We start from the raw sequence: 57,671 nt of genomic DNA, 5'->3' as shown, positions 1-57,671 counted from the left end.
CTGCCCGCGCCGGACGCCGACGGGCACACGGTGCTCGACTTCAACCGGGCGTTCCTGCCGCCGTGCGCCTTCTCCGACCACTTCATCTGCCCGTTCCCGCCGCCCGGCAACCGGCTCAACATCTCGGTCGAGGCGGGCGAGCGGCAGGCCGTCACGGTCTGATTTTCTTCTCCGGCTGCCCGTTTTGCAGCCCGTGTTCCTGCCCGTGTTCCTGCCCGGCCCCGGCGTGACTGCCGGGGCCGGGGTGCGTTCGGGGCCTTAGGCTCAGGGCCTCAGGTCCAGGGCCTCAGGTAAGGGCGGCGGCCAGGAGAGCGGCCGTTTCGGCGATCAGTGGCTCGTCGGGGGTGGCGGTGGGGGTGCCGTCGGGGGTGCCGTCGGGGGTGTCGGCCTTCGTGGTGAGGACGGCGAGGAGGATCGGGGCGCGTCCCGGCGGCCGGGCGAGGCCGATGTCGTTGGCGGTGCCGTACGAGCCGGTGCCGGTCTTGTCGGCGAGGGTCCAGGTGGGCGGCAGTCCGGCGCGCAGGCGGTTGGCGCCCGTGGTGTTGGCGAGCAGCCAGCCGGTGAGCAGCTCGCGATCGGCCGGGTCGAGGGCGTCGCCGAGGGTGAGACGGGCGTAGCTGCGGGTGAGGGCGTGCGGGCTGCTGGTGTCGGTGGTGCGGCCGGGCTCGGCGGAGTTCAGCGCGGGCTCCCAGCGGTCGAGCCGGGTGACGCGGTCGCCCAGGGACCGGCAGAAGCGGGTGACGGCGGACGGCCCGCCGAGCAGGCGCAGCAGCAGGTTGGCGGCGGCGTTGTCGCTGAACTCGATTGCAGCCGCGCACAGTTCGGCGACCGTCAGCCCGGTCGCGAGGTTCTCCGGCCGGCCGGCGACCGGCGCGTAGCCCGCCTCGGTGACGTCGTCCCGGGTGTACCGCACCCGCTGCCCGAGGTCGTGGCCGCTTCGCAGGACCGCGCCCACCGCGAGTGTCTTGAACGTCGAGCACATCGGGAACAGCTCGTCCGCCCGGTACCGGATCGCCGCGCCCGACCCCGTGTCGTACCCGAACACCCCGAGCCGCGCGCCGTGTTCACGTTCCAGCGTCCGGAGTCGGTCGGTCAGTGCGTCCTCCGCCGGCTTCGTTTCGGCGGTTCTTCCGGCGGCCTTCGCGCCGGTTCTTCCGGCGGCGCTTTCGGCGGCCGGTAGGACGGTGGCGAGGGCTGCTGCGGCGGCCGTGGCGGCCGTGAGCAGGTGGCGGCGGGCGGGGCGCGGGTGCACGGGGTGCTCCCTCCGGTCGGCGGCTCTCGTCCGGGTTCTGCCCGTTCTGTGGCGGGCGCCCACCTGGAGGGGTCTGCCGGCGGGTTGGGCTGACTGATGTCATGTGCATGGCAGCGTGTTCGGGATCGGACAGGCGAGTTGGGGCCAGCTCGGAAGCCTTCCGGGCAGGCGGTCGGGCGACGAGAGTAGTCACTGCCGCCAGGGAGAACCGGCCGGGCGGCCAACCGGAGGGCGCGTCAACCGCGGGACGCCTCGACGGAGCTCACCAAACCCATTGCCATATACGACAGTTGAGGAAGATTCACGATGCTTCGCACTCGCCTCGCCAAGGCCGCCGCGGTCCTGCTCGCCCTGGGCGCCCTGATCACCGCCCCCGCCGCCCTGGCCGCCGCCGACTCCGCTCCCGCTGCCCGCACCGCCGTCGCCGACGGCCCGATTGACGGCAGCCTCGGCTGGGGTAGCTGACCCGGCGGAGACCGCCTGGACCGGTCTGTGTCGCCGATCCGGTCGCACTCGGTGAGGGCCTTGGTGTCCGCTGGGCGCAAGCCCGCCCCGAGGAGCGCCCCGAGCGCGTGACTGACCGTGCCGACCTCCTGCTCCACCTGCTCCACCTGCTCCACCTGCTCGACCCCTGGCCTGGCGCCGGGACGCCGCCGCCCGGGCCTGCTCCACCCGGCCACCGGGCCTCGTCGGCCCTGCTGCCCTGCCGATTTTGACGGCCCCGCCAGCTCTGCCAGCCCTGCCGGCTCTGTGCCGGCGCAACCTCCTCGACGCCCCCGACCCGCAGTCGGCCGGCCGCTGACGCAGCGGCACCGAGGCTCGTTTCCCCGCGCCGCCGGACCGCTGGCCCTGCAGGACAGCTGTCCGGACAGACTACCCAACCCCCTTTCGCCGCAAGGGGATTCGTCATGCCCTCGAAGGCCGCCAAGACCTCGAAGTTCGCCCGGTTCGCCCTCGCTGCCGCCATCGCGGTCTCCGGATCGGTCGCCGCGACCGCCGTCACGGTCGCCACCGCGGCCACCGCCCAGGCCGCGTCCTCCGTGGACGGCCAGATCAACCGCAGCGAGGTCATCCAGCGCGCCCAGTACTGGTACGGCAAGTCGATCGCCTACGACCAGGGCGGCTCGTACGGCGACTCCTCCGGCCGCAGCTACCGCACCGACTGCTCGGGTTACGTCTCGATGGCCTGGCACCTGGGTTCCAGCCTGAGCACCCAGACCCTGCCGGGCGTCGCCACCGAGATCTCGCGCGCCGACCTCAAGCCGGGCGACATCCTCAACAGCTTCTACGACCACGTCATCCTGTTCGAGAAGTGGGACGACTCCGCGCACACCACCTTCTCCTACTACTCCTTCGGCTCCACCCCGGTGAAGCACCGCACCGGCATCTCCATCAACGCCGCGACCTTCGACTCCCACCCCAACGGCGACTACAAGGCCCTGCGCTACAACAAGATCGTCGACGACCCGACTGTTGTTTCGGCCAACAACGGCAGTGGTGGTCGGGTGGCCACGGGTGTGCACGCCGACGGCCGGCTGGAGGTCTTCGCGACGATGGCCGACGGTTCGGTGATGAACGAGGTGGAGACCAGCCCGGGCGGTGCCTGGTCCGGCTGGTACGGCTTCGCTCTGGCGGGGGCGGCGAAGAGCGTCACCACCGATGTGCACGCCGACGGCCGGGTGGAGGTGTTCGCGGTGACGCCGAACGGCGGGATGACCAACCGGGTCGAGACCGCTGCGAACGGCGCGTGGTCCGGGTGGAACGGCTTCGGCCCGGCCGGCACCGTGACCAACGCCGCGACGGCGCGGCACGCCGACGGCCGGCTTGAGGTCTTCACCGTCATGAACGACGGCTCGATCACGAACGAGGCCGAGACCGCCCCGGGTGGCGCCTGGTCGGCGTGGAACGCTTTCGCCTCGTACGGCACGGCCAAGGGCGACGGTTCCCCGGGCGCGCTGGCCACCGGTGTGCACGCCGACGGCCGGGTGGAGGTGTTCGCGGTGACGCCGAACGGTGGGATGACCAACCGGGTGGAGACCAACGCGAACGGTGCGTGGTCCGGGTGGAACGGCTTCGGCCCGGCCGGCACCATCACCGCCGCCGCGACGGCGCGGCACGCCGACGGCCGGCTTGAGGCGTTCACCGTCATGAACGACGGCTCGATCATGAACGAGGTGGAGACCAGCGCGAACGGTGCCTGGTCCGCGTGGAGCGCCTTCGCGTCCTACGGCACCGCCAAGTCCTGACCGTCCCCCCGCGCCATCAGCGCTCTCGCCCGAAGGCCGCCCCGAAAGTCGGGGTGGCCTTCGGGCTGCTTGGCGGGCCTGGTTCGGGAATTTCTTGCTCGGCCGTACAGCTTCTTGCTTGCCCGAGCAATTGAGAGTAGCTTTTTGCTCGGGCGAGCAAGGGCTGGCTCGGGCGAGCAGAGAGGGGTGCTCCGTGGGGCGCACGTTCACCGAATCGGCGCGGCGTCGGCAGATCGTCGAGGCGGCCATCGAAGTGATCGCCGATGCGGGGTACGCCAAGGCCTCGTTCGCGCGGATCGCCAAGCACGCGGGGCTGAGCAGCACGGGGATGATCTCGTACCACTTCAAGGGCAAGGACGATCTGCTGCGCGAGGTGGTCGCCGAGGTGATGCAGGTCTCCGAGGCGTACATGCGCCCGCGGATCGAGGCGGCGGTGGGCCCGCGGGAGCGCCTGCGGGCGTACATCGAGTCCAACGTCGAGCTGGCGGCCGCGCATCCGCGGGAGCTGGCCGCGCTGGTAGAGATCCTGAACGGTCAGGGCGATGACACGGAGGGCCAGTTCGCGGCAGGGCGCCGGGCGGTGATGGACCTTCAGGAGTACATCGTCCGCGCTGCCCAGGCCGACGGCGAGTACGGCCCGTTCGACGCGAGGGTGCTGGTGACGGCGATCCGCGGGGCGATCGACGCGGTCCTGGTCCGCGTGCTGCGCGAGCCGGAGATGGATGTGGCCGCCAGCGCACGGGAGTTGGCCGACCTGTTCGACCGGGCGGTGCGTCCGGCCGAGGTCTGCATGGAAGCGCATCGGGTGCCGGGGGAGGACACATGAACGAGCGACGGCCGGAATCGGTGGGGCAGGACGTGACGGGGGTCGGCATGACGCTGGCAGGGACGACGGGGGCGGGCATGGCAGGGACTGGCTTGGCTGGAACGGGCTTGGTGGGGGCGGGCGTTGAGGCCGGCGCGGGTGCGGCCGACGGGGGTGCGGCCGGCGTGGGCGTCGTCGGTGGGGGTGCGGCCGAGTTGCCGCGGACGGCGGACGGGCAGGTGGACTGGGCGGCGCTGGCGGGTGACGACTCGACGCCGCAGCAGCGGGCGGCGCGCGGGTGGCGGCAGGCGGCCAAGGCGCTGGTGTTCGAGCTGGCGATCCCGCTGGGCGGGTACTACACGCTGCTCGGGCAGGGCGCGGGCCAGTGGCTGGCGATCACGCTGAGCAGCCTGGCCGCGCTGCCGTGGTTGCTCTACGGGCTGGTGCGCAACCGCCGGCTGGATCCGATGCCGGTGTTCACCCTGCTGCTGATCGCGGTGAGCACGCTGCTGTCGGCGGTGACGGGCAGCCCCAGGGTGCTGATGGTGCGCGACAGTTGGGTGTTCGGCGTGATCGGCGTGTGGGTGCTGGGCAGTCTGCTGACCCGCCGCCCGTTCATGTACGGCGCGGCCCGGGCGGTCGTCGCCGCCAAGATCGGCCCGGCGGGCGCCGATGCCTGGATCGGCCAGTGGGACTACGACCCGGCCTTTCGGCGCCACATCCGCCTGCTGACGGTGATGTGGGGCACGGGCTTCGCCCTGGACGCCCTGATCCGGGTCGGGTTCGCGCTGACCCTGCCGCTCGGCGCGGTGCCGCTGGTGAACGCGCTGCAGTGGCTGGTCGTGCTGGGCGGGATGATCGGCTTCCACACCTGGTACGTGAAGCGGAACGGGCTGCTGGTCTGAGTCGCTTGCTGGGCGCGGCGGTTCCGGTGCGGAGGTGCCGGGTTCGCCGCGGCCGTCGTGGTGTGTTGTGGTGCGTCGGCGCGGGGTCGGCGCCTGGCGGTGCGTTTCGGCGTGTGTCGGCGTGTGTCGGCGGGCGGTGGCAGGATCGGCGGTGTGATCGCTGTCGAGGATGTCATCGAGCGGGCCGGCCCGGAGGGCGTCCTGCCGCTGCTCTCCCTGGGCGAGTTCTTCGCGGGCAACACGGTCGAGGACTCGCTGGCACCGAACCAGTGGGGCTACGGGCGGCCGTCGTTGGCCGAGTTGGCCGCCGGTCTGGCCCGGATCGCGGACCAGCCGGAGGTGGCCTGGGTGCGGGTACAACTCCACCCGGAGACACTGGACTTGGCAGAGCTGCTGGCCGAGGCCGTCGCCGTTTGCACCAGCGCGGACGCCGCGATCTGCGAGTCCTGGGCGGCGGGTTGGGAGTCCAGCGGCGTGGTGAACGGCCTGGTCGACGAGTATCTGGACGTTCCTCCGGTGCCCGTCGGCATGGCGATCCGCTCGATCGTCTGGGACTGACGATCCACTAACTCGCGCTACCGAAAAGCGCGTTGAGCCGTCCAACAGAAAATGCGGGTGACGTCGGAGACCGGACGCCCCTAGACTCGGCTCGCCGAAAGACGCCCGGGCCGGATGGCCGGCCGGGGCACACCGTGATGTGGAGAGGGAGGGGCCAGCCGTGCGTACCGCCGCTGTTGTCGTTCCCCCGTCGCGGTTCGAGGTGATCCTGGTGTCCTCGGCAGGCCGGCGCCCGCTGCGCGGCCGGCGCCGGTAAGGACCGCGAGCTCCACCCAACCACCCTGCTGTGTACGCCCGTTGTGGGCGTCCTGCGGTCGCGCCGCCACTGCCGGCGGACCGCTTCCCCGTTGCCCATCTCCTGCTGTGCCGCGTTGCGCGCCGTGTCGTGCTGCGCCGCCGATCGGGGGTGGGTCCGGGGGTGGGCCGGGGTGCGGTGGTGCGGCTCGTGCTGCCGTGAATCGCGCCGCCCACTCCAGGATCGAATTCCGAAAGGCGCCGGGCCATGCGCACCGACCTCACCCTCATCACCACTGCTGTCTCCGCGGCCGCCACCGTCCGCAACCTCGGCATCCTCGCGCACGTGGACGCCGGGAAGACCACCGTCACCGAGCGCATCCTGTTCCTGACCGGGGCGATCCACCGGCGCGGTGAGGTGCACGAGGGCACCACTGTCACCGACTTCGACCCGCAGGAGCGCGACCGGGGCATCACCATCTTTGCCGCGGCGGTCAGTTGTGACTGGGACGGCCACCGGCTGAACCTGATCGACACGCCGGGGCACGTGGACTTCGCCGACGAGGTGGAGCGTTCGCTGCGCGTGCTGGACGGTGCGGTGGCGGTCTTCGACGCCGTCGCGGGCGTCGAGCCACAGAGCGAATCGGTGTGGCGGCAGGCCGACCGGCACGGGGTGCCGCGGATCGCGTTCGTCAACAAGATGGACCGGCCCGGCGCGGACCTGGACGCGGCGGTCGCCTCGATCCGGGACCGGCTCCACCCGGTGCCGCTGGCCGTGCAGTTGCCGATCGGCCGGGAGGGCGAGTTCACCGGCGTGGTCGACCTGCTCCGGCTGCGCGCGCTGACCTGGCCGGACGGTCCGGGCAGCGCCGGTGGCATCGGTGGCGTCGGTGACGTCGGCGGCGTACAAGTCTCCGACGTACCAGCCGAGTTGGTGGCCGAGGCGGAACGCCGCCGGCAGGCGCTGGCGGAGGCGGTGGCCGAACTGCACCCGGCGGCACTGGAGGAGTACTGCGCCACCGGCACCCTCGGCGCGGACACCCTCGCGGGCGCGCTGCGTCAACTCACCGCCGACGGACAGGCGGTGGTGGTGCTGTGCGGTTCCGCGTACCGCAACCGCGGCGTCGAACCGCTGCTGGACGCGGTGACGGCGTACCTGCCCTCGCCGCTGGACGTCCCGCCAGTGCGGGGCGACTGGCAGGGCACCGTCCAGGAACGCTCGGCGGATCCCGAACAGCCGCTGGCCGCACTGGTGTTCAAGGTGAACGCGAGCACCACCGGCAGGCTCAGCAGCCTGCGGATCTACTCCGGCACACTACGGAAGGGGGACACCGTGCTCGACGCGCGCACCGGACGCACCGAGCGGATCGGCCGCATCCTGCGGGTGCAGGCCGACCGGCACACCGAGACCGACACGGCGGTGGCCGGCGACATCGTCGCCGTCATCGGGCCCAAGGCCGCCCGGTCCGGCAGCACGCTGTGCGCGCCCGGCGCCCCGCTGATGCTCGAACCGGCCGTCGCCGCCGACCCGGTGGTGACCGTCGCGGTCGAGGCCCGCCGCTCGATGGACACCGACCGGCTGGCGGTCGCGCTGCTCCGGCTCGCCGAGGAGGACCCGTCCCTGGTGGTCGGGACCGACCCGGAGAGCGGGCAGCGGGTGCTGTCCGGCCTCGGTGAACTGCACCTGGAGGTGGCGGTGGAGAAGCTCCGCCGCGCCGGGCTGGAGGTCACCGTCGGCCGGCCGCAGGTCGCCTACCGCGAGACGCTCTCCCTGGCGGTCGCCGGACTCGTCCTGCGGCACGTCAAACAGGACGGCGGCGCAGGGCAGTTCGCGCACATCGTGGTCGACGTCGAACCGCTCGGCGAACCCGGCGCGGAAGGCTTCGAGTTCCGTTCCACCGTCACCGGTGGGCGGGTCCCGCAGGAGTTCGTGCAGGCCGTCGAGGCGGGCTGCCGGGACGCCCTCACGGACGGCCCGCTCGGCCACCCGGTCACCGGAGTCCGGGTCACCCTCACCGACGGGGCGACCCACGTCAAGGACTCCTCCGACCTGGCCTTCCGCACCGCCGGCCGGCTCGCCCTGCGCGAGGCCCTGCGGCGCGGCAGCCCCGTCCTCCTGGAGCCCGTGGTGGACCTCACCGCGACCGTCCCGCCGGACAGCCTCGGCGGCGTCCTCGGCGACCTGTCCGCCCGCCGCGGCCGCGTCCACGGCTCCGAACCCCAGGGCGCCCGCGGCGCGACCCTGACCGCCACCGTCCCGCTCGCCGAACTCTTCGGCTACGCCGGCGCCTTGCGCAGCCGCACCCAGGGCCGCGGCACCTTCACCACCCACCCAGCCGGCTACACCCCGGCCCCGCGCCGGCAGTAACGGCGCAACGGCATACCCCTCCCGGAACTTCCGGGAGGGGTATGCCTGGTGGGTGCTGTTGCCGGATGGTCGGCAGGCCCGGGCCGGACAGGGGCGGGCGCCGGTTCTGACGTGGCCGGCGGGGCGGTGGACGAAGTCGAGGGTGAGGTTGGGCGAGGGACGGTCTGTAGCCTCGGGTGCCGGAGGCTCAGAAGAATCCCGGCGAGGATCCGTCCAGCGAGCCGATCAGGGCGGCCCGGTCGAGCAGAATGTTGTTGTTCTCGCAGCTGCTCTCGGGAAGCAGCACGCACGCATGACAGGCCGCCAGGTTGAGCCCGTCGGCGCCACTGGCCTCCGACTCCGCGCACAGCGGATCGTTGGAGCACCATCCGGCGCGATCCAACGCCGACCGCAGCGAGTGCTCCAACCGGTCCGGCTCGCCCTGGGCAACGATGCCTCCCAGGCTGCCTGCCGAGTCGCTCGTCGCGGTGTAGATCAGGATTCCCGCCATGTCGTCGCCCGCGTAAAGGCGTTCCCGCAATGCGGCGGCCGGGTAACCGCCGTCCAGGCTCCACTCGTTGATCAGCACGTGGGCGAGGGTGTGCAGCAGCACATAGCGAGGATCGGCGTGGGACGACGGCACCGGTCGGTCCGAACCCTTGGCGCGTTCGTGCAACTGGCGATCGTGGTTCGCCCGGATCCGCTGTGCTCGGGAGATCGGGCCGGGCAGCTGCTCCCATCGGCGGAGACGATCGGTGTCGAGCCGCAGGAACACCCCCTCGCCCCGGACCTCGATCGCGGGCAGCCACGACTGCTTCTGATGCCAGATCTGCGCGTGCCGGGGCATTGCCGTCAGGCCCGGCTCCTCGATCCTGGTGAACGACTGCAGAGCGCGGACTTCGCGCAGACGCTTCACCAGCATGATCTGACCGAGGCCATGGGACTCCCGGAGCGGCTCGGTCGACCCGAGCGGCGGTTCGCAGACGAAATCCTGGGCCCCGACCTCGGGATCCTCCCGATGCGTCCGGCGCAGGCTGTTGTATTCGTCCCGATAGATCGCTGTGCGCGGTGCGTCCGTTGCGACCTGCTGCCCGGACTCGGTCGGACCCTGCTCCGCAGAGCTTCGCTCGGTCTCCCGGCGCTCGCGGATCAGCGCCACGATCTCCTCGGGGTCGTAGGCGGGGTGGTGCTCGAGGATCTTCTCGACACCCAGGTACCTGCGGATGAAGGAGTCCTCCTCATCCTTCAACTTGCTGTACAGACCTGCCGCGAGCTTCGCCATGCCCTCGCTCCACGGTGGGATGGACAGCGCGGAGTGCAGGACGGGGAACCAGACGGAGGACGAACCACGCTGGAGGGTGCGCGGTGCTTCCTTGCAGTCTTCGGCGGGTGCGTCCTTCAACCATGGGAGACGGCCGCCGCAACCGATTCGCAGATCAGCGAGTGCGGTGCGACGGAACGAACCTTCCATCGACGCCGACACGCCGCAGCTGCAGCTGATCAGTACGGCGCGCAGCGAGGCGGTCGAGCCGTCCGACCTGAACGTCAGGCCGCCTCCGCAGCTTCCGGTCTCGGTCCGGCCGTTGTTCCGGTGCACCCACTGCCAGTAGGGGAAGTCCTCCAGGTGGCCGTTCGCGCAGGCCATCACGAACCGGGACGGGACCAGGCTCTCCTGGCAGTTCGAGCATTCGGCCCGGCCCGGGGGCGAGTTGAACTTCCGGTAGGTCTGGAGGGCACCGCAACGCGGGCAGGAGTACCACTCGGGGAACCGCACCGCCCGGACGCCGTCCTTCGCCAGGTCCGGGTCGGGCGCGGGCGGCAGACGGAACTCGTACACGTGCAACTGGTCGGAGAGGCGCGGCTCCACGACGACGGGTGCCTGTGAGACGTCCCATGAGTCGATGCCGCGCACCAGGAACGACTCGTTGTCCACGGCGATCATCGCGCCGACGCCGTACGTGGTGATCAGTTGTGCGCGCCGGATCTCTCCGAGCCGGCGGGCGGCACGGACCGGGCCGGAGATCAGGCTCCGGCGGCGGGTGCGAGGGGGAAGAGGTGTCACGGCTCAGCGCTCCTCGAAGAAGACGGACGAGGCATCGACGTCACGCAGGCTCCACAGGGTGGGCCACGATTCCGCCCCGGTGGTGGAAGCCTCGTCGTCGTAGCTGCTCAGCAGAGCAGGCGTACGGGCGCCCCGGGGCGCTTCGTAGACCAGGTCGGAGTGGTCCTCGGCCGCGTACCGCCAGTCCTGGACGAAGTGGTCGAAGGCCTCGGCGGTGGTGTCGAGTTCGGCAGGGTCGACCTCGGCGACGCGGTCGAGGACGATGCGACGGATGCTGCCGTTCAGATCGTCCAGGAAGTCCTCGATCCTGCCGGCGGCGGCATTCGGTCCCGCCTCCGGCAGGGTCAGCCGAGCCAGTGCCACGATCACCGCGTGCAATCCACGCTCCCTGGCTCGGGAGGAGAACGGCGTCACGCTGGTGGACTCCACCTCCCGGTACAGCGCCGAGTGGAACTGCTGGAAGTCCTCGTAGTGCGAACGGTCGCGAGAACGGGCCGAGTTGAGCATGACCGCCACGAATCCGGGGTGCTGCCGACCGACCCGGCTGGTGGCCTGGATGTACTCGGCGGTCGTCTGTGGCTGACCCATGACCGCCATCAGCCCCAGCCGGTCGATGTCCACGCCGACCGAGATCATGTTGGTGGCGAGCAGGACATCGAGGACGTCCTTCAGCGGCAGCGACCGCTCGACCTCCTTCAACCGTCGGGAGATGTCGCTCGCATTGGCCCGGCTGCTGAGCTCGGTGAGTCCGTCGACCCGACGCGGCTCCACACCGTCTCGGACGGCCAGGTAGTCGAGGCGTTCCTGCACGTCGTCCAGGACCTGGAGTTCCGCTGCGGACAGCAGGCGCAGGCTGTTGAAGTAGCCGACGAGTGTCCAGTAGGCGTCCTTCACGTGGTCCGGCGCGCCACGGGTCGCCGCCCGGTGCAGCAACGCCGCGTACACCCGGATCAGCAGTGTCGCCTGACTGGTGCTGGAGGTGAGCAGACCGACGTAGCGGCGAGCCGCCTTCCGGTCCCGGGAGGTCTCGACGGCGAACCAGGAGTCGCGCGAGTCGAGCCCGGCCGGCGGGAACTGGTCGACCCTACGGGCGAACAACCGGGATCCCTGCTGGTCGGCCCGCCGGATGGTCGCGGTCGAGGCAACCACCTTGGGCCGTCGGGCGAGTGCGTCCACTGCCGTCTCGTACAGACCGGTCAGGGTGCCCAACGGGCCCGAGATCAGGTGGAGTTCGTCCTGCACGATCAGTTCGGGCGGGCGGGTTCCGGGCGGAGCGGTCAGATTGAACAGGGCGGCCGAATCGGGCCGCCACGGCAGCGAGGCGAACTTGTCGACGGTGGCGATCACCAGGGTCGGTCGAGCGTCGTAGACGGCATCATCGACCAGGTGGACCGGCAGGCCCGTGTGGAACGCGCAGTCGACAGCGGGACAGCTGATCACCATCCGAACAGTGTCCTCGTTCGCCGCGTAGTCGTCCGGGGACAACGGCTCACCGCACCACGGGCAGCCGCGCAACTGGACGGGGTTCTCCGTCTGAAGCGGCCGCAGCGGATTGTTGCGCAGTTCCCGCAACCGCTGGGCCGCCACGGACAGTCGGTTCGGGGTGGCGGAGCGGCCCACCCACATGCCGATCGAGATCTCCTCGGCGCCCAGCGACGCCGGATCTCCGGCACGAATCCGTTCCATGGCACAAATCAGCGTCGTGGCTCGCTCGAACTGCTGCAGCGTCAGCAGCCGGAGGGTGTAACGCATGAGGACGGTGACGCCGCCACCCACCGCCCCGTCACGCAGTCGCCGCAGGAAGGTGGTGAACGCGATCAGGCCGAGGTATGCCTCGGTCTTTCCACCACCGGTGGGGAACCACAGCAGGTCGGCCACTCCCCGGTCCTCGTGCTCGGGGTCCACGATGCCCACCAGACAGAGCAGCACGAAGGAGATCTGAAACGGGCGCCAGCGGCCTGCCGAGGCATCGGGCAGGCCGGACCCGCCCCCCTTGATCCATGCCGTTCGGGCACGCTGGTCGGCCATGGCGAGGTTCGCCAGCCTGAACGCGCGAAGCACCTCCGGCCGGTCCGGGTCGGCCAACAGATCCACGCCGTCGTGCATGCGTCGGAGCGCACGGCGGCACTGGCGCACCTGCTCCTCCGCGATCGGGCCGTGCTCGGTGCCGGCCAGCGCGTGGCTCTGTTCCTCCTGACCGTCGATCCAGACCCGGTACCCGTCGAGCATCCGGCGCAGTGCCGCGACGATCTCCTCGGTCGGGGCGGTGCCGAGACCGTGCATCGTCAGTGCGGTGGTGTCGATCTCCGGATTGGAGTCCGTCAGCAGTACCTCGTGGGAGGGTACGAACTCGGTCCGGACCGACGTCACCACGGCCCGGTCGGTGCCCACCTCACCGATCGGCGGAGGAGTCCAGTCCCAGTGCGCCGCGCAGCCGTGCCCGGTGGCGAAGGTCGGCGCGTGCCGGTGCAGCATCCGGCTCAACGCCAGCTCGGAGTCGGCCGCCCCGAGAACCGCATGCCGTTCCACGAACGGCGCGGCGGTCCCGTCCTCGGCAGTCACCTCCAGGACCGGCTGGTAGAAGCAGTGGGCGTCGCGGAGGTCGTACTGGCCGACCTCCAGACTGTTCACGACCGTCGCCGTCACGGTCACCGTGCCGTGCTGCTTCGAGGGCGGACGCACCAGGACGCGGAGTTCGAGACCGGGGTGCAGTGGCTTCTGCGGGGGGAAACCGGGCACCGTCACGTCCACGACGACCGGGTCCGGACGCAGTTCGACGCGACGCCAGTGTTCCTTCTGGGCCTTGGTGCTGCGAGCTTCGGTCCGCTTGGCCGCAATGGGCTTTCCGCGTTCGTCCTCGGGAAGGTAGACGGCCGCGCGGACGGAGAATCTCAGCCGCCGAGCCAGCTTCGGGTCCACGGCGAACGTGAGGCCGAGCGAGGAAGGCATCCGGACGTTGGCCAGGGAGACCCCGAGGTCCACGGTCTCCTCCTCGACCGTGCCTCGGGCGAGCGGGGCCCTGTCCAGGCCGTCCTGTTCGTTCTCCTGCTCGGACGGTGTACGGTGCCCGTCCTGCGGGCGGGTACGCGGGAACAGCACACCGATCGGATACATGGTGATCGGCGCGTCACCCGTGAGTACCTCGTCCGGGCCGCCCACCGGGCCGAGCAGGTCGTCGCGCACCGCCGTCAGCAGGGAGTCGCACATCTCGTAGTGCGCCTGGTGGATCGACTCGTTCACTCAGTGCCCCCTTCGGATCCGGCCGCCTGCTCGTTGTCCCACCGGAAACGCCCGAGTCCGCACAACCTCGGTGCCAACCACACTCCCTGTGGCCCCAGCCCCTCCCGGTCCGTCACCGTGGCGCTGCCCCCGACGCTCTCCACACAGTCGACTCGCAGCCCGGTGATCGCCTGCGGCCACCTCTCCACCGGACTGTGCGCGTTGCGTCGCAGCATCCGGTGCAGGTCGGTACGGAAGCGTTCGGAGACGACCGCCGTCGGTCGGCCGGCGACGACCACGGCGTACGGGGGCGACTGGTCGGCGGCCACCGGGATGCCGTGCAGCAGAACCAGCTCGGCGGGATCCCCGGGAGTCACGGTGGTGCGCAGGTGCTCCATCAGCTCCCGGGCGTCGGCCCGGAAGTCCTCGACACCGGGCGGCAAAGCCTGCGACACGTCACTGCCGAGCAGCTCGATGCCGTTGCGCGCCCAGGCGCTCCGACCGCCGAGGTACCACCGATCCAGCCGTCGGTCCTTGCGGACCAGCCAGGAACTGGGAGCGTCCAGGACATACATGTCGTCACGGGCCCGGGTCATCGCCACGTACAGCAGTCGGGCCTCCGCCGCCGGGTCGTAGTCGCGTTTCTTCTTCTCGACCCGCCGAGGCTCCTTCAGCACCTGCGGCTCGACCACCAGGACCCGGTCGAACTGCAGGCCCTTGGCACGGTGCACGGTGGAGACGACCAGCGGGGCCGCACTGACGCTGGTGAGCTCGTCGGGAAGCCGTCGTTCGGCAAGCGCCAGATGCAGCGCTGGGACATCGACGGTGCCACGGGCTCCCCGGGCGACCTTGCGGACCGATCGCCACAGCGCCTCGGGCGAACTGTCGGCGGGCAGTTCGATGTCGGCCAGCAGCTCACGGAAACGCTCCTGGCCGAGTGTCGAGACGCTGGTGGCACCGAGGAGTTCGGCGAGCCACGGCGGCGCCGAACGCTCCCGGGCCGAACGCTGCAGGGTGTGCGGGACACCGGCGTCGGCGAGCAGACCGGAGACGGTCAGGGCCTGGCCGTTGTCCCGGCACAGTACGGCGGTGGTGCCCGGGTAGTCGCGCAACGCGTCCTGCACGTACTCCAGATCGAGGCCGCCGAAGTTCGGTGTCGTCAGGAGCAGCGACCGCAGGTCCCCGTGGATCCGTTCCGCCTCCTCGGCTGCCCGAGCCGGATCGCGGGGAAGGTGCTGCAGTCTGGCTCCGTACGGCAGGGCGAGGCGGGCGACCTCCGTACGGGCCCGGAAATTGTCGCCAAGGTGCAGCTCGACCAGATCCTCGCCGAAGCTGGCGCGCACCCAGTCCAGGAACCGGTCGGTTTCCTCGGCCCGCTGGTCCGGGTCGGAGACCTGGAACCCGTACACGGCCTGCGCCGAGTCGCCGACCACCGTGAAGCCGGAGTTCTCCTGGAACCGGTCGAGCAACGCCTCGACCATCTCCCGACGGACGCCGACCAGGTCCTGCACCTCGTCGATCACGACATGGGCGGGCACCCCCTGCTCCCCGACCTCCACCGCGCCGTGGTCGATCGCCTCGGTGGCCGCCTCGATCCGGCCGTCGAAACCGACCGTCGACCAGTCGATGTCCGGGTACGCGCGGGTCAGCAGAGCGGTGGCCCAGGCGTCGAAGGTCTGTGCCCGGACCCGCTGCGCGGTGCCCGCGTGCCGCTCGATCCGCTCGGTCAGCTCGCGTACCGCGGCCCGGGAGAAGGTGAGCACCAGGATCTCCCCGGCCTCCAGCTCCTCCCGTCCCACGAGCGCGTCGAGCCGCCGCACCAGCGTGTACGTCTTGCCGGCACCGGCGCCGGCGGTGACCAGCACCCGGGCGTCCCACGGCTGGTCCACCACGGCCCGCTGCTCCGCAGTCAGCGGGTGATCGTCGACGATGTCGCTCACTTCGCTTCGCTCCACAGGTACTCGAAGTCGGTGAAGGCGAGCTTCTCGCCGTAGTTGGTCACGTTGTCCCGCACATTGAGGATGAGACAGGTCTCCTTGCCGCCGTTACGGGGACCGCGCAGGCCGCGACCGATCATCTGCTGGTAGATGTGCGCGCTGTAGGTCGGCCGGGCCACCACCACCGCCCGGGTCGCCGGTGCGTCGAAGCCCTGGGTGAGCACACCGTAGTTGGTGATCACCTGGATCTTCCCCTTGCGGAAGGCGTCGATCCGCTGTCGGCGCTCCGCGGTCGGGGTGTTCGCGTCGATCGCGGCAGCGGTGACACCGCGGTCGCCGAGCTTGGCGGCAAGGAACTTGGCGTGTGCCACCGAGGTCGCGAAGACCAGAACCGGCCAGTCCGAGGGCAGGGCGGCGATCTCGTCCACGATCCGCTGGTTGCGTTCGTGGTCGTCGGCGAGCCGCTGCTCGGCGCCCTTGGGCAGGGTGGCGAACTTCTCGGACTGCTTGAGTTCGTCGGCATTCAGAGAGATCTGACCGCCGGCGAGCTCCCTGTGCCTGACCTGAGCCAGCACCCCGAGCCCCTGCAGCTGCTTGATGGCATGCTCCAAGTCGCCCTGGAACACTTCCGTGTCGAGTCGCTCGCCGAAGCGCTGCACCAGCAACCTGGTCAGTTCCTCGTTGTTGCGGTACGGCGTCGCGGTGAGCCCGATCAGGTGCCGGCCGGTCCGGTGGTGCGTCAAGTCCAGCTGGGCGAACAGCTCGGTGAAACGCGGGGACATCGCGGTGTGGGCCTCGTCGACCACGACCAGCGAGGTGCTCTCCCGCAGCCACGCGTAGTCGTCGGTGTCCAGGCAGCGGGAGAGCTTCGCGTCGGTGGCGACCACCAGGTGCGGGCGGCCGTCGACCGGAGTCGCCTCGTTGCTCGACCACAGTCGGCTGATCACCAGCGGCATTTCCGGGCCGACCTTCGACCAGACGAACTGCCAGCTCTGCACGGCCTGTTCGCACAGCTCCTCGGTCTGCGCGATCCACAGTACCGGGCCCGGCAGCTCCTGCCGCTCACGGATCCACCGGATCACGCCCTCGGCGGTGACTCGGGTCTTGCCACCACCGGTCGGCATGCCGAGCATGCCGCGCCGAGGTACCGGGCTCTCCAGCAGTCCGAGCAGGGCCTTGGCGAGTTGTTCCTGGTACGGGTGCAGGGCGGGGAACTCGCTCGGCCCGTCGACCTCGAACCTGGCCTCCAGGGAGGGCACTCGGGCACCCGCGAAGGAGTCCGGGAAGTTCAGGTCCGCGACGAACCTGCGGGCCTTCTCGCTGCCGTTGAACGAGCTCGGCGCACGGGTCGGGAACTCCAGCGACAGGTCCCGCTCGTGCATCCGGAGGATCGACTCGCCGTGCGAGTTGAACGCCATCTCGGCAATCCGTCGCTCGCTCGGCTCCTCACCGCCGTTCTCCTCCAGCTCGCTGTCCAACAGCCCCGGCGGCAGCCCGCGCTGCAGCGCCTCGCGCCCGATCAGCAGCGCGATCTTGTCGATGACGCTCTCGCTCTCGCGGACCGCGCGCAGCCGCTCCTGCAACTGCTGGTTCTGCTCCTGACGGTCCTGCAGTTCCAGAGCCTGCTTGCAACCGGCCGCGCCAAAGCCCCACTTGAACTCCTCGTCGGCCGCGCGCAGCACCTGCAGTCGGTCGAGCGAGTCCAGTACGTACAGGGTGTTGCCCTTCTTGGCGAACCTGATCGGGGTGGGCGTGCTGGCCGTGGCGGTGCGGACGATCCGGTCCAGGGCCGAGCAGCGCTGGATCTTCAGATTGCTCCCGGTGTTGCCCAGCCGGGCCCGGACCGTGGTGTACACGTCGAACAGCGGTACCGGCGCGCCGACCTTGACCGGGGCGAGTTCCTTGGTGATGACGTCGGAGACCTTCGACATCCCCCACTCCTCGATCATGGCCTTGGCCGTCGCGGCGTCGGAACGGTCGGCGACCAGCAACGCCGGCAACTGCTCGCGCACCAGTTCGTCGTACTCGGCCTGGTTGGTGGCCACCGCGATCTCGCCGTCCGGCCGTTCCTCCCAGCCGGCACCGACCCGACACCGCGTCAACACGCCTTCGGGGAACTCGAAGCCGACCCGGAACAGCTGGGCGTACGCCCGACCGACGAAGGCGTCGTCCTCGCTCGTCAGCACCCGGTCCAGCAGCTTGCTCCAACGGTCCGCCGGCACCTCGTCGGCGGTGACGGGCATGCCGAGACGCTGGGCGAGGTCCGGGCCGATCGACGCCACCGCGAGCACCGCGGCGTACTCCTTCAGCTGCGGGCCGACCGCCTCGGACATCCTGGTGAGGCCGAGCGAGGTGTTCACCAGGCCGTACTTGTTGATCATCCAGCGGAACGGGGACACGACGGGCCTGCGGGTGGCAGTCTGCGCGCCGTACTGCGCGGTCCACTGCTGGACGACGCCCAGTTCGGGGAGCGAGGCGACGAAACCTGCCCGCCCCTCCTCGGACAGTTCGCGCAGCAGGTGCAGCGGACCCGCGGTGGCGGCGCCCTCGACGGTCAGGCGGCTCAGGCTGGGGCGGGGCGCGTTGGCCGGCAGTGTGCGCAGGTAGCCGTTGTGCACCAGTTCCCGGTACTCCTCGAACCACGGCTCCGGCTCGGGGCGGTGATTGGGGGTCGGCCGGTCGGACAGACCGAGCTCGCGGAACACCGCCCGGTCACCGTCGTGGAACGCCATGTCGACGGCGACCGAGCCGTCCCTGCTGCCGTCGCCGGGCACCACCGGGCCGGGCAGGAGGCAGTCGCGCAGGCGCCGGAATCGGCCGTCCACGGTACGCACGTGCAGGGTCTCCAGCGGCTTCGGCACCTTGGCCCGGATCCGCTCCACCTGCGCGTTGCCGCCGGCGCTGCGCAGCAGCACCCAGAAGTTCGTCCAGGCCTGGCTGTCGTAATGATCGAAGCCCTGGTCGAGCACGCCCTCGAAACGTCCCTGGGCGTCTGCCACTCGGATGCCGATGGCGTGCAGGTGCCGGGCCATCTCGGGCTGTTCGGAGATCCGCGGGTCGACGTAGACCATGTCGTCGCGCAGCGAGTCGTCCGAGGTCCGGTGGAAGATCTCACCGGCGACCGGCGCGACCATGCCGTGCTCCTCGGTCAGCACGATCCTCGCCTGGCGGATGTCCGGGGTGAACACGAAGTCGCGCGGCAGTCGGCGGGCCTGCTCCTGTGTCACCATCGCCGAGAGGATCTTGATGGCGTGGCAGGACGCCTCGGGGGTGCCGTCGGCGACCAGTGCCTCCAGCCAGCTCCGGACGCTCTCCGGCTTGCGGCCGGCGGCCTCCATGATGTGGTTCATCTTGCCGCGCCGAATTTTGCTGTCGGCGGAGTCGACCGACGGGTGCACCCAGTCGACGGGGCGCCCGGGGTACTCGGACCAGATCTGCAGCCACTCCTTGTCCAGGTTGGCCGGGGTGATGAACAGGTCCCGGGGGATCTGGAGCACGCCGTTCTGGTCGGGCAGGGACGGGCGCTGCGCCGCCATCGACCAGACCTGCCGGAGGAAGTAGTGGTCCGCCCAGTTCACCGTCTCCTTGGCGCGACCGGGCAGCAGCGGGAGGTACGCGGCGGGGTCCTCGGCGGGCACCAGCGCAGGCAGGCTGTCGACCACCAACCGGGCTGCCACCTGGAGCAGTTCGAGGTTGAACGGGCTGCCGTCCAGAAGATGCTGCCTGTCCTCGTTCGTCTTCCACGGCGCATTGAGGATGCCGGTCAGCGACACCTCGTACTTGGTGGGGAAGAACGCCCAGAACTCTCCCTTCCCGACCGGAACGGTGTACAGCCCGTTGCGGACGTCGTACTCGGGAACGGCCCAGGAGACGTCGATCATCGGGCGGTCGTGCAGTTCGCCGGCGGTGTCGCGGACCTCGGCGGTGGGGGAGTGGGCGACGGAGAAAACCTTCCAGGACTCCGTCGTCGACTTCGCGCCGCGGGTGATCTCCTTGAGCGTCCGGTCGATGCCCTTGCCCTCGACGGTGATGTCCCGCCGTACCGGCGGCATCTTGCGCTGGTCGAGCAGGAGCACCTCCCCGACGTGCGAGGAGAACAACTGGAAGTGGAACGGGAACGGCTTGATCTCCCGCCCGTCGCGGAACTTGTGACCGGTGATGTCGTATCCGAGCCGCTCGGCGGCACCTGGCAGCAGCGGCAGCCGAACCACGGTGGTGGCCCACTGCAGCAGCTTCTCCAACTCCGAGTCGTCGGCGCACTCCTGCTGCCGGTCCAGCGGACGGGCCATCCGCAGTACCGGGGTGTCCATGTCCAACTCGCCGCTCACACCGAGCGCCTGGGCGATCTCCGCTGCCGACCAGTCACGGTCGAAGCCGAAGTCGCCGCTCGCACTGAAGAACTGCGGGCTGTCGCTGACCGACAGCACCGACTTGACGCCGACGCCGAACCGCCCGATCTGCCCTCCGCGCTTGCGGGACACGCTCATCCGCAGGATCGTCTCGGCGCCCTGTGGCGTGACCGGGTTGCCCTCGTTGGCGCAGTACAGGTAATCGTCCGTCAGGACGACGTGCAGCTTCCCGCCGGGCGCGGCGGCGATCTCGTCCGCCGCGTTCTGCACCAGCTCGAACAACTGCCGCTCGCCGTAACCGCCTTGGGTGATACGGCGTTCACCGTTCGCATGTTCCTGCACCAGCCCCGGGTCGACCCGGTAGGTCTCCAGGACGACGGCGGACTGGCGGAGCACGGTGGCGATGACGGGGAGTGCGGACTGCGGGTCGGTCATGGAGCACCTGTCTCGGGAGGGAGTCCCGGCCTTGGGAGGGGGCGAGGAGATGAGGAAGGGCCGGGTGCCGGCGCACGTTGGCCGGCACCCGGGCAGGGTGAACTCCGCGGTCAGCCTTCGACCGTGATGGTGATCGTCATGACGAACCGGCGCGGTACGTCCGCGGGGGCCGGGACCGTCGATTCGCTCCGTCCCTGACGGCCGGGACCGCCGGACGGCGTCGGCGTCTCGGGGCGCCGCTTGCCCCGGGGAGCGCCGGAAGTGCCGCGCCTCTGCGGGCGCGGCTGCACGACGCGCCCGTGATCAGGAGACTGCGCGGCCTCCTCCTCGGTGCACGGGGGCTGCACGGCCGCCGTCGTCCGGGCATGCCGCTGGGCCGCGACCTCGGAGCGCCAGTGCTCCACCTCGTACTCCTCGACCCCCCACACGCTCGTGCGATAGTCCTCCCTGCTCGCGGCGTCCGACAGGGCGTCGTAGCGCGCAAGATGGCGCGCCATCTCCGTTAGAAACGAATCCATGGTTCCCCTCCCAATGAAATACCGGACAACGCTTTGAATTTAGACAAGGCTTCGCCATGGTCTGTCTGCAAGCCTTATCCGCTTGGGAGTTGGGCTGGTCGACAGCTTGAACCTAGCGAGTCCGAGGGGGTCTGTCCACCCCTCGGGGGGATGTCGAGCGCGGCGCGCGGGCGGCAGAAATCCGACATTGAGGATAAATATTAAGAATTGAGATTTTCTATGATTCCACTGCTGGCGCTCTCTGGAGGCCTGGGCGTCAAAGGCAATTTGACACTGTCGCTCCTGTCAACTTCCGCTGCTACTCTTGATCCAGTACGACAGCGGGACGGAAGAGGGGCGATGGAGGACAGCGAACACTTCGGCGCCTGGCTGGGGCGTCAGCTCCGGCGGGTCGGTATGACACAGGCTCAATTCGCCGAAGATCTGGACCTGACGCGGGCGGCGGTGTCGGCATGGGTGACCGGGCGGGCGCAGCCGAGGCCCGACCTCATGCCGAGGATCGCCCAGCTCCTCGGAACGGACCTGGCCACCGTGGTCACCAGGGACACCGACGCGGGTTCGGCCCGCCCGGTCACCTGGCACCACCGACTCGCGCACGCGGATGGTGGGCGCGAGTACGGCAACGCGGCGGCCTTCGCCTTCGACGCGAACCTGGCGGTGTTGGCACGTGAGGCGACCCAGAACAGTATGGACGAACGGTACGACACCGCCCGGCCGGTGCGGGTGCGTTTCACCCTGCACGAGTTGACGGGGGAACACCTCAACAAGTTCCTCACCGCGTTGAAGTGGCACGAACTCGAACCCCACTACGACGTGGCGGCCCGGTCCCGGCAGAAGGTCGGCCGGGTGCTCGCCGAGGGCCTGCGACTGCTGAGGGAGGAGTCCTCGCTGCTGCTGCTGCGGGTCGACGACTACAACGCGTCCGGCCTCACCGGACCCGAGTACGGTGACGGGCGCTTCGCCGCCGTGGTGCGCCGGCAGCTCGACAGCCACAAGCGGGACGACCGGGCGGGCGGGTCGTACGGCCTGGGCAAGGCCACCCTGTGGGCGGCCAGCCGGCTCGGCCTGGTGATGATCAACAGCACCCTCTCGGAGAGTCACGAGGGGCGTACGGCCCGCCGGGTCGTGGGCCGTCTCGACCTGCCGTGGCGGACGGTCGACGGGGTGGCGTACGCCGGCCCGGCGTGGCTGGGCGAACCGGACACGGAGAAGGAGCACGAGGGCGTTTCGCGTTCTTGGTGGGCCGACGCACGGACGACCGCCGACCTGTGGCTGGAACGTGACAGCGACGACCCGGGCACCTCGTTCCTGATCGTCGGCGCGCACGACGCCGCCGGGCACAGCAGCACATTGAAGGAGACGCACGACGCGCTCGTCGAGGCACTCGCCGACAACTTCTGGGCGGCCATGACGGCGGGCAGCTCCACTCCCGCGGTGCTGGAGGCATCGGTACGGGCAATGAAGGACGGGGTCACCGTCTTCGAGGAGCGTCGGGTCGACCCGAAGGAACGCCACCCCGCGCTCACCCGTGCCCTGCGGGCCCATCTGGACGGCGAGACCGTCGCCGAACTCACTGCGGCGGACCAGGTGGTGGCGGCAGACGTGGTGCTCGACGTTCCCGCACTGCGGGCGGCCGGGCGCGGGAGCGGGGTGCGCGAGCACCGGGCGGTGCTGCTGGTGACGCCTGCGGACGACGCGGACACCGACCACAGCCGCATCGTGTGCATGCGCGGTACCCGTATGACGGTGACGACCAGGCGTCCGCGCAACCTCGGACTCGGCGTCGACCCGTTCCAGGCGGTGCTGCTCGCCGGGTTCGCGACCGGGAACGACGACGAGTCGGTCCGGGCGGCCGAGGCATTCCTGCGCGCCGCCGAGCCACCGGAACACGATAGGTGGGGCACCACCGACGAGCTCACCGCGACGTACCTCAACGCACCGCGCCGGCTCACCGAGTTCAACGCGGCCGTCGATGCGGCCCTGCGCGCGGTGGTCGGACGTCGCTCGACCCGGCCGACCGGTGACGGACCCGAGATTCTGCGCGGCCTGCTGCGTCTGGACCTCCCGTCCACCGGCAGTCGACGGGCCGAGGGCTACCCGGTGGTGGACCGGGTGAGCGGCAGGGTGGATGCCTCCGGATCGTGGACCCTCGACGTGACACTCAAGGTCCCGCAGCGGGACGATTCCTGGCAGCTTGTGCCCGTCGCCAAGTTCGACGTCCGCTCCGGGGGCAGGCCCGTGCTCAGGTGGGCCGAACTCACGGCGAACGAGAACTGCCGGGTGCTCGACGGCAGGATCGTCGTGGATCCCGAGGTGCGGTCCGCCAGGTTCTCCGGGACCACCGCAGTCGACAGCCATCCCGTCCCGGCTTCGTTGGCGGGCGTGGTCGTGGACATCCGCCAGGCTCAGGAGGTCCCGGCATGAGCACCGTGTACCCGTACCCGACTCTCGCCGGTCGTATCGACGTCGCCGTGCGCCAGGCCGGCATCGACGGGAAGGCCCTGCCGTTCTCGCTGATCTCCCCACGCGAACAGGTGGTCGCGTTGCACCTGGCCGGACGCGACGACTGGGGGGAGGCCACCCTCGAACTCGAGGTCGGGCTGCCCAACGACGAACTGGCCGACGGCCCCTGGGCCTCGGTCGCCTGCGTGGCCGTTCTGACGGAGGGCGCTACCAACTCCCGCACGGTCGTACGACTGGAACGCCGTCGTGACGACACCCGCTGGCGAGGTGAGGTACGTCTCCGCCGTTCCATGTATGTCGCCCGTGCCGTCCTTCAGATCAGCGTGGTCGGCTCGTACGACGGCATCGACGGGCGGGTCATCGGGACGGGCGACGTGCCGTGGGTGATCGACCTTCTCGCGAGGACCGCGGTTCGGCAGCGCGACATCGAGATCGTGGAGGAGGACTTCCGGGACGGGCCGCAGGAATGGCTGAGGCCGTTCAAGGACGCCCCCTGGCTGGTCGAGACCTCAGGCGAACTGCCCACTGTGCTCCTCAACACCTCGTTCGAGGGGCTGGGGGCGCTGCTCAACGGAGCTCGCGGCCCGTTGGAGAAAGCGGCCGCCGGACTTGTCGCCACCCAGATCGCCGGCGATGCCTGGACAGCGATGTTCCATTCTGCCGTCGGTGACCTGGAGGTCGACGACGACGGCTCCCCGCAGGTGCCGGACGGCTGGAAGGAACCCGTACTGCGAGCGATGCTTCCGGACGTCTTTCCCGGGCTTCCCCTCGCGGACGCTCTCGCTGAGATCCACAGCCGGCGGACCGAAGGACATGGGTGGGCCGAACTTCAGTCCAGGATCCAGTTCGCGGCTTCTCGTCGTGCCCAGACCCCGAAGAACCTGACCACCGCTCTCCGCACGGTGTCCCGGCCCCAGGAAGGTGCAACCCGTTGAACCGGTCCGGTGCCGACGTTCCCGATCGGCTCGCACTGCTGCCCTCGGCAGTGGCATCCAAGTATCTGACCAACGCCGTACGTTCGGGACACGAGCGACTCCCGCAGGTGGCGATCCTGCGGGCCGCCGGCCCGATCGAGGACGGATCGATCCGGTGGACCACCGGGCCACTGAGGGAGATCCTCGACGAGGCGATGTCCCGGTTCGCCGACACACGGACCGAAGCCGACGCCTGGTTGGCGCCGCGCCTGCACGCGACCCTTCGGATGACCCGGGTCGAGGCCGCCCGGCCGGAACTGTGGAACTACCTCGCGCTCGCGGTCGCCCCGGACTACGTCCTGTGGCGTCACCTCGCCACAGGGGATGCCAAGGACGGTACGCCGAAGAAGGTCAACACACCGCGCTTCGCAGGCCCCCACGACAGCCAGGCCTTCGCCCGGCTCTGGTGGGCCGCCGAGATGTTCCGGGACGGGCCCGACTACCGGCCGGTCGAGGTGGCGTGTGGCAACCAGGACATGCTCAACACCGCGCTGCGCCTCGACACGATCGACCACAAGCCGACCGCACTGGCCATGGTGCGGGTCCTGGAAGGCCTGGTCAGGTCCGGTGCGGCCCGGCTGGGTGACCGGGTCAATGCCCTGTGCACCGCAGTGAACTCCGCCGGTAGCACCTTGCTGTACGACGTCCTCGCCCCGGACGAGCTGCCGGACCAGGAGGCGCTGTTCGCGTGGATCGACGACGCGGAAATCGCGCCTCCGGTGCCCTGGGACCGGTTGCCGGACGGGCCGGAGGACGGCACCGCACGGCGTGCCTCGGTGGAACGGCTCACCCTGATGTTCAAGGAACTCGCCGACACGGCACCGCTGCGCGATCGCAGCCGAAAGCACGCAGCGGACAACGCCTGACCCGGCCGCGGAGACCCGATCGGTCGGGTCTCCGCGCCTCAGCTTTCGGTGTCCTCGGTCCCGGCCGGCTCGGAAGGCTGCCAGTTCTCCAGCCATTTCAGCGCTGTCGCGATCTCCTCGGTCCCGAGTCTCAACGCCGCCGCGAGCACGTGCACCCCGAGCCGGGGCGGGATCGCGTTGCCGATCTGCTGTGCCACCGCCCGGCCTGACCACCGGTAGTCGGCGGGAAAGGTCTGCAGCCGGCCCGCCTCTTTCTCGCCGATCCGTCCGTCCGTCTTCGGGTCCGGTTCCTGGCCCGCAGGCACCACACGGTTGCGCGAGACCTTGCCGGTGACGGTGAACGCCGGTTCGTCCGAGGTACGTTGGCCGCGGGCCTTGGGATCGCCGCCCGTGCCGTAGTTGGAGACGATCCTGAACTTGTCCGTCCGGCCGAGTGCCTCGCCCATCGTTATCCAGGGCAGGATCTTGCCGTTCGCAACCGGCCGCTCACCCTTGCGGAAACGCTGGTGTGTCGGGGCGGGCATCTGGACCTGCGGATGCAGGGCGGTGTCCGCCGCCGTGCGCCGGGCGATGAGGATCGCGCGACGGCGGGTCTGCGGTACACCGAACTCCTCGGTGTGCAGTACCTCACACTCCGCCGAGTAGCCGCGCTCCCCGAGGATGCGCCGGTACTCCTGCCACACTGGCAGGACGGCCGGGACCTGTTCCAGCACGATCACCTCGTACGGGCGGCCGGCCTTCAGGGCGTCCAGGATCCAGCGCAGCGGTTCGAGTACCAGGCCGGTTCGCGGGTCCTTCTGCGAGTCGAGCTCCGCCCGGACGTTCTCGCCGCGGGCCATCCGACGGGCATAGGCGATCACCTGGTCCAGAGCGCGGCGCCCGGCACCGCTGCCCGCGACAGTGAAGGTCTGACACGGCGGGCCGCCGACCAGGATCCTGGCATTCGGGAAGTCGCCGGGGCCGAACTTCCGGACGTCGCCCTGCCGGGTCTTCAGACCATTGGCCAGGCGTGTGGCGCACGCGTCGTCGTCCCACTCGATGCCGGTCACCGTGCGGCTCAGGGCCTGCGCGGCCATGTCGAGCCCGCCCGGTCCTGCGAACAGGTCGACGATCTCGGAGCGATCCTGGTCGGGATCCATTTCGGCCACCGGGTCGCCGGCTGCCCCGGAAAGAAGGGTGTCGAGGGGGGCTTCGGCGACGGAGTGCATGGGGGAGATCCTAGCCGCCCAGCGCAGTAGCGATGGCGTGGCCCACGGCTGTGGCCAGCGGAGGTGGCATCGCGTGCCCGACCTGTCGATAGGCAGGTGTCTTCCGACCATGGATGACCCAGTCCTCCGGGATGGCCTGAATCGCAGCGGCCTGGCGAACGTTGAGTCGGGGGACCCCGTCGAACGGGAAGTCGACGGCAGGATAGTCGTCGGCGATGCCATTGCCGTCGACCCCGAGGGCCGCCCAAGCCCGCTTGCTGCCTGTCGGGCCGAGGTCCGGGCCACCTCGGCGGTCGGATCCCCCGACCAGCGCGGGCGCGGGACGGTCGGCCTGTTCGGCCCACCGTCGCGCACCCGGCCATCCATGGGTCGCCATCGACTCGCCGAGGGCCTCGCCGACGGTGACGGCGGGCCCGGCTCCGGGCTCGGGCCAGACGAAGTCGCCCCGACAGTTGTCGGCCAGGGCGACCAGGAAACCGCTCCGACGGTTCTGCGGAACGCCGTGGTCCGCCGCGTTCAGCACCTGCCAGTGGGGCCGGTAGCCGGCATGTGTCAGCTCCTCCTCGATCCATGACCGGTCGTCGGCGAACTCGTCCTTCTCGACCAGGTCGGGCAGGTTCTCCAACAACAGCGCCCGCGGCCGGACGGCAGTCAGCAGTAGGACGGAGGCCTTCAGCAACCTGCGCTCGCTCTCGTCCTCGGCCCGGCGGACCGCTGCCGTCGATCTGATCCGGGGCAGGCCGCCGCTGAGCAGATCCACGTCGTAAACCATTGGATGATCGACCGGATCGAAATCGATCAAATCCTCGCAGAGCACCTGCCAGCCCGGCCGATTACGGCGGATCGTCTCGCACGCATGCGGCTTGCTGTCGATCAACATCACCGGGTCGAAGCCGGCTCGTTCCAGCCCGAGCGCCTGTGCGCCCGCGCCGGAACAGATCTCCAGCGATGTGAAGCGCCGGGGACTCAAACTTCCACCTCCGTGGCCGACTTGGACACCGTTGCCTTGTGCGCGTCGCAACTGTCTGTCGTCAGACTAGATCGTTCCGGCAGAGAAAGGGGTCACGTTTGTATCGGGGGCCGGTGCCTGAGGCCCCGGCGGGCGACGACCAGGTCGTGGACGGTGCGGGCCACTTCTTCGGGGGGTTGGTGTTCCCAGAAGCGGAGGACGGTCCAGCCTTCGGCGGTGAGGTGGGCGGTGGTTTCGTGGTCGCGGGAGATGTTGCGGTCGAGTTTGGTGCGCCACCACTCGGCGTTGGCCTTGGGGCTGGTGGCGTGTTCGGGGCAGCCGTGCCAGAAGCAGCCGTCCAGGAAGACCGCGACGCGCGGGCCGAGGAACAGGATGTCGACGGTGCGGCGCGGCATGCCGGGGACCCGGGCGTTGACCCGGTAGCGCAGGCCCGAGGCGTACAGCAGGCGTCGGACCGCGAGTTCCTGGGCGGTGTCCCGGGAGGACTGCCGGCTCATCCGGGCGGCGACGGACGGCGAGGACGCGGTGGGCGACATACCGCCAGTATCCGCCGGCCCGCCGGCAGGCGTCAGGCGGCGCTGATCGGGTGGACGTCGGCGCCGACGGCGGTGGTGGTGAGGAGGCGGCGGAGGGCGTGTTCGGTGGTGGGGTCGGCCGGGGTGATGGTGAACAGCAGGTGGTCGGCGGCCGGTCCGGTGGAGAGGATGTCGTAGCGCAGCCGGAGTTCGCCGGCTGCCGGGTGGCGGACGCGTTTGCTGCCGGCGGAGCGTTCGAGGACGGTGTGGTCGTTCCACCAGGTGTCGAACTCGCGGCTGTGGGAGCGCAGTTCGGCGACCAGTGCGGCCGTGCGGGGATCGCCCGGGTGGCGGGCGTGGCCGGCCCGGAGGTGGCCGACGGTTTCGCGGGCGACTCGCGACCAGTCGAGCTGGCTGGTGCGCGCGGCCGGGTCGAGGAACAGCATGCGCGCCGTGTTGTCGGCCCGGCCGGTGCCGAACCCGGTTCCGAACAGGGCCCGCGCCGCCGCGTTGTGGGCCAGGACGTCGAGCCGGTGGTCGGTCAGGTAGGCGGGGAACAGTGGTATGCCGTCGAGGAGTTGGAGCAGCGAGGGTCGCACCCGGTCGGTCCGCGCCGGGGCGGAGGGTGCGGGTTCGCGGCGGGCGAGCAGGTGCAGGTGGCGGCTCTCGTCCGGGGCCAGGCGCAGGGCGTCGGCGAGCGCGTGCAGGACGGCTGCGCCCGGGGTGCCGACCCGCCCCTGCTCCAGGCGGACGTACCACTCGACGCTGACGGCGGCCAACTGGGCGACCTCCTGGCGGCGCAGCCCCGGGGTGCGGCGGCGCGGCCCGCGCGGGAGGCCGACGTCCTCGGGCTGCAGGCGGGTGCGCTTGGCGCGCAGGAAGGCGGCCAGTTCGGCCTGCTGGGGCGCTCGTTGGGGCGTGCCGGTCATGGTGTCGATGATGCGCACGGGCGGCCGTCCAGCGCGGATCCTGGTACGCCGGATGACACCATCCGGCGTGGCTCCCCAAGTGCGTTGGAGCGGACGAGGGTTGGGGCATCGACACCGACCAGGGAGATGCCTCGTGCCACGCCTGCCTCGCACCACTGCTCTGCTGCTGAGCTCCGCCGCCGCCCTGGCGCTTCTCGGGGCCGCCGATTCGAGCGCCCAAGTCCGGGTAACCGTCCGCGACTTCGGTCGGGTCTCGGTGCGCTCGGGGATCCCGGTCGATGCCGGGCGGTTCACCGTCACCAGCCCGGACTTGGTGAACGGCAGGTTCCCGCAGGCGAATTGGGCGAACTCGTTCGGCTGCGACGGCGGCAACCGACCGCCGCGACTGGAGTGGCGCGGCGCGCCCGCCGGCACCCGCAGCTTCGCCGTCACCATGTTCGACCTGGACGCCCCGACCGGCTCCGGCTTCTGGCACTGGCTGAGCTGGGACCTGCCCGCCACCGCCACCGCGCTCGGCGAGACCCTGCCGCCCGGCGCGGTCTCCGGCACCGAAGACGCCGGTCAGCCAGGCTACTTGGGTCCGTGCCCGCCGGCCGGCGACCGCCCGCACCGCTACCGGATCACCGTCTACGCACTGGACACGCCGAGCCTGGCGCTGCCGGCCGCGACCCCGCCGGCCGTTACCGCGTTCACGTTGGGCGGTCACGTGCTGGCCTCCGGGCAGACCACGGCGGTGGCGGCGCGGTAGGTGCCTGCAACGGGCCCGGCCCGCAGACGAGTTGGGTGCCTGCGAGCCGGGCCTTCGTGAACTGGTGGGCGGGGGAGGTCAGTTCATGGAAATCAGGTGCAGGCCGCCGTCCGATTCCAGGACCGTGCCGGTGAGGTTGCGGTTGGTGGCGGCCAGGGCGACCGCCTCCGCGACGTCCTCCGGGTCGGCGACCCGGCGGACCGGCAACTGGCCTGCGGCGTGGGCGAAGTAGGCCTCCCGCGCCTCCTGCGGCATGCCGTCCCACCACGGGGTGGCGACCAGGCCGGGGGAGACCGCGTTGACCCGGCGCGGGGCGAGTTCGACGGCGAGCGGCTTGATCATCGACTCCAGCGCGCCGTTCACCGCCGCGAGTCCGGCCGTGCCGGGCAGGGCCGTCCGGGCCGAGATCGCGGTGACCAGGGTGATCGACCCGTCCTCGGTCAGGTGCGGCAGAGCGGCCTGGACGGTCGTCAACTGCCCCCAGAACTTGGCCTCGAAGGCGCTGCGCAGCCCGGTCAGGTCGAGCTCGGCGAACGGGCCCGCCCCCTCGGCGCCGCTGAGTGCGACCACCAGCCAGTCCAACGACCCCACGGTGCGCAGGACTTCGGCGATCTGCTCGCGGTCGCCGCCGTCCGCCCGGTGGCCGACCAGCTCCGGGTCGCTCACCGCGAGTGCTTCCAGACGCTCCTTGCTGCGACCCACCACGTGGACCGCAGCGCCCTGCGCGTGCAGCCGGCGCGCGGTGGCCAGCCCGATGCCCGAGGTGCCGCCGACCACCAGTGCAGTGCGCTCACTCATCTGTGCCATCTCCCCTGTGCCTGTCGGTGGAAGCGGGCCGAACCCGGCCGCTCCTGACGATCCGTCGGCCCGCTATTTCGAACCGCGACGTCTCGTCTCGAATTACGGTAGCGTGCTGCCCGTGATCGAGCAAGCGAAATCCACCCTCGGTGGTACAACTGACGAAGCATCAACGGCCATGCCGGGACCGCCCGTCCGGCCCGGCCGCCGCCGCAGCGAGGAGAGCCGCCAGGCCATCCTCGGCTCCGCGCTCGACCTGCTCGACGAGGTCGGCTACGCCCGCCTCACCGTCGAAGGCATCGCCGCCCGCGCCGGCACCGGCAAGCAGACCGTCTACCGCTGGTGGCCCGGCAAGGCGGACGTCCTGCTCGAAGCCGTCACCGCCCACGCCCGGCAGCACATCCCCCTGCCCGACACCGGCGACCACGCCGCCGACCTGCGCACCTTCCTCGCCGCCACGTTCGCCGCCGCCACCCCGCGCACCGCCGACGCACTGCGCGCGCTGATGGCCGAGGCACAGATCGACCCAGCCTTCGGCGAACGCTTCCGCGAAACCCTGCTGCGCCCACGCCGCGAAGCCCTCGGCACCCTCGTCGAACGCGCCCGCACCGCTAGCCTGCTCGCCCCCCACCTCACCACCGCCACCGCCGTCGACCTCGCGTTCGGTGCCCTCTGGTACCGGCTGCTGGGCAACAGCGGGCCACTCGACGACGAACTCGCCGAACTCCTGACCCGGACGCTGCTGCGCTGAGGCAGCCTTCGCCGCCACCCCGCCTTCGCCGCCACCCCGCCCGGAGGGCCGCCGACCTGCTGGCCGACCATGGCGACGTGCCCACTGAACCGCCCATACCCTCCGCGACCCCGTCCCGGCTGCGCCGCCTCACCCGCGGCGCGTTCGCCGACCTGACGCCGCTGCGCCACAGCCCCGACTACCGGCGGCTGTGGTTCGGACAGTCGGTCTCCGCGATCGGCCAGCAGATGACCGCCGTCGCCGTCTCCGTCCAGGTCTACGACCTCACCGGCTCCACCTTCGCCACCGGCCTGGTCGGACTCTGCTCACTGCTCCCGCTGATCGTCTTCGGCCTGTACGGCGGCGCCATCGCCGACCGGGTCGACCGCCGCCGCCTCGGCCTGATCGGCTCCGGCGGACTCGCCGCCGTCTCCGCCCTGCTCGCCGCCCAGGCCCTGCTCCACCTCGGCGTCGTCGCCCTGCTCTACGCGGCCGTCGCCCTCCAGGCCGGCTTCTTCGCCATCAGCTCGCCCGCCCGGTCCTCGATGATCCCGCGACTCGTCCCCCGCGAGCAGCTCACCGCCGCCAACGCCCTCAACACCATCGGCATGAACCTCGGCCAGACCGTCGGCCCCATGCTCGGCGGCGTCGCCATCGCCGCGTACGGCGCCCAGGCCGCGTACCTGGTCGACACCGTAGCCTTCACCGCCACCCTCTACGCGATGTGGCGGCTGCCCACGATGCGACCACAGGCTGCGAACGGCAAACGCGCCACCGTCCTCGACGGCCTGCGCTTCCTGCGTCAGCAACCCAACCTGCGGACCTCCTTCCTCGCCGACCTCGCCGCGATGATCTTCGGCCTCCCGCGCGCCCTCTTCCCCGCCATCGCTGTCGCCTTCTACGGCGGCGGCCCCGGCACCGTCGGCCTGCTGGTCGCCGCCCCCGCCGTCGGCGCCCTGGCCGGTGGACTCTTCTCCGGCTGGATCGGCCGCATCCACCGGCACGGCGCCGCGGTCCTCGCCGCCGTCGCCGCGTGGGGCCTCGCCATCGCCGCCTTCGGACTCGTCCACAACCTGCCGCTCGGCCTGCTGCTGCTCGCGGCGGCCGGCTGCGCCGACACCATCTCGATGATCTTCCGCAACACGATGATGCAGGTCGCCGCCCCCGACGAGATGCGCGGCCGCCTCCAAGGCATCTTCATCGTGGTGGTGGCCGGCGGCCCCCGCCTCGGCGACTTCGAATCCGGCACCGTCGCCAGCCTCACCACCCCCACCCTCTCCATCCTCACCGGCGGCCTCGCCTGCATCGCCGCCGTCCTCCTCCTCGCCACCCGCCGCCCCGCCTTCCTCCGCTACGACGCCCGCCACCCCACCCCCTGACCCCGCCCCCCGCCACACCCCCCGAAACCTGGCAGCGAGCACCCCCCGACGTGCTGTATTGTTTTCCACGTCGCCGGGAAACACCGGAGACAAGGTCAGAAAGCCAAGAAGCCCACCGGGCAACGCGGCAGACGACCACGGGACGTGGCGCAGCTTGGTAGCGCACTTGACTGGGGGTCAAGGGGTCGCAGGTTCAAATCCTGTCGTCCCGACCGCGAGTTTTCGCAGGTCGGAGGCCGTTTCCACTGAGAAGTGGGAGCGGCCTTTTTCGTGTTCTCCAGGGCTTGTGAGTGCATTGTGAGATCCGAGGCGCTCGGTCGTGTCGACCGGTTGGGTTGATTGCCGGTCAGGCTGCCTTCCGCAGGTTGTTCTCGGTGATGGTGAGCTGGTTGTGGGCGCGGGGGATGTGTGTGCCTGGTGTGATCGCTCCGGTTGGTGTGTCGAGGGTGGCGGTGGTGAGGGCTTCGTCGATGGCGTTGACGGCTCGGCGGGCGGCGTCGGTGGTGAGGTGGCCGTGGATGTTCGCGGTGGTGGGCAGGGTGGAGTGCCGCAGGGTCTTGGAGACGATGGGGCGGGGGACGCCGCTGGTGATGGAGACGGTGGCGGCGAGGTGGCGCAGGTCGTGGATGGTGGTGCGGGGGAGGCCGAACTCGCGGCTGAGGTAGTGGAAGTGGTTGAGGACGTATTCGGGGTGGAGGGGCGTGCCGTCGGGGTGGTGGAAGACGTAGCCGCCGCGGTTCGCGCGTGTGAGGGTCGGGCCTTTGTCGCCGGCGCGGTTGCGTAGGGCTTGGGCGACGCGTGGTGAGATGGCGACCCGGCCCTTGCTGCTGCGGGTTTTGGGCGTGGTGAGGACGATCTTGTTGTTGTCGATGGCCGAGAGCGTGTACTGGATGTAGAGGACGCGTTCGGGGAGGTGGACGTCGGTCCAGTGGAGGCCGAGGGCTTCGCCTTTGCTGATGTCGGTGCCGATGAGGACTTCGATGAGGTCGGCGAAGGCCGGGTCTGTGATGCGGCAGTGGTGGAGGAAGCGGGTGGCGTCCTGCACGGTCCAGATCTGTCGTTCGGCCGCGGCGGGGCGGGGGATGACGGTGGGCCGGGCCGGGTTGTAGGGGGATCCGGTGGTGGCGGACTGCTTCGCCGAGGGCGCTGGAGAGCGTGGCGAGGATGTGGTGGACGGTCACCCTGCCGCGTCCGTCGGCGAGTTGGGCGTGGGTGAAGGCGGCGATGTGGGAGTACTGGAGGTCGTCAAGTCTCACCTGGCCCAGGGCTGGGATGAGGTCTTGGGTGACGTAGTCGCGGTAGCGGACGTAGGTGGTGGGCTTGAGGGTGAGCTTCTTGTCCCCGAGCCAGCCGGTGAGGTAGTCGGCGACGGTCTGGTTGGGGTCGGCGGTGAAGCCGGCGGCCTCGCTTTCGATCATCCGGTGCAGGGCCGCCCGGGCTTCGTCGACGGTGGGGTAGCCGCCGCGGCGGATGACGAGGCGGTGCTTGGTGGGGGAGGGCAGGTCGAGGGCGAAGGTCCAGGTGCCGTGATCGGGGTCGGTGGCGAGCTTGGGGCAGTGGGCTCCGAGTTGCTTGCCGTTCTGGTCGCGGCAGCCGCACCGGCGGTAGACGTGTCCGCCGTGGGCTGCGGAGCGCATGGTGATCGCGTCCGGTTCTTTTTGAGATATAAATTGTCATGCCCATGATCTCCTCTTGCGTGTGAAAGTCGAGAGTGCGGGATCACTTCGCGCTCAGGGGAGGGTGAAGATGCTTTCTGACCTGCGCCGATCCCTTGTCGTGGCGACAAGTGCTCGGAGAGCGCCGGTGGTGACCTCGGCATTGAGCGATGTCGTCCCGGCGCAGGGCCAGGGCCTCGCCCTTGCGCTTGCCGGTGCCGATCACCGGCTCAGCGGGGTCGGCATACAGAGGGCCGACGAGATGGGTGAAGCGCAGAAAGCGAGCCGCCTGCTCCTCGGTCCACAGATGCCGCTCGGCCGCCGCGGGCCGGGGCATGAGCGGGGGCTTCGTGGGGTTGCGGGTCGGACGCTCGGTGTCGATGTGCTCGGGGGCCGGGACGAGGGGCGGTCCGCTGCGCTCGGGTGAGGCTTCATCGGGATGTCATCGGGTGCTGCCACGGTCGACGGGTGACCTCGGTCGACCGGGTGCCGCGCCGGAGCGTGGACGGGTGGGCCAACTGCTTTGGGAGGATTGACATGCGAGCACGAAGGATTGTGGCCGCGGCGGCCGGACTCTTGCTGACCGTCGGGCTCACGGCGGCACAGGGGGCCACGGCACAGGCTGCCGCCACACGCGTGACCGCTCCGTGCGACGGCACCTACACGATCGTCGTCGGGGGCACCGGCAGCTCGTGGAACAACGATGGTTTCACCGGCAATATCCAGCAGCACGTCGGCTATCCCACCCAGATCCCCAACGGCGCGAGCACCCGGGCGGGCGTCAACGAGCTGAACCGGCTGGTCCGTGACCAGCGCGCCGCCTGTCCGGACCAGCACGTCAAGATGGCCGGGTACTCCCTGGGGGCCGGCGTGGTGCACGTCTGGGTCACCGAGAACTGGCAGACCTTCGGCAACGTCAACGCCATCCTCATCTCGGACCCCAAGCGTCAGGGCCCGCCCGGAGCCAACGGCGGGGCGGTGCCGTTCGGCGGCGTCATCGGCGCCCCGCTCGCCGGCGCCGACAAGTTCTTCGGCAACATCCCCGTCAAGACGATCTGCCACTGGGACTACGTCTGCGACGAGTCCGCCGGCATCTGGACCTACCCGTACAACCACATCCACAACTACCCCGAAGACTTCAACATGGACCACCACAACGACAGTGCCAACGAGGTTTGGTACAACGGCGCCTGGTACCCCGCGTAACCACGGGGCGCCCGCTTCATCGGGTTGTCATCGACCCTCCCTAGTCTGGCCGCGTTCAGTCAAGTGCCCGGACCGACAGGGGAAGGACGGCCGATGGCACGCAGGAGAGTCAAGGGAAGGCTGCCGATCGCGGTCATGGCCGCGATGGCACTGATGAGCACGATGGCGGCGGTCGGGGCACCGGCCGCCGCCGCACCGGGGCCGGACAAGCCGACGATCCGGTACACCGAGTACGGGATCCCGCACATCATCGCCTCGACCCTCGGAGGGATCGGGGAGGGCTACGGGTATGCCGCGGCCAAGGACAACATCTGCACCCTGGCCGACACCTACCTGATGGTGAACGCCCAGCGGTCCCGCTACCTGGGGCCGGACGGCAGGACGAGCCCCGGCCAGAACCAGAACACCACCACCAACCTCAACAGCGACTTCTACTTCCAGCGGATCAACGACAACCGGGTGGTGGAGCGGCAGCTCGAACAGCCCGCCCCCAACGGGCCGGAACCGGAGGTCAAGGAGGCCATCAGCGGCTACGTCCGGGGGTACAACCGCTACCTGGCCGAGACCGGCGTGGACAACATCTCCGACCCGGCATGCCGAGGCAAGGCCTGGGTGTGGCCGATCACCGAGCTGGACGTCTACCGGCACGCCCACGCCGAGATCATCATGGGCGTCGCCGATCCGCTGCTGGAGGGCGAGGTGAACGCCGCACCCCCTGGAGCCTCGGCCTCGGCAGCCCCCGCCGCCCCGGCCGTGTCGCCGGAGGAGACCGCGGCGAAGATCAGCGAGGCGATCGCCGCCAGCCATCAGCAGGGCGCCATGGGCAGCAACGCCCTGGCGGTCGGTTCGCAGGGCATGTCCGCGGGCAGCGGCACCAGCATGCTGCTGGCCAACCCGCACTTCCCGTGGCAGGGCAAGAACCGGATGTGGCAGAGCCAGCTGACCATCCCGGGCAAGTTCAACGTCTCGGGGGCCAGCCTGCTCGGCCTCCCCGCGGTGAACATCGGCCACACCGACGACGTCGCCTGGAGCCACACCGTCGCCACGGTGGCCCCGTTCGGGCTGTTCGACGTGCAGGTGGACCCGCTGCACCCCACCAACTACCTGGTGGACGGCGCCTGGACGCCGATGACCTCGCAGCAGGTCGGCGTCGACGTGCTGAACCCGGACGGCTCCCTCGGCAGGGTCACCAGGACACTGTGGTCCACCCGCTACGGCCCGATCACCACCTCGATGCAGGGTTACCCGCTGCCCTGGGTGGTGAGCGCCCACGCGGTGCGCGACGCGAACATGGACAACCTGCGGGCCCTGAACACCTGGTTCCGTCTGGACCAGGCCAAGGACGTCAACGACGTGGTGAACGCCCTGGAGACGACGGAGGGCGTGCCCTTCTTCAACACCGTCGCCACCGACCGCAAGGGCAACGCGCTGTACGCGGACATCCAGGCCGCCCCGAACATCACCGACGAGCACGCCCAGTCGTGCCTCACCCTGACCGGCCAGGCGCTGTTCAACCAGGTACTGCGGCTGCCCAACGTGCCGCCGATCTCCATCTTCGACGGCAAGCGCAGCGAGTGCGACTGGCCGAACGACCCGAACGCCGTCGCGCCGGGCCTGCTGGACCCGCACAAGCAGCCGCGACTGATCCGGTCCGACTTCGTGGGCAACGCCAACGACAGTGCCTGGCTGGCCAATCCGGACCAGCCGCTGTCCTACCCCCGGGTGATGGGCGACAGCGGGACGGCCCGCACGCTGCGCACCCAGGAGCTGATCCTGACCGCGCGGAACCGGATCGACGGCAACGACGGCCTGCCGGGACGGGGCTTCACCCCGGAGAACATGCGGCAGCTGCTGTTCTCCGACAACAGCCGGGCCGCCGACCTGGCCCTCAATGCCACGGTGAGTGCCTGCCAGGGCGCCCCGTTCGGGCTGGTCCTGGTGGACGGCAACCTGGTCAACATCAGCGAGGCCTGCCCGATCCTGGCCGCCTGGAACCACAAGTACGGTACGGACAGCCGGGGTTCCCTGCTGTTCGAGAACTTCTGGTACTTCCTGGGCAATGGGCAGGCGATCGAGAAACTGCCGTGGCGGGTCCCGTTCGACCCCAAGGACCCGGTACACACGCCGAATTCGCTGGACGCCGGGAACGACGCCGTCCGCAACTCGCTCGCCCGGGCCGTCCTCGCGCTGCGCAACGCGGGCATCCCGCTGAACGCACCGCTGTCGGACACCCAGAAGATCACCCGCAACGGTGAGCAGATCCCGATCCACGGGGCGATCCACGAACTGGGCGTGCTGAACGTGGTCACCTTCGGCACGGTCGACGGCAAGCTGGACGTCACCTTCGGCTCCAGCTTCATCCAGCAGACGAGCTTCACCGCGGACGGCCCGCCGCAGTCCGCCTCGCTGCTGGCCTACTCCCAGTCGGCCAACCCGAACTCGCCGCACTACGCGGACCAGACCAAGTTGTTCTCGGCCGGCCAGTGGGTGACCGAACGGTACACGGAGGACCAGATCGCGGCCTCACCGGCCCTGGAGATCAAGGTGCTGGACTGATGTTCCGCGCCGCGCGAGCACGACACCCGCGACACCCACGAGGAGGGAACACCGTGAGCAGGACATGGAGCCGGTGGCGCATGGTGGTGGCCCTGTTGGCCGCCATCGTGGGAACGGCCACGACCACGAGTGCGGTGCGGGCCGCCGGTGGCACCGGGGCGCCGCCGCCGATGGCGGACAGGTTCGGCCTGACCCAGGTCGAACCGGCCGTGGGCGGACCGACCAACTTCTACCTCACCGTGACCACGCCCGAGGTCACCGGCAAACACCACATCAAGATCGTCCTGCCGAGCGGCTACTACGACGACCCGGCCAGGCGCTACCCCGTGCTGTACTTCCTGCACGGTTCGCCCGACGATCCCGTCCAGCAGAACTATCCGGCGCTGACCAGCTCGAACTCCATGATCACCGTCATCCCGGACGGCGGCCCCCGGGGCTGGTACGCCAACTGGCTCAACCAGAACACCCAGGTCGGAGCCCAGAACTGGGAGAACTTCCACCTCAACCAGGTGATCCCGTTCATCGACGCGAACCTGCGGACCGTCGCCACCAAGAAGGCCAGGGCGATCGCCGGCGTCTCGATGGGCGGGTTCGGGGCCCTCCACTACGCCCAGGACCGTCCCGAGCTGTTCAGCCAGACCGCGTCCCTGTCCGGGGACATCGATCTGTCGGTCGACTCCATGGACCTGCGGCTGGCCGTCGTCGCCTCCCTGATCGACGCGCAGGGGGCGCTCTGCGGCTCGGCCTCCGGGTTCTGCGGCGACCCGAACAACGACCCGTACAAGCCCGGTGTGGACAGCGACGCCCTGTTCGGAACGCCCTACCCGGTGTTCAACGCGGACTGGCGGTGGAACGCGGCCGACCCGTCGCAGCACATGGACAAGCTCTCCGGTGTCGGGGTCTCCATCTACGTGGGCAACGGCCGCGGCGTGCCCACCGACCTGGAGTTCTGGCTCGAAGGCGCCTCCAAGCACGTCAAGGACCACATGGACGCCCTGGGAATGCCCTACTACTACGTCGACTACGGCGACGGCTCGGCCTGGGGCACCCAGTGCAACGGCGGCCACAGCGCCGGCTGTTGGGAACAGGACCTCAGGGACCTGATCCCCCGGCTGGAACGGGCCTTCGCCTCCTGACCGTGACCGTGATGCCCCGGTGACCGGGGCGCCACGGCCGGCCCGGGCCTCACCGCGTGACGGCGGTGAGGCCCAGGCCGGCTTCGTCCCCGCACAGGATCATCTGGTACGTCCGCCGCAGCATCCGGCTCGGCGGAACCCCCAGCTCCTCGGCCAGCCGGTGGCGCGCGCGGCCGAACACGGCCAGGGCGTCGGCCTGCCGGCCGCACCGGTACAGCGCACCCATCAGCATCGCCGCCACCGGCTCGTTCAGGGGGTGTTCGGCGGACAGCGCGGACAACTCGGCGATCGCCTCCGCGCACTGACCCAGCCCTAGCTGCCACTCCGACTTCCGCTGTGCGACGGCGATCCTGCGCTCGGCGAGCCGCAGCCGCTCCGACTCGGCGAGCGGACCGGGCAGGCCGGCCAGCAGCTCCCCGCGGAACAGGTCCAGCGCCCGGGTGCAGAGGCGGACCGCCTCGACCGGGTCTCCCGCCCGATGGGCCGCCCCGGCATCGGTGACCAGGCTCTCCATCCGGGCCAGGTCCACCTCGGCCGCGTCGGCGACCAGCCGGTAGCCACGCCGGTCGTGCCCGATCACCGAGTCCGGACTGTCCCCGATCCGCAGGGTCTTGCGCAGCCGGTAGACGTGCACCGGCACCACGTTGGTGACCGGTGGCTCCGACCCCCACACCCCGTCCAGCAGTTCCTGCTGACTGGCCGTCCGCCCCGCGCGCAGCGCCAGCGCCGCCAGCACGGCCTGCTGGCGCAGGTGCCCCAGGTCCAGCGGCCGTCCGTCCCGCCAGGCCCGCAGCGGTCCGAGCACGGAGATCTGCACCTTCGGTCCGGCCGTACGGCGGGCGGTGCGCTGCGGCACCGGGCTCCCCAGCCCGGTCCGGGGGCCGCAGCCGGGGGAGACCAGCCCGCAGTCGAAGGCGTGGACGATGGCGGCGGCCCGGTCGCGCAGCCCCAGCTTCCCGAGGATCCGCACGAGCTGTCCGGCCACGGCGTCCTCGGTGAGGGCGAGGGCGGCGGCGATCTCGTCGTCCCGTAGGCCGCAGCCGACCGCGCGGAGCACCTCGCGCTCCTGGGGGCCGAGCAGGGCGGAGCCGGGCCGGCTGGTGGTGGCGGTCGTCGGCATCGCTGCTCCCTGGACTCCGGGCCGGCCGGTCCGGCGGGCACGGTCGAAGGTAGTGACGGGGACTCAGGGACCGGAATCCGGAACGATCCGGAGGCGCGCGGCCGCCGGTCCGCGCCGCAGGCAGTGGGGCATGCGCGCCTGGTCAGGGTTCCTGGTCGGGGCTTCCCGGTCAGGGGCAGCCGACGAGGGTGGGCCGGTCCTTGGTGCGGACGGCGGGGAGCCAGGCCGTGGCGGGGCCGGGGAGGCGGATGCGGTACCAGAGGGTGGAGGTGCGGTCCTCCTCGTCGATGACCGGGAGGCCGGTGGGGAGTTGGCAGTCCGCGTCGAGGACGTCGTTGTGCCAGACGCGGGTGGGGATGACGTTGTCGGCGGTGTACGGGCGCGTCGGGTCGACGGCGAGGCCGAGGCTGCACTGGGGGTCGCGGTCGGCGCGGTCCTGGCAGCTGCGTTCGGCGTTGAACACCCTGATGTGAGCCGGGCGTTCGGCCGGCTGTCGGGCCGGAGCGGGGTGCGGCCAGAGCGCGGTGGCGGTGGCGGTGACGGCGGCCGTGGCGCAGGTGGCGAGGACCAGCAGGGCGGTGCGCGGTCGTGGGCGGCGGCCCGGGCGGTGGGCGCGGATCCGGGCGAGCAGGCTCTCGGCGGTGTGCGGGGCGCGGGCGGCGTGGGTGGGGGCGAGGCAGTCGGCGGCGAGGTCGCGCCAGAACGGCGGGACGACCGGGGCCAGCCGCAGGGCCGCGCGGCCCTCGGCGTACTGCTGGGCGGCGGCGCTGCGGGCGGTGGGGGTCGCGCCCGGGAAGGGCGGGACGCCGGCGGCGAACACCTCGTGGATCACGATGCCGAGCGCCCAGATATCGGCGGTGGCCCGGATCTTGACGCCGTCCGCACCGAGCGGCGCCTTCCAGCGTTCCGGCGGGAGGTAGTCGGGGGTGCCCATGGGGGCGGCGTGGCCGTGGGTGCCGGTGAGTTCGATGGCGAGGCCGAAGTCGGAGAGGCGGACCTCGCCGTTCCGGCCGATCAGGACGTTCTCGGGCTTGAGGTCGGTGTGGACCCAGCCGGAGCGGTGCAGGTGGGCCAGGCCCTCGCAGATGCCGACGATGATCCGGGCGCCCTGGGCCTCGTCGACGCCGGTGGCGAGCAGGTCGCGCAGGGTGCACCGGGCGCGTTCCATGACCAGGACGATGGCGCCGTCGAGCGCGGGGTGGTCGGGGGCGGCCAGTACCAGGGTGTCGAGCAGGCGGACCAGCCGGGGGTGCGGGGCGGTGCGGCCCAACTCGGCCTCGCGGCGGGCGGCTTCGGTGACCTGACGGGCTTGGCGGGGGGCGAGTCCGGCGGTCGGCAGCACCTTGAGGGCGACCGAGCCGTCCTCTCCGTCCCCGCCGGTCGTTCCATCGGCTCGGCGGGCGGCGTAGACCGTCGCCCAGCCGCCTTCGCCGATCGGCTCGGTGACGGTCCAGTCGCCGATCCGGTGGCCGGGTGGCAGCAGGTCCTCGCCGTCCCCGTGGCAGGACGGGTCGTGCACCATCGGAGCCCCCTCCTACCGTCCGGGCGCGGCGGCTTCGGGGCGCGGCAAGAGCGCGAGGTGCTCCTCGCGGACGATGCCGAACTTCAGCGCGAGCCCGACGACGGCCTCGCGCTTGCCGTTGCGCCGGTCCGCGCGGACCGCGCCGTCGGGCAGGTCGATGCGGAGTTTCTCGTCGGCGAGATAGTCGAGGTGCGAGCTGACCGCGCGGGCGGTGAGCCGGGCGCAGGCGGGGTGGAGGCGCAGCCGCTCGACCACCTGGGGGGTGGTGGGCACGGCGGCTGGGGAGCGGTCGCGCAGCCACGGTTCGCAGAGCGCGACCAGGACCAGGAAGTAGGTGGCGGTCTCGTCCAGCGAGTACGCCGTCATGGTGCGGCTCTCCCAGGAGCCGCGGCCGAGCGCGTGGGCGTCCAGGTAGACGTGGTCGGGCGCGAACACCTGGAAGGACAGCGGCGTTTCCCGTCGCGAGGGCAGCACCACCCGGGAGAACTCGAACGGGATCGGCGCGCCGATCCGCCGGGGCGGCACCCGCAGGTACTCGCCGGCGCCCTCCGGGTTCTCCACCAGGTAGGAGTGGGTGTCGCTGAGGTTGCTCAACTGCCAGTGGTCGTCGGTCGCGTGGATCTCGCCGGCGAGCCGGGAGACCGTCTCGTCGCCGAGCCGGAGCTCGACCGGCGTACGGGCGGAGCCGCGGCCGAAGCGCGCCCGCTCCCCCGGACCAAGCCGCAGGGTCACCGCGTCCTCGCTGCTCCCCTCCGGCAGGTGGACGAGAATTCCGCTCACCGTTCCTCCGTCCCGCGCGCTGCTCCCCGTTGCACCGTTCGGCCTGCCGGTGGTGGCCAGACGGACCAAACGTTACCTCCTTGAGCATGACAATAAACCGCGTGGTGGCGCAGACCACGTGACGGGGAGTACGGGGCGCCGGACGGACAGTCAGGGCCGCAGCGCCGCCGAGTGCCTGATGGCGGAACGGCCGACGGGCGGGAGCACTGGTGCTCCCGCCCGTCGGCAGGTGTCGATCGGGGGCGCGATCGCAGTCGCGGACTCGGTCGCGGTCGTGCCCCGGGAGGGCCGTCAGGGCACGGCGGGTCCGGCGGTGGTGTTGAGCCAGGCCCAGTCGGACCAGGTGGAGAAGCCGGTCTGCCACTTGTGGTAGACGCCGGCGCTGCTGGTGCCGAACACCTCGATCCGTCCGTCGGCGTTGGTTGCCGCGCCGACCTCGGTGCCGGGGCCGCCGAATGTCTCCCACTGACCGTACGGCGCGTTGACGGCGGTCTGCCAGAGGTGCTGCGCGGTGCTGCCGTTCATGGCGAACACCTCCACCCGGCCGTCCGGCGAATGCTCACTGGTGAGTTGGGAGTCGGCGGGTCCGCCGGCGGCTTCCCAACCGGACCAGGTGGTCGGGTTGGTCTGGTACTTGTGGAAGACCCCGGCGGAGCCGGAGGCGAAGACCTCCAGGCGGCCGTCCTGGTTGTGGTCGACGGTGAGGTCGTGTCCTCCGCCGCCGAAGGTTTCCCAGCTCGACCAGGCGCCGTTCACGGCGGTCTGCCACTGGTGCTGGAAGGTGCTGCCGTTCAGGGCGAAGACCTCCAGCCGGCCGTCGGGGGCCTTGCCGAGCGCGATCTCGCTGTTCGCGGGCCCGCCGCCGGCGGATTCCCAGTTCGACCAGCCTCCGTTCGGTGCGGTCTGGTACTTGTGGAACAACCCGGCGGGGCCGGACGCGAACACCTCCAGCCGGCCGTCCTGGTTGGCGCCGGCGGCGACGGCGTGACCGCCACCGCCGAAGGTGTCCCAACCCGACCAGGTACCGGAGGGCTGGAGCTGGTAACGGTGTTGGAGAGTGCTGCCGTTGAGGGCGAACACCTCCAGCCGGCCGTCCTGATCGGAACCGATCGTCAACTCGGCCCCGCCCGGACCGCCCAGACTCTCCCAGTCCGACCAGGCACCGTTCACCGCCGTCTGCCAGGCGTGCGACACACCGCCCGCCCCCGCCGCGAACGCCTCCAGCCGACCGTCCGCCGACCGGGCCGACACCACCTTCCCCGACTGCGCCGGATACACCAGCGGAGCGGGTCCCGGGGCGGGGTGGCCCAGGCGGTCCGCGGCGGCCTGGGCCGCGCCCAGGTAGCGCCGGTGGGCGCCCTCGTTGTAGGTCGACCAGGGCTGCCAGTTGGTGCCGCCGTTGGAGATCTGGAAGGCCGCGTTGGCGTTGCACTGGGCGTCGAAGGCGCAGGCGTCGCTGACCTCGGGGTGCCAGTAGTCGTTGATCTCCCACAGGCCGCGGTCGCGGGACGGCGGGGTGTTGTTCTGGACGTTGGACGCCAACGGGTCGCAGCTGGACTCGGCCATGCCGACGGCGATCGCGGTCACCAGGGCGTCGCCCCGGAAGCCCGCGTTGTAGCCGACCTCGGCGCACAGGTCGATGCCGGTGGCGGCCGACGCGGGCGTGGTGCCGACCATCAGGCCCGTCGCCACGGCCAGCGCGGCGAAGGCGGACAGCAGGACACGGTGGGGCGCCCGGTGGGCGCGGTGCGTGCTGGTCAAGTGATCGCTCCTCAACTGACGGCGGGGCCGGCGGTGGTGTTGAGCCAGGCCCAGTCGGACCAGGTGGAGAAACCGGTCTGCCACTTGTGGTAGACGCCGGCGCTGCTGGTGCCGAACACCTCGATCCGTCCGTCGGCGTTGGCGGTGGCGGTGATTTCGGTGCCGGCTCCGCCGAAGGTGTCCCACGGGCTGTACGGGGCGTTCAGGTTGGTCTGCCAGGTGTGCTGCGCGGTGCTGCCGTTGAGGGCGAACACCTCGACGCGGCCGTCCGCGGTCGGTTGGCTGGTGAGTTGGGAGTCGGCGGGTCCGCCGGCGGCTTCCCAACCGGACCAGGTGGTCGGGTTGGTCTGGTACTTGTGGAAGACCCCGGCGGAGCCGGAGGCGAAGACCTCCAGGCGGCCGTCCTGGTTGTGGTCGACGGTGAGGTCGTGTCCTCCGCCGCCGAAGGTTTCCCAGCTCGACCAGGCGCCGTTCGCGGCGGTCTGCCACTGGTGCTGGAAGGTGCTGCCGTTCAGGGCGAAGACCTCCAGTCGGCCGTCGGGGGCCTTGCCGAGCGCGATCTCGCTGTTCGCGGGCCCGCCGCCGGCGGATTCCCAGTTCGACCAGCCTCCGTTCGGTGCGGTCTGGTACTTGTGGAACAACCCGGTGGGGCCGGACGCGAACACCTCCAGCCGGCCGTCCTGGTTGGCGCCGGCGGCGACGGCGTGACCGCCACCGCCGAAGGTGTCCCAACCCGACCAGGTACCGGAGGGCTGGAGCTGGTAACGGTGTTGGAGAGTGCTGCCGTTGAGGGCGAACATCTCCAGCCGGCCGTCCTGATCGGAACCGATCGTCAACTCGGCCCCGCCCGGACCGCCCAGACTCTCCCAGTCCGACCAGGCACCGTTCACCGCCGTCTGCCAGGCGTGCGACACACCGCCCGCCCCCGCCGCGAACGCCTCCAGCCGACCGTCCGCCGACCGGGCCGACACCACCTTCCCCGACTGCGCCGGATACACCAGCGGAGCGGGGCGAGGACCGGTTCCCGGCGTGCAGGGCATGCCGATGCCGCGGTCCGCGAGGTACCCGATCGGGTCGGTGCGCACGGTTGCGTTCGCGTCGGCCCAGACCCGCAGGTGCAGGTGCGGGCCGCTGGACTCGCCCTCGCTGCCCATCCGGGCGATCAGCTGACCGGCCGTCACGTGGTCGCCGGTGGACACGTCCCGCTCCTGCATGTGCCCGTACTCGGTGATGGTCCCGTCCGGGTGCAGGATGCGGATCCACTGGCCGTAGCCCTGTGCCGGGCCGGAGGCCAGCACCTGGCCGTCGCCGACCGCGTAGATCGGGGTGCCGTAGTCGTTGGCGATGTCGATGCCGTTGTGCTCCGGGGTGTAGCCCTGGGAGATGAACCCGGCGGCCGGGCAGGAGGCCGCGAACCCGGCGGCCGCTGCGGCCGCTGCTTCGGCAGGGGCGGCCGGCACGCCGACCGGCAGCAGCAGGGCGACCGCGGCCAGCGCCAGCCGCGAGGCGCGGCGGGAGAACGAGGAGTACATCCGAGCGCTCCTCACGCCTTGCGCAGGCGGTCGATGATGCCGTCGATGTCGAGCCGCATCAGATCCGGCCGGATGATGTGGCCGCCGTCCACCTCGTGCGAATCGTGGGGGATGCCGGCCTGGTCGAGCAGCGAGCGGAACTCGCGCTGCCCGGCCAGGACCTGGGGCTCGTTGATGCTGCTGAACCAGTCGACCGGGCTGGGGCTGGTACCGGCCACCAGGAAGACCCGCTTGTTGCGGTAACTCTCGATCCGCTCCACCGGGTTGTCCGCCGTCACCCGCGCCTGGTCCCAGAGCGGCGCGCCATAGATCGTGCCGCCCGCCAGGTCCAGCGCGGCGGAGGAGGCGTTGGCCCAGTGCGCCACCAGTCCGCCGTCCCGCCGCAGGCTGGCCGGGCCGGAGTGGGCGCTGACCGAGGCGAAGTGGCCGTAGTACTTGGCGGCGTACTTCAGCGCGCCGAATCCGCCCATCGAGAAGCCGGACACCGCGCGGCCGTCGTACTCCGCGAAGGTGCGGAAGTTGGCCTCGACCCACGGCAGCAGCTGGTTGATGTGGAACTCCTCCCAGTTGCGGGGCCCCACGTTGGAGCTGACCGGGTTGGAGTACCAGCCGGCGTGGCCACCGTCCGGCATCACGACGATGATCGGCTTGCCGGCGGTCCAGTCGCGGACGCCCATCCGGTCGAAGGTGATGAAGTCCTGGTCGGTGCCGCCGCCGTGGAACAGGTACAGCACCGGGTAGGTGCGCCCGCTCGTCCAGTAGTCGTCCGGCAGCAGCACGTTCACGGCGGGGTTCCAGCCGATCGCGGAGGTCTGGAAGCGGTAGTACCACATCCGCGGGTCGCCCTCGTTGCGGTCCACGATGGTCAGGCCGAACCCGTTGCCGGCCGCTGCCGCGGGCTCCGCCGACGCCAACGAGCCCGCCGTGCCCAGCGCCAGCGCGGCGCCGAGCCCGCCGGCCGACCTGAGGATGCTCCTACGGGTGGGGTGGTGCGCGGTCAACGTGACCTCCTGAAGGCGCGTGACGGCGGGCCTGTCCGGACCGCCGGGTATCGAGCGGTTCGGACGGTAGCCACGCTCCGCGCGGCGCAGAACCCGGAACCATACGGACTGACAGGAGCGGACCCGTCGCCCGAGACTGGCGCCTGTCCCCTGACCGGGCCGGCCGACAGCCTCGAACACCCCACGCGCGGACGGGCGGACCAGCGGACGGCGACGGCCGGGTCGGCGGGGGTTCAGCGGCGGCCGAGGCAGCGGTGGGTCCGGCCCTTTTAATCCGTAGGTTCAGGGTTCGAGCCCTGGCGGCCCACTAGACCAAAATGCCTCCTGACCTGGGCGTTCTCCCTTCGGGAGGGCGCCCTTCGTCGTGTTCGGGTCGCTGATGGGTCGGTGGTGGGCCCCGGGTGGGGCGACAAGGGATCTGCTGGTCTCTCAATTGGCTACGCCGCGAGGGGGGTTCTGGCGGCGGTGTGGGTGGCCGAGTGGAGATTCGTTCGGCGGTGGCGGCGTTTGGGCTGGTGGCGGATGCTGCGGGAGATCGTCCGGGCGGCGTCGATGACGACTCTGGCGGTGTCTTCGGCGCCATTGTGGGCGGTCTGGGGCAGGACCGAGGTGTAGGTGTCCGCGGTCGTGATGATGGTGGACTGACCGAGTTGGGCCTGGATGACCTTCAGATCGCAGCCGCCGGTCAATGCGAGGCTCGCGGCTCCGTGGCGCAGGTCGTGCGTGCGCCGTGTGGCGCTGTGGTTCGAGCCGGGCATGGCTCCTGCGGGGTCGTGGTCGCGGGTATCGGAGATGCAGGCCAAGCTTCACCGTTGGGCGGTGGCCGATCCCGGCCGCCGGTTCGATGACTTGTTCAACTTCGTGTGTGATCCGGCGGCGCTGATCGTGGCGTTCGACCGGGTCGCGGGAAACCGGGGTGCGCGCACCGCCGGTGTGGACGGCCTCACGGTCGCCGATGTCGCCGAGCAGGTGGGCGTGCCCGGGTTCCTGGACAGCCTGCGGGACGGTCTCAAGGACGGCTCGTTCCGGCCGCTTCCGGTGCGGGAGCGCAAGATCCCGAAACCGGGCGGGTCGGGAAAGCTCAGGCGACTGGGTATCCCGACCGTTGCGGACCGGGTCGTCCAGGCGGCGCTGAAGCTGGTGCTGGAACCGGTCTTCGAGGCGGACTTCCTGCCGTGCTCGTACGGTTTCCGGCCCAAGCGGCGTGCTCAGGACGCGATCGCCGAGATCCACCACTTCGGCTCCCGCGGCTACCGCTGGGTGCTGGACGCGGACATCGAGGCGTGCTTCGACTCGATCGACCACACGGCCCTGATGGACCGGGTGCGTCTGCGGGTCAAGGACAAACGCGTCCTGGCGCTGGTCAAGGCGTTCCTGAAAGCCGGGGTCCTCACGGAACTCGGCGGGCATCAGGACACGGTGACCGGCACGCCGCAGGGCGGCATCCTGTCCCCGCTGCTGGCCAACCTCGCCCTGAGCGTGCTCGACGAGTACGTGATGGAGCCGTGGAAGCCGGGTGGGGCGATGTCGACCCACGGCAAGCGCGACTACCGGCACCGCAAGGGGCGGCCGACGTGGCGGCTGGTCCGCTGCGCGGACGACTTCGTTGTCCTGGTGCACGGTTCGCGCGAGCACGCCGAAGCGCTGCGCGAAGATGTCGCCGTCGCGCTGGCCTCGCTCGGGTTGCGGCTGTCACCGGTCAAGACCCAAGTGGTGCATGGGGCGACGGGTTCGACTTCCTCGGCTTCCGTATCCGGTGGAAGCGCAAGAGGGGGACGGACAAGTGGTACGTCTACACCTTCACCTGGGCCGACGACGAGAAGAGCTGACACGGCACCCCCGTCGGCTCCCTTTGGCGCGGTCTCCCGGGGCACGTTGGTGGCACGCCGGCGGGGACATGGTGGTTGGCGGCCGACCTCGCGGCGACCCCGACCTGTGCGGGGCGGCCCCGTCTTGTCGGCACGCCCTGCCGTCGCCCTCATGGGGACAGCGGCCGAGTCGTCAGTGGAACATGACGGCGAGCCGATCGGCGGACAGGACGACCTCGTCGACGGTCCCCTCGCCGTTCGTGCCGTCCAGGTTCTGGCCGGACAGCTTCACCGGGAAGGCGTCGGTGATGGTCCAGGTGACGAGTCCGGTGATGCCGGACTCGTCGGTGAGGGTGATCGTGCAGTCCTTCTTGTCGACCTCGTTCTCGCTGACCGAGTAGAGCCAGGCGAACAGGGGGCTGTTCTTCGGGACGGTGCCGCGGCGCAGGGTGATGCTGAGGCCCTGCCGCTGACCGGGCGGCTGGACAACGTTGCCCGCGCCGTCCTTGTACTCGAAGGTCTCGATGCCGGCTTCCAACCCGGACACCGAGGCGAAGACGCCGTCGGTCCTGCCGTCGCCGTCGATGTCGAGGACGAACCGGTTCGTCGGGACCGGGTAGTCCGCATTGATGTACTCGGTGGTGGCCATGCCGTGCTCCGTCGGACCTCTGGTGATTCTCCTGCTGTGCGCGACATCGGGCGGGGTGGCAGCGTGGAAGGAGCTGGGACCCGGATGTGCGGGGATGGCCTGGATGAATGCAGCGGACGGCAATGCCGCTCGAGGTGCAGGACCGGGCGGGTCGGACGGACAGCGATCCGCCCGAAGCGGGGTGCGCTCGCGGCTGCGGGTGCGCACCGTTGCCGGGCAGGTGTTCGTGGTGCTGCTGGTGGTCGTGCTGCTGCTGGTCGGCGTGGCGCTGACGGCGCTCGTGCTGCAGGCCCGGCGGTCCGCCACCGGTGAGGCCGCGGGCCGCACCCGGGCCGTGGCCGTCGCCCTGTCGCGGGCCCCCGGCGTGGTGAGCGCGATGGACGGTCCCGATCCGACCGCGGTGCTGCAGCCGTTGGCGGACAAGGTCGTGCAGGAGGGCGGCGTCGACTACGTGGTGTTCGCCAACCCGGCCGGGATCCGCTACTCGGCCCAGAGCCCCGACCTGATCGGGAAACACGTCATCGGTCCGTTCGAGCACACCCTCGCCGGGCCGACCACCGACAGCTTCCGGACGCCCGTCGGGCGGGTCGTCGAGTCCGGCGCGCCGGTCCACCGGCCGGACGGCTCGGTCGCCGGCGTGGTCCAGGTCGGAATCACCGTCGCCCACGTGGGCAGCGCGGTGGGCCGGCAGCTGCCGATCCTGATCGGCGGTGCGGCGGCCGCGCTCGCGGTCGGCACGGGCGGGGCGGCGCTGGCCCGGCGGCGGCTGCGACGCCAGACGCACGGCCTGGGCCCGGCCGAGATGACGCGGATGTACGAGCACCACGACGCGGTGCTGCACGCCGTCCGCGAGGGTGTGCTGATCGTCGGCGGGGACGGACAGGTGCTGCTGGCCAACGACGAGGCCCGCCGGTTGTTCGAACTGCCGCCCGACGTGGAGGGGCGGGCCGCTTCCGAACTCGGGCTCGATCCCGCGTTGGCCGAGCTGCTGGCGTCCGGGCGGGCCGCCACCGACGAGGTGCACCGGGCCGGGGACAGGCTGCTCGCCGTCAACAACCGCCCCACCGCACCGTTCGGCGGAGAGCCGGGCAGCGTCGCGACCGTCCGTGACACCACCGAACTGCGCGCACTGGCCGGGCAGGCCGAGACCGCGCGGGCCAGACTGCAACTGCTCTACGACGCCGGGCTGCGGGTCGGCACCACCCTGGACGTGGCGCGGACCGCGCAGGAGCTGGCCGACGTGGCCGTTCCCGGTTTCGCGGACTTCGCCACGGTCGAGCTGGCCGACGCCGTGCTGAACGGTGAGGAGCCCCCGGACCCGGGCACCGCGCAGGGCCTGTGGATCCGCCGCGTCGCGGTCGGCGGCGTCGACGAGGACTGGCCGTTCTTCCCGATCGGCTCGCGGCTCGATCCGCGCCCCGGCACCCCGGAGGAGATCGCGCTGGACACCGGGCGCGCCGCGCTCGTCGCCGACCTGCGCGGGTCCGACGCCTGGCGGGCGCGGAGCCCGGAGGCGGCCGACCGGGTGCTCTCGTACGGGGTCCACTCGCTGATCTGCGCACCCCTTCGGGCCCGTGGCACGACCCTGGGCACGGTCCACTTCTGGCGGGCGGGGTCGCCGCCGTTCGAGGAGGACGACCTCTCCTTCGCCGACGAGCTGGCTGCCCGCGCGGCGGTCTGCCTCGACAACGCCCGCCGGTACACCCGCGAGCGCACGATGGCCGAGGCGTTGCAGCGCAGCCTGCTGCCCGGAGCACTGCCCGAGCAGAGCGCCCTGGAGGCGGCCTACCGCTACCTGCCGGCGTTGCACGGGGTGGGAGGGGACTGGTTCGACGTCGTTCCGCTGCCCGGCTTCCGCGTCGCGCTCGTCGTCGGGGACGTCGTCGGCCACGGCCTGCACGCCGCCGCCACCATGGGCCGCCTGCGCACGGCCGTCCTCAACCTCTCCGCCCTCGACCTGCCCCCGGACGAACTGCTCGCCCGCCTCGACGAACTGGTCACCCGCCTCGACCCGGCGGAGAACTCCGGGGGAGAGTGGGACATCGGGGGCCAGGGCGAGCGGGCGGCCGTCACGGGCGCCACCTGTCTGTACGCGATCTACGATCCGACGTCCGGCGAATGCACCATGGCGCGGGCCGGACATCCACCGCCGGTGCTGGTGGGGCCCGACGGCAGCGCCGAGTTCGTCGACCTGCCGGCCGGGCCGCCGCTCGGCGTGGGCGGACTGCCCTTCGAAACCGCCGACCTGCGGCTGGCCCCCGGAACCGCCCTGGTGCTCTACACCGACGGGCTGGTCGAGAACCGCGACCGCGACCTGGGAACCGGACTGGAGGCACTGCGCCGCTCCCTGGCCGGCGCCGATGTCCGGCACTCCCCGGACGACATCTGCCAGGCCGTGTCCGACGCGCTGGTGCCGCCGCGCCCCACCGACGACATCGCGCTCCTGGTGGCGCGCACCCGGCTGCTCGAAGCCGACCAGGTGGCCAGCTGGGACGTGCCGTTCGACTTCGCCTCGGTGTCACGCATCCGGAAGGAGTGCGCCGACCGACTGGCCGCCTGGGGACTGGAGGACCTGTCCTTCACCGCCGAGCTGATCCTCAGCGAGCTGATCACCAACGCCATCCGCTACGGCACCGAGCCGGTCCGGGTCCGCATGCTGCGCGACAGCAGCCTCGTCCACGAGGTCTCGGACGGCAGCAGCACCGCCCCGCACCTGCGCTACGCCGCCACCACGGACGAGGGCGGCCGGGGCCTGTTCCTGGTGGCGCAGACGGCCGAGCGGTGGGGGACCAGGTACGCGGCCCGGGGCAAGGTCATCTGGGCCGAACAGTCGCTGGTCGCGCCGGAGTTCCGGTTCGAGGGCTTCGGCGAGCTGCACCCGTGAGCCCGCGAACGCCCGGAACGCCGACACGCGTCGGCGTGAGGAGACCGTGCCGCCGGTGCTGCGGGCCGCGCGCCGTGAATTCTCCGGTGTCGAGGAATCCACTCGGTTGCTGTCGATCCGTCAGCGAGAAGGACTCGTTGCCCGTCTTGCGGAGGGATGCGCCGTCCCTTGGGCATTCAGCGGCGCGCTCGCGTCAGACCGCGACGGTCTCCTCCAGTTCCTCCAGCTCGTCCTCGGTGAGCTCGTCGGACCTGGGCTCCGCCGTCGGACCGGTCACCGCGGCAGTCCGCTGCCGCTGCTCGTAGATACCGGCGGCGACGAGCAGCGCCAGTCCGACCACGAGCCACAGCGCGAGCGAGAGCACCCGCCCGCCGAGGCCCGCGCCACCGTCGAAGTACAGGATGCTGCGCGCGCCTTCGATGAATCCGGCGCCGTTCCAGAATCCGTGCAGCGCGCCGAAGAAGCCGTTCTGCAGCTCGGGACGGTAGATGCCGCCGGAGGTGGTGAAGTTGAGCATCACGAACAGCACCATCATGGTCAGCGTGGTCCACCGCTTGAGGAAGGCGTGCAGGCCGGTGCCGATGGCGACGATGCCCGCCGAGTAGAGCCAGCCGAGCGCCCAGATCGCGACCTGCTGGTGGTCGACGATGTGGAACACGGGTCCCGCGGTGACGATCCCGATCGCGCTGACGACGAGCGAGGTCGCCAGCCCGACCAGTGCACGCAATCGGATGCCGAGGGCCGCGCCTGCCGTGCCGATCACCGCCACGCTGGCGTAGGAGCCGATGCTGAGGGCGACCAGGAGGAAGAAGATCCCCTGCCCCGTCGGGTAGCCGGCCGCGAGCGGGGCCACGTCGGTGACGGCCAGCGGCACGCCCTGGTGCGCGGCGACTGGCTGGAACACCGCCTCCGCGGCCATCGCGGAGGTGTCGGAGTTGCCCTTGGCGACGAGCAGTTCCGGACGGTTGGCGTCGGGGACGTACGCGCCGACGAGGTCCCGGTCGCGCAGCTGCTGCTCGGCGCTCTGCCGGTTGGGCAGTGTGGTGACGTCGAGCGCGTCGCCCGCCCGGTCCTTGAGGGTCTGCGCCAGCACCTGGTCCGGCGCGGTGGTGCCCACCACGGCGACCTTCAGGTGGTGGGGCTCCGGCTGGTGGAAGGCGCCCTGGTAGGCGAGCGCCATGCCCAGGCACATCAGTAGCGGCGTGAGCAGGTGCACGGCCAGGTGGCCGATCCCGTGCCAGCGGCTGGGTGGGGTGTGGTGGGTGGGCGGCGCGGGCGCGGGCTGGGCCGACTCGGCCCGGTGCGATACTGGGACTGGTGGTCCGTGAGACCGATCCCGACGACCATTGGGGCCAGATCCTGCGGCCCTCGGCCGTCGGCCGCAAGGTCGGGGAGCAGGCCAACGAGTACCGCCGCTCGGCCGTTCTGGAGCGCCTCGCGGACTGGGCGGAAGAGGATCTCCAGCACCGGACCGGCGCGCCCGAGCGAACGGCGAGGCCCCGGCGCCGCCTGCGCACTGGGAAGTGGCAGCCCCCCGAGGGCATCCGCAAACGGTTGGACGCTGCGGTGGACAGCGCCGCCCACGCGCTCGAAAACGCACCCTTCGACCCAGGAGTGCCCGGAGGCGACCCACTTGAACGACGCCCGCCCGATCCCCGAACATCGGACCCCCGGCCGCTCCCGTCGAGCACCCAACACGCCCTGAACCGCTGAGACTTGACGCCCCGGCCCGAGCGGCCGGCCCGTCCCGTGACACCGGATACGGAGCCCGATTGCCTGCCACCCTCGCGGAGATCGCCGCGAACTCGCCGAAGAAGTCCCCGGCATCCACCTGGGGTCGGTCGAGCCGCTGACCGCCGAGTGGACGACCGACCGGCACGGCCTGGCCGTCCCAATCCGGATCTTCACCGCCCGCTGGGGCGGTCACCCTGACCAGGCAGATCTGCGCGAGGGCGTCCTGGTCCACTGGTTCCGGCCCGACGATCTGTACCGGCTCAACCTCCGCGGCTCCACCCGCCTGCTCATCCAGGGCCACGCCGCCGCCCAGCCGCCCACGTCCCACGCGCGGCCCGATACCGCGCCCGCCGTTGGCCCGGTGCGCCGCGCGCTCCGTCCGGCGATTCCGCGGTCCGGCCACCGACCCCGCAGAGACGGCTCTGCTGCACTTCACCAGCGGCACCATCGGAACGCCAACAGGTGCCGGACGTGCGCCGGGCTCGTCCCAGGCCGGCGTCGAGTCGTCGCCCGGGTCCGGGGGGCTGGTGGCACGGTCGTTCAGGGACTCCACCCGGGCTCAATCATGTCGTGGGGCTCGACGGTGCGGGATCTGGCTCGTCGGGCGTCTCGGCGGGGGGATGGCCACCGCCGGTTCTGCGGTAGTAATCCCGGTAGATGATCTTGTAGAGGGGGATCCATCGTGGAATGCGATTGATGCCCGGAATCCATGGCGCGAACGTCGGCAGCAGGAAGCCGAGCAAGATCATGAGCAGCCCGACATCGAGGTCGAGATTGGCGTTTCCGGAAGGGTTGAGCGCAGGAATCTGGTACATGCCGGCATACAGCCAGAGCCAGACCTGCCCGGGGTAGTTCCACAGTTCGTTCATGACGCCCCACTGGTCACCCGCGACGCCCTGCGCCGTCGCGATGTCGGCCCAGAGGTTGCCGTCACCGAAGAACATGGTCGCTTTCGTGGTGTTGGTGCTCAGCTGCTGATCACTGCTCTGGAAATAGCCGTCGAGGCTGCCGTTCTGAGCGATCAGCTGTTCCGCCTGGATGATCACCGGGACAGGTCCGTAGTCGCCCGGGCCCACCGTGGCGGAGGTGGGGGTGAACGTCGCGCTCGGGTCGGCCAGCGCCCTCGCGTAGTTGTTGAGCCAGATCGTCTGCTGAGGCGATGCGAGCCGGGTCGCTGGTGCGCCCGGTGAGAGGTCGCCGCCGGCGGCCTTGTACTGACTGACGGCCGCCGCGACGGTGGGGTCGAAGGGCGCGGCGAGCCGGGAGACCGGGGCCAGGACGAAGTCGTCGGCGGTGTTGATCGGCAGGGTCAGGCCGAAGACCGATTTCGCGATCTCCGCCGGGCGGATCCCGGCGATCTCCTGCGATGCCCCGGAGGTGGTGTTGAACGGCGGGCCGTACCCGGCCGTCTTGCTCCCACCGAGCAGCTCCTGCACTGCCGTCTGGGTCAGGTCGGAGGGGTCATTGGTGTCCCAGTACTTGGCGCTGAACGCCTGCCCGGGTGGGGAGGCCGGGCCTTTGGGATAGGTCAGACCGCCGTTCGGGGAACCCCACAGGCTTGCGGCAAGAACGCACAGCAGGGCGACGACGACCACCGCGACAGTGCCCTCGGCGATGAGATCGAAGCGGCGTTCGGGGCCTTGCCAGGTGGCGAGCGCGTGGTGCTTGGTGCGAGTGGTGCCCGGCTCCTGCGCGGGTGCTGCCATCCTTGCCTCCTCAGCCCCGGACCGCGGTTCGGGCCGGCTCGTCGGGGACCTCCAGTGCTTCCGCCCCAGGTGGCGGCGCGACGCCCCTGCGTCGGATCAGGCCGATGTGCACCAGGACGATGAACAGCAGCACGGCGACGGTGACGACCATATGCACGGTGAACTGCTGACCTGCGTTCATCACGTTCCAGATCGAACCGATGCCGAGCGCGTTGAACGCGTCCTTGGCCTGCTGGCCGATCCACTGGCTGTCCCAGTTCGTCATCATCAAGAAGCCGGTGAAAGCAGTCAGGATGCTCACAATGAAGGCGAGGACACCGGTGATCCACGTCCAACCGCGCCCGCCGCGCCAGCCCATGGTGAAGAAGCTCGTCATGAAGTGGACGGCCATGAACAAGAACATGGCCTGCACACCCCAGAAATGAATGCTGTTCATAAAAGCGCCGAAGGTGTTCGTATGCCAGAACGACACCCCACCCAGTGCGATGATCACGCCGCTGACGACCGTGATGATGAGTGCCGCGAGCGTCAACACCCCCATGGTGTAGAGCACCGAGGAGACGAATGCCGGCTCCCGGTCGGGCAGCAACTTGCGCAGCGGGAGGTTCCGTACCAGGTAGCCCCGCAGCCACGGGCTTGGACGCTTCCACGAGAACCCTTCGGCACCCGTGGTGTTCGTGGTCGGGTCCGGTCCCCGGCCGCCCGGGGCGGCACCGCCGCCGCTCACCGGGCATTCCCGACGGCTGCATCTCCGGAGATGACGGTCCGGCCGGTCATCGCGCGTCCTCCGACGGCTCCGTTTTGCCGCCGGGCAGCTTGATGAACATGCCGGCAACGAAGATCAGCACGACCAGGCCCATCTCGATGAGGTTGCCGACCTTGAGAGTGAACCAACTGAACGTGGCGGCGTTGAAGCCGCCGTCGCCCACCAGGTCGAACACCGGCCCCCAGAGCTGTTTGATCATGCTTCACCTCCCTTCGACGATCGGTCGGACGACACGTTGCACCGCATGCCCTTGCCCGGCCGCAGCAGCCAGGGGTGGCCCTCTCCGAGAGGCACAGCGGCGCGGCAGGGCCGCCGAGTGAGTCACACTGAAACCGGTGCTCAGCGAGGTTCGCGTGAGCTTGAGCCGTGTGCAAGGAACCTGCGGAAATCCCCTTGATCCTCTGCCGCAGTTTATTCGGCGGGGACGGGCAAGAGGAATTTACTGGCCTTAATCCCTCAATCGTGTGAGAGGCGAAACCGCGGCAGGGGAAGAATGGACCGGATTCCCGTGGGGCGAATCCTTTCGGCCGCCTGGCGAGCGCTGTGCCGATCGGAGCAACTGGTTCGGGGCCGCTCGCACGTGCCCGTTCCACGGCTTTCTGCCACGCTCCGATTCCCGCCTCTGGTTTCGCTCGTCCAGGCGCTCGAGGGCGGTGATGGGCAGTGGGGTGGTGTCGGGCTGGGCGGAGATCAGCAGGCGGGGCCGACCCGCAGGACGTGGTGGCCCTCGACGTGGACGCCCTCACCGGCCTGCTGGCCGTGCAGCACCGGTCCGTGCCCGTGGTCGTGCACCGCTTTACCAATGCCGACGGCGACTACTACAGCGCTGACCCCGATTTCCACCCCGACGGCCGCTCCACCGCCCTGAACATCTACCCGGCCACCGGGAAGCGGAGGAGGTCCGGCTACACCGACGCCACCCGCCGCGACCAGTGGAGGGCGAGGGTTTCGCCGCGGCGCATGCCGGTGCCGAGCATGACCACGAACAGGTTCGTGAGGTTCGCAATGTGGTCGTGAACGATCGTTCACATCGCCTCGCCGAGCACGTTTCCGCAGGCCTGGCCTCTGCAGCCTGGTCGCGACGGGGTATTTGTTCATTCTGACTCCGTCGACGACTGCACGTCGTCGCATCCGCAGCCTGGTGACTCCCCGTCAACCGGCTGCGTGCGGGGAATCCGAACCGGCCGCCAACATTGGCGCCCCTCTTGTGGTCAGTCGTCAGGCGAGTGGCTGCGTTCGAGGCCGCCGCTGAAAGCGCCCGCGGCGAGGAACAGCGACGAGGTGGAGAGGGCGGTGCGAGCGGCCAGGCCCGACAGCAGGACCGCGACGAGCAGCGCGGCCCCGAACGCGGCGATGAGCACCATGAAGGGAACCCTCGGTTCGGCTATGGGGCAAGAGGGCCGGATCG

General features: G+C 70.7%; 46 protein-coding genes, 1 tRNA gene and 2 pseudogenes (2 of these 49 cut by a window edge). 22 read left to right on the top strand and 27 right to left on the bottom strand.

Features of this window, described 5'->3' with window-relative positions; translation table 11 throughout:
• Nucleotides 1-162 carry the 3' end of a DUF1684 domain-containing protein gene (locus ACFYS8_RS06765; protein WP_387636667.1) on the top strand. 627 nt of this gene lie to the left of the window's left edge, so 162 of the gene's 789 nt are visible here — the last part of the coding sequence; its start codon lies off the left edge, out of view; the stop codon is at nucleotides 160-162.
• A gap of 124 nt (nucleotides 163-286) precedes the next feature.
• On the opposite strand, the gene bla is transcribed toward ACFYS8_RS06765, so the two are convergent.
• Nucleotides 287-1,252, bottom strand: a complete 966-nt coding sequence (gene bla / locus ACFYS8_RS06760) for a class A beta-lactamase (protein WP_387636664.1) — start codon at nucleotides 1,250-1,252, stop codon at nucleotides 287-289.
• A 306-nt stretch (nucleotides 1,253-1,558) separates the two neighbouring features.
• Between bla and ACFYS8_RS06755 the strand changes: the two genes are divergently transcribed.
• The 7 genes from ACFYS8_RS06755 (at nucleotide 1,559) to fusA (ending at nucleotide 8,368) form a co-directional block, all read left to right on the top strand.
• A complete protein-coding gene (locus ACFYS8_RS06755) occupies nucleotides 1,559-1,717 on the top strand; it encodes a hypothetical protein (protein WP_387636662.1) in 159 nt (52 codons plus the stop codon).
• A gap of 107 nt (nucleotides 1,718-1,824) precedes the next feature.
• Nucleotides 1,825-1,968, top strand: coding sequence for a hypothetical protein (locus tag ACFYS8_RS06750; RefSeq protein ID WP_387636660.1), 144 nt, complete (start codon nucleotides 1,825-1,827; stop codon nucleotides 1,966-1,968).
• Between the two features lie 192 nt (nucleotides 1,969-2,160).
• Complete coding sequence (locus tag ACFYS8_RS06745; protein ID WP_387636657.1) at nucleotides 2,161-3,498, top strand: hypothetical protein; 1,338 nt, start codon at nucleotides 2,161-2,163, stop codon at nucleotides 3,496-3,498.
• Nucleotides 3,499-3,616: 118 nt separating this feature from the next.
• Entirely contained in the window at nucleotides 3,617-4,324 is a 708-nt protein-coding gene (locus ACFYS8_RS06740; protein WP_387636654.1) for a TetR/AcrR family transcriptional regulator, read from the top strand.
• A 110-nt stretch (nucleotides 4,325-4,434) separates the two neighbouring features.
• Entirely contained in the window at nucleotides 4,435-5,208 is a 774-nt protein-coding gene (locus ACFYS8_RS06735; protein ID WP_387636652.1) for a VC0807 family protein, read from the top strand.
• Between the two features lie 153 nt (nucleotides 5,209-5,361).
• Complete coding sequence (locus ACFYS8_RS06730) at nucleotides 5,362-5,766, top strand: hypothetical protein (RefSeq protein ID WP_387636649.1); 405 nt, start codon at nucleotides 5,362-5,364, stop codon at nucleotides 5,764-5,766.
• Between the two features lie 502 nt (nucleotides 5,767-6,268).
• Entirely contained in the window at nucleotides 6,269-8,368 is a 2,100-nt protein-coding gene (fusA, locus tag ACFYS8_RS06725; protein WP_387636646.1) for an elongation factor G, read from the top strand.
• 187 nt (nucleotides 8,369-8,555) lie between these two features.
• Here fusA and drmB read toward each other — a convergent pair whose 3' ends face one another.
• From drmB to ACFYS8_RS06700, 5 genes are all read right to left on the bottom strand, one after another.
• A complete protein-coding gene (drmB, locus tag ACFYS8_RS06720) occupies nucleotides 8,556-10,409 on the bottom strand; it encodes a DrmB family protein (RefSeq protein WP_387636643.1) in 1,854 nt (617 codons plus the stop codon).
• A 3-nt stretch (nucleotides 10,410-10,412) separates the two neighbouring features.
• Nucleotides 10,413-13,616, bottom strand: coding sequence for a helicase-related protein (locus ACFYS8_RS06715; RefSeq protein ID WP_387636886.1), 3,204 nt, complete (start codon nucleotides 13,614-13,616; stop codon nucleotides 10,413-10,415).
• Between the two features lie 29 nt (nucleotides 13,617-13,645).
• Nucleotides 13,646-15,568, bottom strand: coding sequence for a UvrD-helicase domain-containing protein (locus ACFYS8_RS06710; protein ID WP_387636640.1), 1,923 nt, complete (start codon nucleotides 15,566-15,568; stop codon nucleotides 13,646-13,648).
• Nucleotides 15,565-20,349, bottom strand: a complete 4,785-nt coding sequence (locus tag ACFYS8_RS06705) for a DEAD/DEAH box helicase (protein ID WP_387636637.1) — start codon at nucleotides 20,347-20,349, stop codon at nucleotides 15,565-15,567. The genes ACFYS8_RS06710 and ACFYS8_RS06705 overlap by 4 nt, the downstream gene beginning before the upstream one ends.
• A gap of 110 nt (nucleotides 20,350-20,459) precedes the next feature.
• The gene (locus ACFYS8_RS06700) at nucleotides 20,460-20,867 is read right to left on the bottom strand and encodes a hypothetical protein (RefSeq protein WP_387636634.1); all 408 of its coding nucleotides are present in this window, start codon (nucleotides 20,865-20,867) and stop codon (nucleotides 20,460-20,462) included.
• 339 nt (nucleotides 20,868-21,206) lie between these two features.
• Between ACFYS8_RS06700 and ACFYS8_RS06695 the strand changes: the two genes are divergently transcribed.
• From ACFYS8_RS06695 to ACFYS8_RS06685, 3 genes are read left to right on the top strand one after another with little or no spacing between them, the layout of a single operon-like run.
• Nucleotides 21,207-23,291 carry a helix-turn-helix transcriptional regulator gene (locus tag ACFYS8_RS06695; protein ID WP_387636632.1) on the top strand — a complete coding sequence of 695 codons (2,085 nt, stop codon included), beginning with the start codon at nucleotides 21,207-21,209 and terminating at the stop codon, nucleotides 23,289-23,291.
• A complete protein-coding gene (locus ACFYS8_RS06690; RefSeq protein ID WP_387636630.1) occupies nucleotides 23,288-24,265 on the top strand; it encodes a hypothetical protein in 978 nt (325 codons plus the stop codon). Before ACFYS8_RS06695 ends, ACFYS8_RS06690 begins: the two co-directional genes overlap by 4 nt.
• Nucleotides 24,266-24,315: 50 nt before the next feature.
• The gene (locus ACFYS8_RS06685) at nucleotides 24,316-25,170 is read left to right on the top strand and encodes a DUF6339 family protein (protein ID WP_387636627.1); all 855 of its coding nucleotides are present in this window, start codon (nucleotides 24,316-24,318) and stop codon (nucleotides 25,168-25,170) included.
• A 38-nt stretch (nucleotides 25,171-25,208) separates the two neighbouring features.
• On the opposite strand, the gene ACFYS8_RS06680 is transcribed toward ACFYS8_RS06685, so the two are convergent.
• The 4 genes from ACFYS8_RS06680 to ACFYS8_RS06665 all read right to left on the bottom strand — a co-directional run bounded on the left by ACFYS8_RS06680 (nucleotide 25,209) and on the right by ACFYS8_RS06665 (nucleotide 28,792).
• Entirely contained in the window at nucleotides 25,209-26,378 is a 1,170-nt protein-coding gene (locus ACFYS8_RS06680; RefSeq protein WP_387636625.1) for a DNA cytosine methyltransferase, read from the bottom strand.
• A gap of 10 nt (nucleotides 26,379-26,388) precedes the next feature.
• Complete coding sequence (locus tag ACFYS8_RS06675) at nucleotides 26,389-27,348, bottom strand: DNA cytosine methyltransferase (RefSeq protein WP_387636622.1); 960 nt, start codon at nucleotides 27,346-27,348, stop codon at nucleotides 26,389-26,391.
• Between the two features lie 92 nt (nucleotides 27,349-27,440).
• Nucleotides 27,441-27,884, bottom strand: coding sequence for a very short patch repair endonuclease (locus ACFYS8_RS06670; RefSeq protein ID WP_387636619.1), 444 nt, complete (start codon nucleotides 27,882-27,884; stop codon nucleotides 27,441-27,443).
• Nucleotides 27,885-27,916: 32 nt separating this feature from the next.
• Nucleotides 27,917-28,792: a helix-turn-helix domain-containing protein gene (locus tag ACFYS8_RS06665; protein ID WP_387636617.1), complete on the bottom strand. Its 876-nt coding sequence runs from the start codon at nucleotides 28,790-28,792 to the stop codon at nucleotides 27,917-27,919.
• 133 nt (nucleotides 28,793-28,925) lie between these two features.
• On the opposite strand from ACFYS8_RS06665, the gene ACFYS8_RS06660 reads away from it, so the two are divergent.
• Nucleotides 28,926-29,540 (top strand): YbhB/YbcL family Raf kinase inhibitor-like protein, encoded by a 615-nt coding sequence (locus ACFYS8_RS06660; protein ID WP_387636614.1) that lies wholly within the window; start codon nucleotides 28,926-28,928, stop codon nucleotides 29,538-29,540.
• Between the two features lie 78 nt (nucleotides 29,541-29,618).
• On the opposite strand, the gene ACFYS8_RS06655 is transcribed toward ACFYS8_RS06660, so the two are convergent.
• Nucleotides 29,619-30,338, bottom strand: a complete 720-nt coding sequence (locus ACFYS8_RS06655; RefSeq protein WP_387636611.1) for an SDR family oxidoreductase — start codon at nucleotides 30,336-30,338, stop codon at nucleotides 29,619-29,621.
• A gap of 178 nt (nucleotides 30,339-30,516) precedes the next feature.
• On the opposite strand from ACFYS8_RS06655, the gene ACFYS8_RS06650 reads away from it, so the two are divergent.
• The 3 genes from ACFYS8_RS06650 (at nucleotide 30,517) to ACFYS8_RS06640 (ending at nucleotide 32,659) form a co-directional block, all read left to right on the top strand.
• Complete coding sequence (locus ACFYS8_RS06650; RefSeq protein ID WP_387636609.1) at nucleotides 30,517-31,089, top strand: TetR/AcrR family transcriptional regulator; 573 nt, start codon at nucleotides 30,517-30,519, stop codon at nucleotides 31,087-31,089.
• A 95-nt stretch (nucleotides 31,090-31,184) separates the two neighbouring features.
• Nucleotides 31,185-32,447: an MFS transporter gene (locus ACFYS8_RS06645; protein WP_387636883.1), complete on the top strand. Its 1,263-nt coding sequence runs from the start codon at nucleotides 31,185-31,187 to the stop codon at nucleotides 32,445-32,447.
• A gap of 138 nt (nucleotides 32,448-32,585) precedes the next feature.
• Nucleotides 32,586-32,659, top strand: a tRNA-Pro gene (locus tag ACFYS8_RS06640).
• Nucleotides 32,660-32,793: 134 nt separating this feature from the next.
• Here ACFYS8_RS06640 and ACFYS8_RS06635 read toward each other — a convergent pair.
• From ACFYS8_RS06635 to ACFYS8_RS06625, 3 genes and pseudogenes are all read right to left on the bottom strand, one after another.
• Nucleotides 32,794-33,492 carry a site-specific integrase gene (locus ACFYS8_RS06635; RefSeq protein ID WP_387636606.1) on the bottom strand — a complete coding sequence of 233 codons (699 nt, stop codon included), beginning with the start codon at nucleotides 33,490-33,492 and terminating at the stop codon, nucleotides 32,794-32,796.
• A 229-nt stretch (nucleotides 33,493-33,721) separates the two neighbouring features.
• Nucleotides 33,722-33,865, bottom strand: a pseudogene (locus ACFYS8_RS06630) (hypothetical protein); the annotation flags it as partial.
• Between the two features lie 301 nt (nucleotides 33,866-34,166).
• Nucleotides 34,167-34,439, bottom strand: coding sequence for a hypothetical protein (locus ACFYS8_RS06625; protein ID WP_387636603.1), 273 nt, complete (start codon nucleotides 34,437-34,439; stop codon nucleotides 34,167-34,169).
• 200 nt (nucleotides 34,440-34,639) lie between these two features.
• Here ACFYS8_RS06625 and ACFYS8_RS06620 point away from each other — a divergent pair, with 200 nt between their 5' ends.
• The 3 genes from ACFYS8_RS06620 (at nucleotide 34,640) to ACFYS8_RS06610 (ending at nucleotide 39,000) form a co-directional block, all read left to right on the top strand.
• Nucleotides 34,640-35,308 (top strand): cutinase family protein, encoded by a 669-nt coding sequence (locus tag ACFYS8_RS06620; RefSeq protein ID WP_387636880.1) that lies wholly within the window; start codon nucleotides 34,640-34,642, stop codon nucleotides 35,306-35,308.
• Nucleotides 35,309-35,401: 93 nt separating this feature from the next.
• Nucleotides 35,402-37,864, top strand: a complete 2,463-nt coding sequence (locus tag ACFYS8_RS06615) for a penicillin acylase family protein (protein WP_387636601.1) — start codon at nucleotides 35,402-35,404, stop codon at nucleotides 37,862-37,864.
• A 53-nt stretch (nucleotides 37,865-37,917) separates the two neighbouring features.
• Nucleotides 37,918-39,000, top strand: coding sequence for an alpha/beta hydrolase (locus tag ACFYS8_RS06610; protein ID WP_387636599.1), 1,083 nt, complete (start codon nucleotides 37,918-37,920; stop codon nucleotides 38,998-39,000).
• Nucleotides 39,001-39,049: 49 nt separating this feature from the next.
• Here ACFYS8_RS06610 and ACFYS8_RS06605 read toward each other — a convergent pair whose 3' ends face one another.
• The 7 genes from ACFYS8_RS06605 to ACFYS8_RS06575 all read right to left on the bottom strand — a co-directional run bounded on the left by ACFYS8_RS06605 (nucleotide 39,050) and on the right by ACFYS8_RS06575 (nucleotide 47,474).
• A complete protein-coding gene (locus tag ACFYS8_RS06605) occupies nucleotides 39,050-40,120 on the bottom strand; it encodes a BTAD domain-containing putative transcriptional regulator (RefSeq protein WP_387636597.1) in 1,071 nt (356 codons plus the stop codon).
• Nucleotides 40,121-40,289: 169 nt separating this feature from the next.
• Nucleotides 40,290-41,642: a serine/threonine-protein kinase gene (locus ACFYS8_RS06600; RefSeq protein ID WP_387636594.1), complete on the bottom strand. Its 1,353-nt coding sequence runs from the start codon at nucleotides 41,640-41,642 to the stop codon at nucleotides 40,290-40,292.
• A gap of 12 nt (nucleotides 41,643-41,654) precedes the next feature.
• Entirely contained in the window at nucleotides 41,655-42,422 is a 768-nt protein-coding gene (locus ACFYS8_RS06595; protein ID WP_387636591.1) for a serine/threonine protein kinase, read from the bottom strand.
• Between the two features lie 291 nt (nucleotides 42,423-42,713).
• On the bottom strand, nucleotides 42,714-44,099 hold the full coding sequence (locus ACFYS8_RS06590; RefSeq protein ID WP_387636877.1) for a hypothetical protein: 1,386 nt from the start codon (nucleotides 44,097-44,099) through the stop codon (nucleotides 42,714-42,716).
• Between the two features lie 95 nt (nucleotides 44,100-44,194).
• A complete protein-coding gene (locus ACFYS8_RS06585; RefSeq protein ID WP_387636589.1) occupies nucleotides 44,195-45,715 on the bottom strand; it encodes a peptidoglycan DD-metalloendopeptidase family protein in 1,521 nt (506 codons plus the stop codon).
• A gap of 11 nt (nucleotides 45,716-45,726) precedes the next feature.
• Nucleotides 45,727-46,716: an alpha/beta hydrolase gene (locus tag ACFYS8_RS06580; protein WP_387636586.1), complete on the bottom strand. Its 990-nt coding sequence runs from the start codon at nucleotides 46,714-46,716 to the stop codon at nucleotides 45,727-45,729.
• 437 nt (nucleotides 46,717-47,153) lie between these two features.
• Nucleotides 47,154-47,474, bottom strand: coding sequence for a hypothetical protein (locus tag ACFYS8_RS06575; protein WP_387636584.1), 321 nt, complete (start codon nucleotides 47,472-47,474; stop codon nucleotides 47,154-47,156).
• Here ACFYS8_RS06575 and ACFYS8_RS06570 point away from each other — a divergent pair.
• Nucleotides 47,377-48,390 (top strand): annotated as a pseudogene (locus tag ACFYS8_RS06570) (reverse transcriptase domain-containing protein); the annotation flags it as partial. The gene ACFYS8_RS06575 and the pseudogene ACFYS8_RS06570 overlap by 98 nt on opposite strands.
• A 327-nt stretch (nucleotides 48,391-48,717) precedes the next feature.
• Here ACFYS8_RS06570 and ACFYS8_RS06565 read toward each other — a convergent pair.
• The gene (locus tag ACFYS8_RS06565) at nucleotides 48,718-49,173 is read right to left on the bottom strand and encodes a phage tail protein (protein WP_387636581.1); all 456 of its coding nucleotides are present in this window, start codon (nucleotides 49,171-49,173) and stop codon (nucleotides 48,718-48,720) included.
• A gap of 103 nt (nucleotides 49,174-49,276) precedes the next feature.
• Here ACFYS8_RS06565 and ACFYS8_RS06560 point away from each other — a divergent pair, with 103 nt between their 5' ends.
• The gene (locus ACFYS8_RS06560) at nucleotides 49,277-52,057 is read left to right on the top strand and encodes a SpoIIE family protein phosphatase (RefSeq protein WP_387636579.1); all 2,781 of its coding nucleotides are present in this window, start codon (nucleotides 49,277-49,279) and stop codon (nucleotides 52,055-52,057) included.
• Between the two features lie 193 nt (nucleotides 52,058-52,250).
• Here ACFYS8_RS06560 and ACFYS8_RS06555 read toward each other — a convergent pair whose 3' ends face one another.
• The 4 genes from ACFYS8_RS06555 to ACFYS8_RS06540 form a co-directional block, all read right to left on the bottom strand.
• Entirely contained in the window at nucleotides 52,251-53,249 is a 999-nt protein-coding gene (locus ACFYS8_RS06555) for a hypothetical protein (protein WP_387636875.1), read from the bottom strand.
• Nucleotides 53,250-54,354: 1,105 nt separating this feature from the next.
• Entirely contained in the window at nucleotides 54,355-55,497 is a 1,143-nt protein-coding gene (locus ACFYS8_RS06550; protein WP_387636577.1) for a hypothetical protein, read from the bottom strand.
• A gap of 10 nt (nucleotides 55,498-55,507) precedes the next feature.
• Complete coding sequence (locus ACFYS8_RS06545; protein WP_387636574.1) at nucleotides 55,508-56,224, bottom strand: cytochrome b N-terminal domain-containing protein; 717 nt, start codon at nucleotides 56,222-56,224, stop codon at nucleotides 55,508-55,510.
• Between the two features lie 46 nt (nucleotides 56,225-56,270).
• Nucleotides 56,271-56,462, bottom strand: coding sequence for a hypothetical protein (locus tag ACFYS8_RS06540; RefSeq protein WP_387636572.1), 192 nt, complete (start codon nucleotides 56,460-56,462; stop codon nucleotides 56,271-56,273).
• Between the two features lie 533 nt (nucleotides 56,463-56,995).
• Here ACFYS8_RS06540 and ACFYS8_RS06535 point away from each other — a divergent pair.
• The gene (locus ACFYS8_RS06535; RefSeq protein WP_387636570.1) at nucleotides 56,996-57,280 is read left to right on the top strand and encodes a hypothetical protein; all 285 of its coding nucleotides are present in this window, start codon (nucleotides 56,996-56,998) and stop codon (nucleotides 57,278-57,280) included.
• Between the two features lie 194 nt (nucleotides 57,281-57,474).
• Here ACFYS8_RS06535 and ACFYS8_RS06530 read toward each other — a convergent pair whose 3' ends face one another.
• Nucleotides 57,475-57,627 (bottom strand): hypothetical protein, encoded by a 153-nt coding sequence (locus tag ACFYS8_RS06530; protein ID WP_387636568.1) that lies wholly within the window; start codon nucleotides 57,625-57,627, stop codon nucleotides 57,475-57,477.
• Here ACFYS8_RS06530 and ACFYS8_RS06525 point away from each other — a divergent pair.
• On the top strand, nucleotides 57,617-57,671 hold the 5' end (the start) of the coding sequence (locus ACFYS8_RS06525; protein WP_387636565.1) for a hypothetical protein. 119 nt of this gene lie beyond the right edge of the window; only the first 55 of its 174 coding nucleotides appear in the window; the start codon lies at nucleotides 57,617-57,619; its stop codon lies beyond the right edge, outside the window. The genes ACFYS8_RS06530 and ACFYS8_RS06525 overlap by 11 nt on opposite strands.

This window comes from Kitasatospora sp. NPDC004615 (assembly GCF_042873545.1).
Lineage (GTDB): Bacteria > Actinomycetota > Actinomycetes > Streptomycetales > Streptomycetaceae > Kitasatospora.
The sequence above is the reverse complement of the archived record's forward strand: the minus strand, read 5'-3'. Positions and strand labels throughout refer to the sequence as shown.

Bases quoted from the DNA above. Each gene is read 5' to 3' on its own strand.
- ACFYS8_RS06585 (WP_387636589.1), bottom strand. From the start codon at position 45,715: ATGTACTCCTCGTTCTCCCGCCGCGCCTCGCGGCTGGCGCTGGCCGCG.
- ACFYS8_RS06680 (WP_387636625.1), bottom strand. From the start codon at position 26,378: ATGCACTCCGTCGCCGAAGCCCCCCTCGACACCCTTCTTTCCGGGGCA.
- ACFYS8_RS06695 (WP_387636632.1), top strand. From the start codon at position 21,207: ATGGAGGACAGCGAACACTTCGGCGCCTGGCTGGGGCGTCAGCTCCGG.
- ACFYS8_RS06705 (WP_387636637.1), bottom strand. From the start codon at position 20,349: ATGACCGACCCGCAGTCCGCACTCCCCGTCATCGCCACCGTGCTCCGC.
- ACFYS8_RS06665 (WP_387636617.1), bottom strand. From the start codon at position 28,792: ATGACCGGCACGCCCCAACGAGCGCCCCAGCAGGCCGAACTGGCCGCC.
- ACFYS8_RS06600 (WP_387636594.1), bottom strand. From the start codon at position 41,642: ATGGTGCACGACCCGTCCTGCCACGGGGACGGCGAGGACCTGCTGCCA.
- ACFYS8_RS06670 (WP_387636619.1), bottom strand. From the start codon at position 27,884: ATGTCGCCCACCGCGTCCTCGCCGTCCGTCGCCGCCCGGATGAGCCGG.
- ACFYS8_RS06590 (WP_387636877.1), bottom strand. From the start codon at position 44,099: ATGGTCGGCACCACGCCCGCGTCGGCCGCCACCGGCATCGACCTGTGC.
- ACFYS8_RS06745 (WP_387636657.1), top strand. From the start codon at position 2,161: ATGCCCTCGAAGGCCGCCAAGACCTCGAAGTTCGCCCGGTTCGCCCTC.
- ACFYS8_RS06575 (WP_387636584.1), bottom strand. From the start codon at position 47,474: ATGCCCGGCTCGAACCACAGCGCCACACGGCGCACGCACGACCTGCGC.
- fusA (WP_387636646.1), top strand. From the start codon at position 6,269: ATGCGCACCGACCTCACCCTCATCACCACTGCTGTCTCCGCGGCCGCC.
- ACFYS8_RS06550 (WP_387636577.1), bottom strand. From the start codon at position 55,497: ATGGCAGCACCCGCGCAGGAGCCGGGCACCACTCGCACCAAGCACCAC.
- ACFYS8_RS06715 (WP_387636886.1), bottom strand. From the start codon at position 13,616: ATGTGCGACTCCCTGCTGACGGCGGTGCGCGACGACCTGCTCGGCCCG.
- ACFYS8_RS06605 (WP_387636597.1), bottom strand. From the start codon at position 40,120: ATGCCGACGACCGCCACCACCAGCCGGCCCGGCTCCGCCCTGCTCGGC.
- ACFYS8_RS06560 (WP_387636579.1), top strand. From the start codon at position 49,277: ATGAATGCAGCGGACGGCAATGCCGCTCGAGGTGCAGGACCGGGCGGG.
- ACFYS8_RS06565 (WP_387636581.1), bottom strand. From the start codon at position 49,173: ATGGCCACCACCGAGTACATCAATGCGGACTACCCGGTCCCGACGAAC.
- ACFYS8_RS06625 (WP_387636603.1), bottom strand. From the start codon at position 34,439: ATGCCCCGGCCCGCGGCGGCCGAGCGGCATCTGTGGACCGAGGAGCAG.
- ACFYS8_RS06615 (WP_387636601.1), top strand. From the start codon at position 35,402: ATGGCACGCAGGAGAGTCAAGGGAAGGCTGCCGATCGCGGTCATGGCC.
- ACFYS8_RS06530 (WP_387636568.1), bottom strand. From the start codon at position 57,627: ATGGTGCTCATCGCCGCGTTCGGGGCCGCGCTGCTCGTCGCGGTCCTG.
- ACFYS8_RS06655 (WP_387636611.1), bottom strand. From the start codon at position 30,338: ATGAGTGAGCGCACTGCACTGGTGGTCGGCGGCACCTCGGGCATCGGG.
- ACFYS8_RS06650 (WP_387636609.1), top strand. From the start codon at position 30,517: ATGCCGGGACCGCCCGTCCGGCCCGGCCGCCGCCGCAGCGAGGAGAGC.
- ACFYS8_RS06555 (WP_387636875.1), bottom strand. From the start codon at position 53,249: ATGTGCCTGGGCATGGCGCTCGCCTACCAGGGCGCCTTCCACCAGCCG.
- ACFYS8_RS06700 (WP_387636634.1), bottom strand. From the start codon at position 20,867: ATGGATTCGTTTCTAACGGAGATGGCGCGCCATCTTGCGCGCTACGAC.
- ACFYS8_RS06620 (WP_387636880.1), top strand. From the start codon at position 34,640: ATGCGAGCACGAAGGATTGTGGCCGCGGCGGCCGGACTCTTGCTGACC.
- ACFYS8_RS06755 (WP_387636662.1), top strand. From the start codon at position 1,559: ATGCTTCGCACTCGCCTCGCCAAGGCCGCCGCGGTCCTGCTCGCCCTG.
- ACFYS8_RS06540 (WP_387636572.1), bottom strand. From the start codon at position 56,462: ATGATCAAACAGCTCTGGGGGCCGGTGTTCGACCTGGTGGGCGACGGC.
- ACFYS8_RS06690 (WP_387636630.1), top strand. From the start codon at position 23,288: ATGAGCACCGTGTACCCGTACCCGACTCTCGCCGGTCGTATCGACGTC.